Source organism: Alteromonas sp. CNT1-28, from assembly GCF_022348345.1.
Taxonomy (GTDB): Bacteria; Pseudomonadota; Gammaproteobacteria; order Enterobacterales; family Alteromonadaceae; genus Alteromonas; species Alteromonas macleodii.
Genome location: NZ_JAKREZ010000006.1, coordinates 1 through 57671 on the forward strand (window position 1 = coordinate 1; position 57671 = coordinate 57671).

A 57671-nucleotide genomic window follows, 5' to 3' on the forward strand; every position below is an offset into this window, starting at 1 on the left:
ACTAAGAAGGCTATCTCTGGCAAAACTGCCGCCGCAACAACCATTGCGATACCGATAACTGCGCGTTGTAGATTAGTTAATTCATTCCATGATTTCATAATTTTTCCTTTTAGCACATAACAATTTAGTGTAAGGAAAAAATCCTTTATGCAAAGTGGATAGTTTCCATATATCACATTTATAGTTTTGCCACTTTCGCACGTAAATACACTTCCATCAATAACCTACACTTAGTATCTGAAAATACTGTACTTAAGTACGGAATCTTTCCTTTTTATTTTACGGACGAGTCAAAAACCGCAATTCTGTATTTATTTACAGTAATTAAAATCAAAAAAATGAAATCAATGTTCATGCAAATGGTGATTGAGCATATGCGCAACCGTCGCTATGCGAAGCGTTCGATTGAACTCTATAGTAAATGGATAATTAGCTTTATTCGCTTCAATAATAATAAGCACCCATCTGAAATGGGAGACAAAGAAGTTGAAGTGTTTCTGTCTCACCTAGTTAACGCTAAAAATGTGGCGCCGGCCACTCAGGCGAGTGCGTTAAATGCATTGGCGTTCTTATATCGCGATATATTAGAGCGCCCACTTTCATGCGAACTCAACTTTGTTTCAAGTCGTAGGCAAGCCAAGCTTCCAGTTGTATTAACGCAGGAAGAGGTCGTTTCTCTTTTTGAGCAAATTCCTGCCAACCTAAAGTTACCAATATCTTTATTGTACGGAAGTGGTTTGCGGTTAATGGAAGCGGTTAGGCTACGAGTTAAAGACATTGATTTTGACTACAACGCTATTCGCATTTGGGATGGGAAAGGCGGTAAACATCGCATTGTAACGTTGGCTGCGGAATTAAAACCGGGTCTTACACGGCAAATCGCTATGGTAGAAAACTTCTTGGCGGCTGATTTAGAAAATCCAAAATACGCAGGCGTTTATCTACCTCACCGATTACGTTTGAAATACAAAAACGCGCCCAGAGAGTTAGGCTGGCATTATTTATTTCCTTCTTCTCGATTATCTGTCGATCCTGAAAGCAAAAGAGTGCGACGACATCATATTGATGAATCGAGTATACAAAAAGCAATACGGAACACGGCAAAAACTTGTGACATTAAAAAGAAAGTTACGCCTCATACGCTGCGCCACTCTTTTGCAACGCATTTGCTGCAATCGGGCGCTGATATTAGAACGGTGCAAACACAGTTAGGTCATTCAGACGTAAAGACCACGCAAATTTATACTCACGTGCTTCAGCAAGGTGCGCAGGGGGTGATAAGTCCTTTATCTCGTATTTTGAAGTAATCTGAAAAGTAATTAGAATCAACAAAAAAGGGCCCGAAGGCCCTTTTCAATATTTAGCTTTAAAAGCGCTTATTTAAACGCTTATACACGCTCAAATACAGTAGCAATACCTTGGCCTAAACCAATACACATAGTCGCTAAGCCTAGGCTTACGTCTTGTGATTCCATTAGGTTGATAAGCGTACCCGAGATACGCGAACCAGAACAACCTAGTGGGTGACCAAGTGCAATCGCACCACCGTTAAGGTTAATCTTAGTATCTAGGTGGTCCATCCAACCAAGCTGCTTAATACAAGATAGCGCCTGTGCTGCGAACGCTTCGTTAAACTCAGCAAGTTCAATATCGTCCATAGTAAGGCCAGCGCGCTTAAGCGCTTTTTGTGTTGCTGGCACTGGGCCGTAACCCATAATTGCCGCATCACAACCCGCCACAGCCATCGAGCGAATTTTCGCACGAGGCGTTAGGCCAAGCTCTTTCGCACGGTCTGCTGACATAAGTAGCATACCTGATGCACCGTCAGACAGCGCAGAAGATGTACCCGCAGTAACAGTACCGTTTACTGGGTCGAACACTGGGCGAAGTGCCGCCATGCTCTCAGCAGTGCTCTCTGGGCGAACTACTTCATCGTAGTCAATTAGCTTTAATACGCCGTTTGCATCGTGACCTTCAACAGGCACAATCTCGTTAGCCCAACGGCCTTCAAGGTGTGCTTTGTGCGCTAGCTGGTGCGAACGCGCACCAAATGCGTCTTGTTGCTCACGAGTAATACCGTTTTGACGGCCAAGTAGCTCTGCTGTCATACCCATCATGCCCGACGCTTTCGCGGTGTACTTAGCAAGGCCAGGGTGGAAGTCGATGTTGTAGTTCATCGGTACGTGACCCATGTGCTCAACACCACCAATCATGTAAATGTCACCGCGGCCGCTCATGATGCCGCTTGTTGCATCGTGAAGGGCTTGCATTGATGAACCACATAAACGGTTTACCGTTACCGCGCCAGTTGTGCGTGGAATTTGTGTTAGTAGTTGCGCGTTACGTGCAACGTTGAAGCCTTGTTCTTTAGTTTGCTGAACACAGCCCCAAATGATGTCTTCAATTTCCGCTGGGTTTACGCCAGGGTTACGCTCTAGTAGCGCGGTCATTAGTGCTGCAGATAGGTCTTCTGCACGCACATTTCTGAAAACACCATTTTTTGAACGACCCATAGGGGTACGTACGCAATCGATTACGACCACTTCTTTCATTAGTTTTTCCTCCGGGTCTTATGCGAAATAGGATTTACCAGAAGCGGCCATTTCACGAACGCCATCTGAAATCTGATAAATTGGACCAAGTTCAGCGTACTTGTCTGCCATAGCAACAAAGTTCGCCAAGCCAATGGTTTCAATCCAACGGAAAATACCACCGCGGAATGGAGGGAAACCTAAGCCGTAAAGTAGCGCCATATCTGCTTCAGCTGCGCTATCTACAATTCCTTCTTCTAGGCAGCGAATTGCCTCGTTTGCCATAGGGATCATAAGGCGTGCAATAATGTCGTCAGCTTCAAAGTCTGTCTTCTCAGCTACGTGTGGCGCCATTAGTGCATATGCTTCTTCAGCAGGTGTTTTAGACGGCTTGCCGCGCTTATCAACACCGTAGTTGTAAAAACCTTTACCGTTCTTCTGACCTAAACGCTCTTCTTTGTAGAACAGTGTTACGGGGTCGTTGTCCAGACGAGCCATACGCTCTGGAATGCCCGCTGCCATTACGTCTGCTGCATGATCGCCCGTGTCGATACCTACAACGTCCATTAGGTAAGCAGGGCCCATAGGCCAGCCGAAGATTTTTTCCATTACTTTATCAACCGCTACAAAGTCAGCGCCGTCGATAAGCAGCTTACTGAAGCCCGCAAAGTATGGGAACAATACGCGGTTTACCAAGAACCCTGGGCAGTCGTTAACCACAATTGGGGTTTTGCCCATTTTAAGGGTAGCGGCTACTACTGCATTGATGGTTTCTTCAGAGGTTTTTTCGCCACGAATAATTTCAACAAGCGGCATGCGGTGCACTGGGTTAAAGAAGTGCATACCACAGAAGCGCTCTGGCTTGTCTAGGCTTTCAGCTAGCTGGTTGATAGAGATAGTAGAAGTGTTTGAACAAATGATAGCGTCGTCCGCTACGTTGTCTTCTACCTCTTTAAGCACAATACCTTTTACCTTCGGGTTTTCTACAACCGCTTCAATAACAAGGTCAGCATCTTTAAGCGTGCTGTACTCAAGGGTAGGCGTGATAGCGTTAAGTGTTTGCGCCATTTTAGTCGCGTCTACTTTACCGCGCTGCATGCCTTTACCAAGAATTTTCGCTGCTTCAGAAAGGCCAAGGTCTAGTGCACCTTGATTAATGTCTTTCATGATAACTGGCGTGCCTTTCACAGCGCTTTGGTATGCGATACCGCCGCCCATGATGCCTGCGCCTAGCACAGCGTTAAGCTTAGATTGCTTAGTCGCTGCTTTCGCTTGCTTTTTACCTTTGCTTTTAACTAGCTGGTCGGCTAGGAAAATACCAATTTGCGCTTTCGCAGCGTCTGTTTTCGCTAACGCTACAAAGCCTTCATTTTCAAGCTTAAGTGCACCTTCACGGTCTAGGCCCGCTGCTTTTTGAACAGTCTCAACCATTTTGTGCGGTGCTGGGTAGTGTTTGCCAGCTTGCGCAAATACCATAGCTTGAGCAGTACTGAAGCTCATCATGGCTTCGTTTTTGTTTAGCTGTAGTGGGGCTTTCTTAACCGCACGACGCGCTTGCCAGTCAAATTTACCGTCAGCGGCGTCTTTCACCATTGAAAGCGCACCTTCAACAAGTGCTTCTGGTGCAACAACGGCATCAACTGCGCCTTCAGCAAGGGCTTTCGCGCCTTTTCTGTCGCGGCCAGTGGTCATCCACTCAAGGGCGTTGTCTGAACCAATAAGGCGAGGTAGACGAACCGTACCACCAAAACCAGGCATTAGGCCTAGTTTAACTTCTGGCAAACCAATTGAAGCAGTAGTGTCTGCAATACGCATGTCACACGCCAATGCCATTTCACAGCCGCCACCTAGAGCGAAGCCGTTAACTGCAGCGATGGTAGGGAAAGGTAGGTCTTCGAAGCGGTCGAATACTTGTGATGTATTGGCAACCCACTGTAGTACTTCTGCATCGTCCATGGCGAATAGACCAGTGAACTCGGTGATATCAGCACCTACGATAAAGGCAGGTTTTGCGCTGCGTACTACTAAGCCTTTAACATCGCCTTTAGCAAGTAGGGCTTGAGTTGCTTCGTCAAGTTCACTCACCGTTTGGCGGTCGAACTTGTTTACTGAACCTTGGGCGTCGAATACCAGCTCAGCAAAGCCGTCTTCTAACAGGCTGACGGAAAGACTTTTGCCTGTGTATATCATTATCATCTCCTTCGGCATTGGCCAGGATGTTAGTGAAGTAATCCAACTAATTTGTAGGGTCGTATGCATTCACTAACGCGTTAGGGTGGCTAGATTCTTTACAAAGCCACACAAAATTTCAACAAAAAATCAAACAAGCGTTTCAATTTGTCTAAGGTAGTGGTCGGATGACTTAAATTCAAGTGTAAATATCGAATTCAAGCTTCATTTCGCCATTGGTGGTTGTATAATGAGCGTTATTGACGCAAAGCGCCAATCCAGCAAAAGAATAATCTACAATCATGTCAACTATGTGTGTAAAGCATAGCTAACGACAGCTGGCACAACATCTTCTTTGGCAAGGAGCCAGGCTGAAATTTTCCCTTCGTTTATCAAACGAACGTAGTGGATCAGTCGCAATGCTGCTTTTTCAGCAACATTTTACAATCAGCTCGATTCGGCAAATTTGCCAGCGCTCATAAGCGTTCGAGTGTAGAGCAGGGTAGGAGTTCTATTGTGTCTGGTTTTTATTTTAGTTCGTGGTTAGGTCAGCGCTCGCTGACAAAAAACAATAAATTGTTCGCCACCGTTGTGGGGGCATTTGTTTGCTCGCTCTCTTCATTTTTCTCTATCGGCGCATGGGCTACACAGCCTTTAACACTACCCGAAGATATTTTCGAAAAGGATCGCGCTCGTTATCTAGAAGTTGAAAAAAAGCTGTTAACGTATTCGAAGCGAAGCGTTCAGCGCCTCGATAACGACATTTATGAACTGGCGCATTATCCGCTTTATCCTTATCTACTTAGACTCAAGCTAGAGCGCACGATGTCAATAAGAACAAAGCGCGAGGTTAAGCAGTTTCTGGAAGATTTCAATGGTCAGCCGGTAAGCTACGGTGTGCGTTATAAATGGCTTAATTACCTTGCTAAGAACGATTATCGCAGCACTTTTTTAGACAATTATCGCCCAGGTATGGGCGCAAGGCTAACCTGTATTGCGCTTAATTACCGTTTAAAAGAAGGTGAAAGCGAACAAGCTATTTTGTCCGAAGTCGACGCTTTATGGCTTCACGGGCAGTCGCAACCGGATGAATGCGATCCGCTTTTTGCTAAGTGGAAAAAAGCGGGCATGATGACACCCGAAATGGTGATCAAGCGCATAGAGATTGCCGCGAAAGAAGATAACCGAAGCATTATCTCTTATCTTAAGCGCCAACTTCCCGGTGATAAGCAATACCTGGCTGACGCGTGGCTATCGGTAACCCGAGACACCGGCCGAGTAAATAGAACGGCGCTCTTTCCACTAAAAAATGCATCGCATGAAGCTGAGGTAATTGTATGGGCGGTCGAGAAACTTGCTTGGCGAAACCCTGACTTAGCCGGCACGGTATTTAACCGCTACAACGACAAAAACGTGTTCTCGCCAGCGCAGCAGCACGTTATGCGAAGAGCAATAGCGCTTAGCTACACGCTAGACCGCCTTCCTCAAGCGCATCATTGGCTTGAACTTGCTGATGTGCAGGGTGCCAGTGAAGATGTAAAGCTTTGGCATATTTCCCATTTGCTTCGCACGAAAAAGTGGCGGGAAGTGGTTAATGTTATTGATAGCGCTCCTGCCAGTTTGCAGCAAGAAGAAAACTATCGCTATTGGAAAGCTCGTGCTTTAGAAGCGCTTGGTCAAACTATGCAGGCTACGGTGCTTTATAAAGAGCTTTCTCAAGAACGCCATTATTATGGCTTTATGGCAAGTGCGCACATAGGCGAAATTCCGTCGCTCGCACACACGCCAGCGCCAAGAGACACGGCAGCTATTGCCAGTGTGGCGAAAACTCCTGCTACTATGCGCTCTGTTGAATTTTTCAGGTTAGACAGAACCACAGAAGCGCGCCGTGAGTGGTTCTATTTACTGTCGCATTTACCCGAATCGAAAGTGACCGATGCGGGCATTTTGGCGTACGAGTGGGGCTTGTACGATCAAGCTATTACCAGTTTTGCGCGAAGTGGCTATTGGGATGATGTCGAGCGCCGATTCCCACTGGCCTTCAATGATGTATTCAGCGAAAAGTCGCAGGCATACAGCATTTCAAAGTCGCTGGCTATGGCTATTGCACGCCGCGAAAGTTCGTTTAGAAGCGATGCTATCTCTTCGGTGGGAGCGGCAGGACTCATGCAGCTTATGCCGGGAACAGCGCGTTATGTAGCAAAAGAGAAAGTAAGTCGTAACACACTTTTTCAGGTAGACGATAACGTTGAATACGGCGTGCAGTACCTGCGTTATTTAATGGACAAGTTAAACAATAACCCTGTGCTGGTGTCCGCATCTTATAACGCTGGTTGGCGCAAAGTGTTGGAATGGTTACCTGCTAATGAAGCGCTGCCCGTGGATATTTGGATTGAGAATATTCCTTACAAAGAAACCCGTGCTTACGTGAAGGCGGTGATGGCGTATCAGCATATTTACGACCAGCAGCTAGGTGGAAACGAGAATATCTTCCCTCAACTTACCCGCGATATGATCCCATCGGCAGATGCAGTAAGTACACATCCGGTAACAGGTACACTGCAACTAGCACCGCGATAGCTATCAAAGGTTAGGCGTATACAGGTACGCCTTTCATTACGTTATTATTTTACCAGTATGGGAAACTTAACGTATACAACAGCACAGCGGTCTGAGCCAGTATGCATGTCATGCTGGCCTCGTGATACACTAGTAGCTAACTAACGACTAAAAAGATAAGAGGGGCTATGTCGCAACATAAAGCAACCTACCAACAGCATATCGAAGAGCTTCAAGCTAGAACTCGCGAAGCACTACAGCGAGAAGGGCTAGACGGACTAGTTATTCACTCAGGGCAGGGCAAACGTCTTTTCTTGGACGATAATCACTACCCATTTAAGGTAAACCCGCAGTTCAAAGCATGGGTGCCTGTTATTGATAACCCTAACTGTTGGCTGGTGGTAAACGGTGTAGACAAGCCTACGCTTATTTTCTATCGCCCTGAAGATTTCTGGCACAAAGTGCCACCAGAGCCAAATGACTTTTGGACTGACAGCTTCGACATTAAACTACTTCAACAGGCCGATGCGGTAGAGAAATTTCTGCCTTACGATAAAAGCCGTTTTGCCTATGTAGGCGAATATATTGAAGTGGCAAAAGCGTTGGGTTTTGACAATGTAAATCCAGACCGCGTGTTGCATTATTTGCATTATCAACGTGCTTATAAAACCGACTATGAACTTGACTGCATGCGTGAAGCTAACAAGCTGGCGGTGGCAGGTCATAAGGCCGCTGAGCAAGCCTTCCGTGAAGGCAAAAACGAGTTTGATATCAATCTTGCCTATGCTGCAGCAAGTCGACAAGGTGACAACGACGTACCATATACCAGTATTGTGGCACTTAACGAGCATGCTTCAATTCTGCATTACATGCAGTGTGATACCGTAGCGCCAAAAGAATCGCGTTCTTTTCTGATTGATGCGGGTGCGAATTATCATGGCTATGCGGCAGATATTACACGTACTTACGCTCAAGAAGATGTTCATAATTCAGCGATGTTCCGCGACCTCATTCAAGCGGTAGATAAGGTAACGCTGACCTTAGTCGATTCGTTAAAGCCGGGTGTCGCTTACACAGACATTCACTTGTTAGCCCACGATGGTATTGCGCAAATTCTTCACGATACCGGCATGGTGAACCTAACGCCGCCAGAAATCGTGGATATGGGGATTACACGCACGTTCTTCCCACATGGCATTGGCCATTTCTTGGGGCTGCAGGTACACGATGTGGGCGGATTGGTTAATGATGACAGAGGCACGCCTAAGCCTGCTCCTGATGATCACCCGTTCTTACGCTGCACGCGTATGGTAGAAGCCCGTCAGGTGTTCACTATTGAGCCGGGCCTGTACTTCATCGATAGTCTACTGCGCGACCTTAAAGCGACGCCTGCGTCTAAGTACATTAACTGGGATACCATTGATGCATACAAACCTTTTGGTGGCATTCGCATTGAAGACAACATTATTGTGCATCGCGATAAGAACGAGAACATGACCCGAGATTTGGACTTAAATTAATCGACTTTTTGTGTATAGCCAACAAAACCCATCGTAATAAATGCAAAGAGCAGCCTTAAGCTGCTCTTTTTCATTACGCGCTTTTAAAATGTACGTTCTCTTTGTTGTGTCACCTTGATGTAGAACCACTATACCTGCGGTAACACGCCGCGATTACGAACATTTTAACTCTCGCTGAGTGGGTAATTATCTATGCTCAATAGGAAGATGTACAAGCAATGATTAGAAAGGAGTCGTTATGCCACAAGGCGATATTGTAGGTTTATTAATAATGGCAACGGTGGCGGGTCTTGCTATGCCCGCAGGCGCTATTTTAGCGACTTATCAAGGCATTCAGCCTAAGTGGCTAGAAAAAGAGTTACGCCATGGCATTTTAGCGTTAGGAGCAGGAGCGCTAATTTCGGCGGTGGGACTTGTGCTCGTACCTGAAGGCATAAAAGACGTATCGGTATTTGCTGCCATAATGTGCTTCGTTGGCGGTGCCTTAGCTTTCATGGCCCTTGATATTTATCTAGCGAAAAAGAAAACCGCAGGCAGCCAGTTAGCTGCCATGCTCAGTGATTTTGTGCCTGAGTCTATCGCACTTGGTACTACGGCAGCGTTAGGCGGAGGTACCATGTTATTAGGCCTACTGATTGCAGTTCAAAACTTACCAGAAGGGTTTAATGCGTATAGGGAAATGTTGCCAAAGAACAAGCAGCGCAGTACCAAACTCATTATTATCTTTGTATTAATGGCGCTACTTGGCCCCTTGTTTAGCTTGTTAGGCTTTTATTATCTAGCGCAGTTCCCCGTTGTAATGAGCGGTATAATGCTGTTTGCCGCAGGTGGAATACTTTATTCGGTGTTTCAGGATATTGCACCGCAAATTCGTATGGAAAACCATTGGCTTCCTCCGCTTGGCGGTATTCTTGGTTTTTTAGTGGGGATGATAGGTTTCATGCTCGAAGGCTAGCTTTTTAATAATTAGCTAGTTTTCGTAATTGGTAATTGCCAATAAAAAAAGCGTGTTGCTTACAACACACCTTTTCATATCACTTATCGACAATTAGTTATCTATTGCTAGTTAGCTTGTACGCTCAATTGAAATATGTGCCAGCGCGATTAACGCCTCTTTATATTCAGAATCTTCAATAGCGTTTAAGCTGTTAATGGCCATTTGTACTTCTTTTTGCGCACATTCACGTGTGTAGTCCAAAGCACCGGTTTCTTCCATAATGCCTTGAATCCGCGTCAAGTGTGCTAGGCCATTGCTTTGTTCAATAGCTTCTTGAATAAGCGTTTTGTCGTCGTCATTTCTTGCGTGCCACATAGCGTAAAGTAATGGCAGAGTTGGCTTACCTTCAGCTAAGTCGTCGCCCGCATTCTTGCCCATTTCTTCACTGTCAGCCATGTAGTCAAGTATATCGTCAGCTAGCTGAAAGGCTGTGCCTAGGTGCTTGCCGTATTCTTGCATAGCGTGTTCAATGTGCTCATTTTGGTCGGTCAGCACAGCCGCTAACTGCGTAGCAGCTTCAAACAAACGCGCCGTTTTACCGTAAATAACATCAAAGTAACGTGCTTCTGTAGTGCTGGGATCGTTACAGTTCATCAGCTGTAACACTTCACCTTCAGCAATTTGGTTTGTGGCTTCAGACAGTATCTCCATAACGCGCATGCGTTTAAGGCTCACCATCATTTGGAAAGAACGGGTGTAAAGAAAGTCACCCACTAATACTGATGCCTGATTGCCAAAAATGGCATTGGCCGTTTCCCGCCCTCTGCGCATGGTCGATTCGTCAACCACATCGTCGTGCAATAGGGTAGCGGTATGAATAAATTCAACAATCGCCGCAAGGGTATGGTGATCGTTGTTGTCTATTCCCATAGCCCGCGCACTTAACACGGTAAGAAGTGGGCGTAATCGTTTGCCGCCACTGTTTACAATGTAAAAACCAAGCTGATTAATTAGGGCAACATCAGAGTCGACTTGTTGTTGAATCAGCTGGTTGACCGCCTGCATATCATCATTAGACAGGGCGCGGATTTGATCTATATCCATAGGCATGGCAATAAATACTTACTCTTACGTCTTGGGCAATTATTGGTGGCGATTGTACCTTAATCATCTGTACTATCCACCAAATTGTCTTAAAAAATGACGGCTTAACGCATTTACGTGTAATTCCTCAAACACGGTTAAACCAGATGTGAAAAAGGTGGGGCTGCGTTCTTCATATAAATTCTGTTCTGTGTTTAGCGGTTTGCCGCACGTACGCCCCCTTAATCATGCGATCACATGCAATTATAGGTGCTCTCGATAATTTTTCCTGTTAAGTCGCTATTTTTTGACGTTTGTATGAAGAAAACGAAGTGTTTAAGAGCAACTTTGTTTCTCAATTAGGGGAGTAGCATTGCCCCAAATCACAGATACAAAGTGGGGAAGTAGTAATCGTAAAAACGATCCTATTCGTGGGATCCAACAGCTCGATCGCGGTCTGATCGCAATGCATATTTGAGGATCGTTTGCCGATCTCGCTCGCGTGATCTTGCGCTGTTTGGATCGCATTTCTATGTAATTTAACCTATCAATATTTCCATTTTGATTTAATACGACCTAAAAATTTTTACTGTTTTTTCAAAAAAATTTGTGAATTTTTAACGGTTTTTGGGCATTTGAAGCTGCATCAAATACCCAATTGGGGCATAATTCGCCCCATGTTGGAAAAATAATCTATTTTTCTGCGAATCGGGGTTGTGATTTACGGATGTTTCACGTACAATTCGCGCCCTGTTTTTTGAATTGAAGCGTCAGTGGACGCAGAGCGGAGTTAACTATGTACGCGGTTTTCCAAAGTGGCGGTAAACAACACCGTGTGGCCGAAGGCCAAACCGTTCGTCTTGAAAAAATCGAAGTAGCCCCAGGCGAAACGGTTGAATTTGACAAAGTTTTAATGGTAAGCAACGGTGACGACGTAAAAATCGGCACACCAATCGTTGCTGGTGGTAAGGTGACTGCTGAGGTTGTTACACACGGTCGTGGCGATAAAGTAAAAATCGTTAAGTTCCGTCGTCGTAAGCACTCTCGTAAGCAAGCGGGTCACCGTCAGTGGTTCACAGAAGTGAAAATCACTGGTATCAACGCATAATAGGAGCACGAACACATGGCACACAAAAAAGCTGGTGGTAGTACCAAAAACGGTCGTGATTCAGAAAGTAAACGCCTAGGTGTTAAGCGCTTTGGTGGTGAATCTGTTCTTGCTGGTAACATCATTGTTCGTCAACGTGGTACTCGTTTCCACGCTGGTGACAACATGGGTATCGGTAAAGACCACACGTTGTTTGCACTAAAAGACGGTAAAGTTCAGTTCGACGTTAAAGGACCGAAGAACCGTAAATTTGTAAGCATCGTAGCTGAGTAAGCGCGTAAGCTTCTCGCCGAACAGGCTTAGAAAAACCCCGCGCTTGCGGGGTTTTTTGTTTTGTGAAACCTTTCTTTCTTTTTCTGTTCTTAATTAATAGCGATTATATTCTGAAAATGAATTAGCGCTGAGCAAGGTTTTACTTCTCAATTTTTTAGAATGCTGAGTAGACTCAAAAGCGCCGATGCGCAATTTGGTGTAAACTTAGTATTCGCATTAAATAAGTTAATAACCCACGGCATTACAGCCCGGAGTGATAAATGAAATTTGTAGATGAAGCTGAAATTCGCGTTGAAGCCGGTGACGGCGGCAACGGTACAATTGGCTTTAGAAGGGAAAAATACGTACCTAAAGGTGGCCCAGACGGTGGCGACGGTGGTGACGGCGGCAGTGTATTTTTACAGGCCGATGAAAACCTAAATACATTGATCGATTATCGCTTTGAGCGCTTTCACCGTGCTGAGCGTGGCCAAAATGGTCAAGGCGGCAACTGTATTGGTAAGAAAGGTAAAGACCTCACCGTAATGGTGCCTGTTGGCACGCGTGCTACTGATAGTGATACTGGCGAAGTATTAGGTGACCTGACTCGTCATGGTCAAAAGCTTAAAGTGGCACAAGGTGGTTTTCACGGTTTAGGTAATGCCCGCTTTAAAAGCAGTACGAACCGTGCCCCACGTCAAAAGACCAATGGTACACCAGGTGAAATTCGTAACCTTAAGCTAGAGCTTATGCTTCTAGCCGATGTTGGCTTACTTGGTATGCCTAACGCAGGTAAATCAACCTTTATCCGCTCTGTATCAGCAGCTAAGCCTAAAGTGGCTGATTATCCGTTTACTACCCTTGTGCCTAACTTAGGGGTGGTTCGTCAAGATTCACAGCGAAGCTTCGTTGTTGCGGATATTCCTGGTTTGATAGAAGGTGCTGCCGATGGTGCTGGCCTAGGTATACGCTTCTTAAAACACTTAGAGCGCTGTCGTATCTTGCTTCACGTGGTAGATATTTTCCCTGTTGATGAAACGGATCCTGCCGAGCACGCAAAAGCGATCATTGAAGAGCTTGAAAAATACAGCCCTAAATTGGCAGAAAAGCCCCGTTGGTTAGTATTTAATAAAGTCGATTTACTACTTGAAGAAGAAGCTGAAGAACGCTGTCAGCACGTGATCGATGCGTTGGGTTGGGAAGGCCCAGTTTATCAAATCTCTGCGTTCCAAAAGATGAACCTAGATCCTTTGTGTAACGACATTATGGACTTCATTGAAACTCTTCCAGCTGAACTGGAAGAGGAAGAAGAGAAGAAAGAAGTAGAATTCAAGTGGGACACTTACCACAAGAATACACTTGAAGCTCATGATGAGTTTGAAGATGACCTAGATGACGACGACTGGGACGAAGACGATTACGACGTGGAAGTTGAGTATCGTCGCTGAGAAACAGTCGTTGAGAAACAATCGCTGAGTGACAGTCAATTGCGAAGCAATTACTGATAACCAGTGCTCTAAAGCAAATTAGAACAACAAAAAGCTCGCATCGTTGCAAAGACAACGTGCGAGCTTTTTTGTAAGTAACGCGGTTAGGCTAATGCACCCTCATCGTGCTGGCTTACTCATTGGTATGATAGATAACCTTTCCCAGCAATTGAGCGCGAGTAAACTTACCCATGGCCTCTTGGCTTACAGAGTGGGCCTTGTTATCGCCCGTTAAGGTAAACGTTCCGTCGGTGTTAACATGGTCTACCCTTTTGATAATTACGCCGTAAGTGCTGCTTTTAACAACCACGATTTGCCCGCTACGCAGCCACCTAAAAGGCCATCTCATTGCACAGACAAAATCACCGTCGTTAAGAGAAGGCAACATGCTGCTCCCCGTAACCCGCATAATTTTAAACATTTAGAGGTCGGGATAAACCACTTCTTCAGAAGGTGGATAGGAGCACGTTGCTTTTTTGGTTGCGACATCCTTGGTTGCCCAGAAACGCTCGGCAAATTCATTCACTAACGAAAGCAGCTCTTCAGCTTTTTCTCTGCTGACGTGTTGCTTACACCCAGAACCGGCCAGCATGATTTTATGTGCAAGCTCGTTAGTGTCTGGAAACTTCTCAAACTGAGGGGCTTTAAAGTAATCGCCCCATATTACCCTGACTTCTTGCTTTACTTTCTCTGCATGGGTTTCCTTTTCTGCTACTAGGCGGCTCATTTGCGCCTGATCTGCGAACGTAAGTGTCTCTTTTTCGGCCAGTTCGTTAAGTAGGTCTACGAAGCGAATAACACTCAACGCAGCCAACTGCGCCGAAAACGGATCGTAAATTTTGCAAGGAATGTCGCAATGTGCGCTAACCGCAGGGAAGGGGCTAACGGCATGAAGTTTTGAGAGTAATTGATGAATCATAATTTGTACCCCCTTACTTTGCTGAGCGCTTTTTAGCGTTGAAGTATTTGTAAGCCGCAAAGCCACACGCAGCTGCACAGCCTACAAGAGACGCGTAAAACAGAGCATGCATAACACCGCTAGTCCAGTGTTCATGATCGTGTCCTGCATGAGCGAATGCGCCCGAACTAAATACAGCGGCGTATAGCATTAGAGCAGAGCGTTTAAGGTTAACTTTCATGAATTCTCCTAAAGCGTTAGTAAAAGTAAGGTGAAGTAGTTAGGCGCATAAGTATCGGTGCAACTACACGGCGAAGCGCAGTGGTACATTGCTGTTCACGATGTTGTTCGAGGCGCTGATGACAGTATGAGCTCTGTCGACAATGGCGTTTCGGTGGTGAGGCAGTTTCAGATGAAAGTATGTCTCTTCAAGCAAGCTTGTTAAGCCCATAATCTTAGCTGTCATTGCGCTGTTCTCACCGCCGTCTACCTCAAGCAGAATAACGGCGATATCAAACGCACAGCCAAGGTATGGAATTGCTTCACTGAACTGACCGCTTTGCATAAGCATTGTGCCTTGCATTTCATCGCGCGCCATTACGTGTAGGGCCTGTTCTGGGTTGTTGTAAACCCAATCTGCGTGTTTAGGGCATAGATAGTTTATTTGCATTGTCGCGACCTCCTGTATACACACTAGAACAGTTAAAATAATAATGCAAATGATAACTGTTTCTATTTGTTGGGTGTTAAAGCTATACCCTTTGAGCCAATACACATTTGGTCTCTGATATTGATATACTGCCGCGGTTCAACAATAAAAACGGCTTTATAGGTAATGAAATGAAGATAGCGATGATTGCTGCTATGGCGAAAAACAGAATTATAGGCGCAGATAATGATATGCCGTGGCACTTACCGGCTGATTTAAAACACTTTAAAGCGATCACCTTAGGCAAAGCCGTCATAATGGGCCGCAAAACCTATGAGTCAATCGGAAGGGCATTACCTGGCAGGCCAAACATTGTTATAACGAGTAATACTGACTACAGCTTATCTGACGCGACGGTAGTAGATTCACCAGAGTCAGCGATTGAGGTAGCCAAAGCGCTAAGCGCAGAGAACAGCGACAACGATGAAATAATGATTATCGGTGGCGGTACTATTTACCAAACGTTCTTAGATAGCGCTGACACTTTGTATCTCACACATATTGATTTGACTGTTGACGGAGATACACAGTTCCCAGACTATGAGGCGACAGCAAGTTGGACGGAAGTATCACGTGATGAACATGACGCCGATGAGAAAAATCCTCACCCTTACACATTCGTTACTCTCGTTCGAAACTAACGGAGAGATTGGAACTAGGTCCAATTTAAAATAAAAAAAATGCCAGTGTTGTGAAACTCATAAATTGAGAGCTTCACAACACTGGCATTTTTATTTTTGCGTTGCGCGCAGATGCTACTTCATTTGGTCGAACAGGTTCTCTAATGAAAGACCCTGATGACCCAACATATCGCGAAGACGGCGAAGTGCTTCTACTTGAATTTGACGAACACGTTCACGTGTTAAGCCAATTTCGGCACCTACATCCTCAAGTGTTGAAGGTTCATATCCCATAAGACCGAAACGACGAGCAAGTACTTCGCGTTGCTTAGGGTTTAGTTCTTCAAGCCAGGTTACAATATTACTTTTGATATCTGAGTCTTGTAAGCTCTCTTCAGGGCTAAACTCTTTCTCGTCAGCAATAATGTCGAGGAGTGCTTTATCATTTTCTCCACCAATAGGTGTATCGACAGAGGTAATGCGCTCGTTTAAACGCAACATCTTAGTGACATCTTCCACAGGCTTATCAAGCGCTAGTGCAATTTCTTCTGCAGTTGGCTCATGATCAAGCTTTTGTGAAAGTTCACGAGAAGCACGTAAATAAACGTTTAGTTCTTTCACTACATGAATAGGCAAACGAATGGTGCGCGTTTGGTTCATGATAGCGCGTTCGATGGTTTGGCGTATCCACCATGTGGCGTATGTTGAAAAGCGGAATCCACGTTCAGGATCAAACTTCTCTACGGCACGAATTAGTCCTAAATTGCCTTCTTCGATTAAATCTAGAAGTGCCAACCCACGATTGTTATAACGGCGAGCAATCTTAACAACAAGGCGAAGGTTGCTTACAATCATACGTTTACGAGAGGCTTCGCAGCCTTTCAGTGAGCGGCGCGCAAAATAAACTTCTTCTTCTGCGGTTAGCAGTGGTGAAAAACCAATCTCTCCTAGATAAAGCTGTGTGGCATCCAGGTTTTTAGGTTGGTCATCCTGACTGAAAATGGCGTCGTCATTTTCTAGTTCAGCGTCGTTAACTAAGGTTTCGTCAGCTTTCATATCAGCTGGCATATCGATGACTTCTAAGTCATCTTGCGGTTTTGATTCCAAGGCTTTATTTGACTTACCCATCATGAATCTCCTGCTACAAGGTTTACCTTATGACGTATCTCCTTTGTCTTTTTTATTGTTATTTATTTTTATTATTTTAATGCTGGCAGGTATTTCATAGGGTCTAATGATTTCCCTCTATACCTAACTTCAAAGTGAAGTTTTACCGAATTTGTTCCGCTGTCACCCATGGTTGCAATTTGCTGCCCTGCCGACACCCATTCTCGTTCTTTAACTAAAATGGCATCGTTGTAGGCATAGGCACTTAAAAAGGTATCTGTATGCTTAATGATAACCAGATTACCGTAACCTCTTAGTGCGCTACCTGAGTAAACAACTTTTCCATCTGCTGCCGCTACGACTTTACTGCCTTTAGCACCAGCGATATCAATACCTTTGTTGCCTGACTCTGACTTACTGAAGGTTTCAACTACCTTACCTTCTGCAGGCCACATCCACTCTTGTACTTTGTCTGGGAAACTCGTCGGTGTTTGTTTTTTGACGCTTTGTGACGGCTTCTTGACTTTTGAAATATTTTGTGTTTTAACAAAATCTTCACGTTCAACATACGCTTGTGGTTGTGGACGGTCAACCAAACTTTGGTCTACACTTGTTGTGGTCGGATGTGTTGACCGTATAGTCTGAGCTTTAGGTTTCTCGGGGGCGCTAACTACTTTGGCTGGTGGTGTGATTTTTAAAACTTGACCAGGAAAAATGGTGTAAGGGACTGATAATTGGTTGTATTTTGCTAAGTCGCGATAATCATTTCCCGTGTACCATGCCACCGCATAGAGGGTGTCTCCCCGTTGAACTTTATAGGTTTTTTTTGTGTATTCTTCGCTTCCATCTGAAACTTGGCTATTTAATAAAACGACGGGAGCGGGTGCACTTCTTCCTGCACAGCCCCCGATGAGTACACAAATATATAACAAAATTCCTATGTGAAGGTGGGGCCTACGCATGTCATCGCAATAGTAAATAAGCGAATATTGCGAGGATGACTACTCCCCATCCAAGCACTTCTACATACTGCCTTAGCTTTTGCTCCATGGCTGCGCCCCCCCAGCGCATGAGTGCTGCGACCAAAAAGAAGCGTGCGCCTCGACCAACAGCTGATGCCAGTACAAATGGCAAGAAGGCCATTTGCAAGAAGCCAGCACTCACAGTGAAAATTTTATAAGGGATAGGTGAGAAACCAGCAAGAAAAACTACCCATACGCCGTAGTCTTTAAACCACTGCATTGCCGTGTCTATTTTGTGGGTATACCCCCAGCTCTCGATAAGCGGAGCCAGCCAAGCATCAAAAGCAAAGTAACCAAGCCAATAGCCAGCAATACCGCCCAAAATCGACGCGATGGTCGTAATAAAAGCGAACTGCCATGCTCTAGTAGGCTGGGACAGTGCCATTGGCGCAAGCATTACATCAGGTGGAATAGGGAAGAAAACCGACTCTGAGAAGCTTAACCCGCCCAAATATTTGGTTGCGTGACGATGTCTCGCCCAGCGTAACGCCATGTCATAACATGGCTCAAAAAGCTTCACATTAGCTCTCCTGCTACAAGGGGAACAAATCGGACCGATTCAATGGTCGATGTTTTTAGTTCACCTTCAATCCTATCAATACACAGTAACGATTGTTGCTCGTTACCTACGGGAATAATCAACCGCCCGCCTTCTTTAAGCTGATCGCACAAATCCTGTGGAAGACTTGCAGCGGCGGCGGTGACAATAATGGCATCGTAAGGGCCCTTGGACGCCCAACCTTTCCAACCATCGCCGTGTTTCATTGCAATATTGTGAAGGTCGAGCTGATTCATTCGACGTTTCGCTTGGAACTGCAATGATTTAATACGTTCAACACTGAATACTTTGGCAAAAAGCTGCGCAAGAATAGCGGTCTGATAACCTGAACCCGTGCCTATTTCTAACACTTTCTCGGGTTTATTAGGGCTATCTAGCAGCAACTCTGTCATTTTCGCAACAATATAAGGCTGCGAAATGGTTTGGCCTTGACCTATTGGCAATGCCGTATTTTGATAGGCCTTATGTTTCAGCGCGTCGGGTAAAAAGCTTTCCCGCGGCGTACCAGCAATGGCGTTCAATACTGCTTGCGAACGTATTCCCTCGTTATAAAGCAGTTGTGCTAACGCGTCTCCTTTTCTAGAAGCTCTCATGATGTTGCGTACTTTCCTTTATTCTTATCCACAGCCACGCGAGGTTTAGTCTGTTGCGCGCCACGCTTTCTCAATACTCTTTACACCCTGTTAATTGGGGACAAGGTTTCCACGCACTCTCTAAGGACTGAGGTTGCAAAGCAGCCACTTGGAAGCGCAAACGAGATAGTAAATGTATCACCCTTACTCTGCCATTCAAGCTGTGAAGGCCAAATTTTTATCGCGCGACGCTCTTGTTCGAACCCGCACTGGCTTAAAAAGTCGATAACTTCACTATTTTGCTCTGCAACAGATTGCTCAAGTGCTAGTGTGTCAGCTTGCGTAACAAGTTCACCTTTACCCCACAGCGGTGCTGAAGGGCATACGTCTTTGGCATTAAAACGAAGTTGTGCGTCTTGCTGCTGCTCAGAGCCGTCGGAACCTTCGTTGATGAAAAAGCTGTTAGAACCTGAAAGCACCAGCGCGTCGCCGTGAGTGACCTTGTCGAACATGCCTTTTTCTAAGCGTGCAGAAAGCATTTCATTAAATAGCCAGCTGCGCAGTGCAGAAAGCGCCATGGAACGTTTGTTGCGGTGTCTGATGGTTTCACCGTTTACCATTCGCTCGGCCATTACCAGGTTTCCACCGCGTTGCACTTCACCCATGTCATTTAAGCGCATTACGCCAAAGCGTTGTTCGCCGTAATAGTTCGGCACACCGTGCTTTTCAATTTCTTGAAGACGCTCTTCAATGGCCTCAGGATGCAGTACCTGGCGCAAGGTAATCGTAAAGTGATTGCCTTTAAGCTGACCCGTTCGCAACTTTTTATTGTGACGCATTTGCTTAAGCACTTTAACGCCTTCCAGTTCAAAGTTGCTGAAGTCGAAGTCAGGCTTACCCGGCGCATGAATACCAAACCACTGTTGCGTTACCGCGTATTTGTCTTTGCGACCAGCATAGGTAATTTGGCGTAATGGAAGGTTAACGAAACGGGCTAGCTGCTCAGCGACAAACGCGGTATTGGTGTTGGTTTTTTCAATAAATACAAACTGGTGCTCGCCTTCACCACAAGGGGTATAACCCAAATCCTCGACAACTTGAAAATCGTCGGCTTGGAATTTAAAAATACCGGTGGATACAGGTTTTGCGAAATAGTACTGCCAGTGGTCAGTGTGTAAAGGCTTCATAATTTTTCCAGTAGAACAACGGCGTGAGAGGCAATGCCTTCTTTACGGCCTGTATAGCCTAGCTTTTCAGTGGTCGTTGCTTTTACGTTGATGTCGTCAAGCGATACGTTGCAGTCTTGGGCAATAATCTCACGCATAGCAGTAATATGCGGCGCCATCTTAGGTGCTTGCGCCACAATGGTCATATCTGCATTACTTAAGCGGTAACCTTTCTCCCTTACTACATTGACAACGTGACGCAGCAGCACGCGGCTGTCTGCACCCGCGTATGCGTCGTCTGTGTCAGGGAAGTGCTTGCCAATATCACCGAGTGCTGCTGCACCTAGCATTGCATCACACAGTGCGTGTAGTAATACATCGCCATCTGAGTGAGCTAACAGTCCTTGCTCATAGTCGATACTGACGCCACCTATTGTGATGGGGCCTTCACCGCCAAACTTGTGTACATCAAATCCGTGTCCAATTCGCATTATGATTGTGCCTTTTGATTTTTTGCGCTGTGGCTTTGAGCTCTGTAGTTTTGAGCGTTCTGGCCTTGCGCGCTTAATTTTTGCTTAAGATAAAATTCTGCCAAAGGAAGATCGGCCGGATGCGTTATTTTTATATTTGCCGGACTTCCGCTTACCATGGCAACTTTGTAGCCTTCAAGCTCCATGGCAGAGGCTTCGTCTGTGATATTCGCGCCCTGTGATAAACCATTTTGAAGCGCGCGTTTTAGCAATGTTGCTGGAAAAAGTTGAGGCGTTAAAGCGTGCCAAAGACCGTCCCGGTCTTCAGTGTGAGAAATAACATTTGTTGAAGGTCTGACCCGCTTCATGGTGTCACGAACAGGGGTAGCTAGAATACCGCCAGAAACGTTATCACTGCTCATTAATTCGAGCAGTGCGGAAATATCGCTCTCTTCTATACAAGGCCTCGCGGCATCGTGAACCAGTGCCCAATCGTTCTCGCCAAGTGACATAAGCCCGTTCAATACACTATCAGCGCGTTCCTTTCCGCCATCTACAACGCGAATGGGTTTTTCACGTAACCGATATTGATCAAAATACGCGTCACCTGGGCTTATCGCTACGATCACGTCATCGATTAACGGATGCTGTAGCAGCGCGTCAATCGTGTGTTCAAGAATGGTTTTACCATTTAAGGTGAGGTATTGCTTTGGGCGGTCAGCCTGCATTCGGCTGCCAACTCCGGCTGCGGGGATAACCGCAACAACGCGGGGCGATGTCATTTTCTTCACTTAGAATCTGCGGGCAAAATACGGTAGAAGGTTTCTCCCTTTTTGATCAGACCGAGTTCATTTCGGGCTCTTTCCTCAATGGCTTCTAGACCAATTTTTAAATCGCTAATATCAGCTTTAAGTAGGGCATTGCGCTGAGCGAGGTTGGCATTTTGAAGGGCTTGAGAGTGAACTTCTTGTTTTCGGTTGAAGTAATCGGGAATACTATTTTTTCCAAACCATAGCCTGTATTGCAATAGACCAAGCAGTACTATCAATACAATGGGAAGCCATTTACCTTGCAACACAGATTCACCTGACAATGTGGTTAAGCGGAAAAAAAGCAGAGGCTCTTCGCCTCTGCTGTGTCTTATTATGCCGCGAAGCAGCGTCGAGTCAAAGGCGCATTATTCACCTTGGCCCAATTTTCCCTTCAATTTATCAAACAGCTTACTTTTTTGCTGCTCAACTACGTTGTTAAGTTGAGCTTGAAGCAGCTCCTGAAGGGCGGCACTGTCGCCTTGGGCTGCGCTAAGCATACTGTTTACGTCAACAAGCTCGCCTGATAGCAATGATTGTTCGTTACTTATCATGCTGTTGAGTTTGTTGTTTAGTTCATCCAGCTTGTCTTTTTGGCTGGCAGTAAGCTGTGAAAGCGCCGCTTTAGCCAGCTTATTATCCAGATCAGACTTAATGTTAAAGCCAGGGTCTGAAAGCGTGCCGTCTAGCAGCATCGTCATGTTTAGGCTGGTTAACGTTTGCAGTGCCTGCGCAATAGCACTGGTGATATCACTGGTGCCAGTTGCTTCCATAACGAGCTGCTGAAGGTCAACTTCGCCCGTACCGGTAAGCATGTTATCAGTGACTTTCATCGATCCATTGGTTTTCATCAGCGCTGATTTAAGCACCGCATTTAGTGTTTCATTACCGCTAAATGAAATGTTAGACATATTCACACCGGCTAGCTGCCAGACTTGGCTAGCGTCAACCCCGTTGCCGTCAATCCAGAATTCACCGCTGGAAGTAAACGACTTTAGTAACTCGCCCGCTGCTTCAATAGTAAAGGTGGTGGGGTTACCGAATACTTCGTGAACGTTTGTAATGTTGTTCCATTTGCTGGTGATAGATTCATTTTGCCAAAGCACTGATACATTGGCTTCTTTCACCAAAATCGACGGCACTTCAGTCGGTGCTTCACTTTTTTCTTCACCTTGAATGAGCGGCATAACAATTTGCATTGCTGCCATAAGGTACTCAGTGTATTCCGCCGCTTTGTCGCCAAACACAAAGTAAGTGACTTGAGAAAGTGCCGCTTGGTCACCTGCAATTACCCCTTTTAGCAACGCGTAATCTTCTTGTGGCGCTTTCTTAAGTGCTTCAACACTTTCACTAAGGGCTTGTTTGGCATCGCTCGCTTTTTCCGTGAAATTGCTAATAAGCGCGCGGTCTGCCTGCATTTCTTCTTTCAACTTATCAAAAGAAGACTTTGCCTGTACCAAGGCTTGAGGGTCTTTGTAGTTCGTTTCTTTTAGCTGGGCTACCTGCGTTTTGTAGTACTCAATGCGCGACTTATCAGGTAGAGATTCATAGTCGTCTTTCAAACCTTTTCCATAGGTTTCGTAGGCAGACTTTGCATTTTCAATGGCAGCAGTGGTTTTTAGTGGATTGCGGGCGAGAAGTTCGTCAACCGTAGGCACGGCTTCTTTGGCTTTTGCTTTAATTTCGTCAAATGACAGTGAACGTTCTGGAACGCGATACACTTCACCTTCAGACTCGCGCTGTGTATCGAACTGCACTTTCAGTAAATCAAGATTGTTTACGATAACTTGATCATCTAACAGTGGCTTTAGCTCAACGTCTGCATGAGCTTCGCCTACAAAAACTTGGTTGTGAGTAGGCTTTGTGGGGTTGGTGAGTGCAATACCTTTCAGCGTAACAGTTGTTGGAAAAAGAGAGTGGTCGAACTCGTCGATATTCACTTCTGCTCCATAGGATTCGCCCAGCTTGGACTCAAGAATAGATTTGATGATGGTATTGGCGAACAGGAAATACACCAAAAATAGCAACACGAAAAAACCGACAACCCATAATAAAATAGGCTTACCCTTTGAACCACTGCTCATATTCAACTCCTTGATTTTTTGCGCGTCTGGCTTTTATTGCGCATAAGTCACTACTTTGGTGGCTAGTATATCGCTCAATAAAAAGTAATCGATTAACCGCCACTTATGGTGCCTCTGAGTGTAATGCACTCAGGTCTTTTCTTCCATACGCAGAAGGTAGGTGTATTGATTAAACCATGTGAGCTTTTAAACAACTTGACGTAAGAGAAGCAAAATTCGGCAAAGTTTACTTTTTTTTTAAAAGAAAATTACCCTGAGCTATGGAGTGGTAGCAGTAGTAAAGTGAGCCTGCTTCTCAATGCTTTGCAGCAAAGCGCAGCAGGCTCGTTGAAATGTAAAATGCTTTAAAGCTTAAAGCGGTTCGCAATGTCCATTATTGCTATACAGCTTGCGCGTAACGCCTGGCTCGCAGCTGCTAATTCATCTGCCGTTCTCAAGCTACTATCAGCAGCACCCGAAAGCGCATTGATGCGCATATTCGCTTCGGTAGCGGCTTCTGCTTGCTGCTCGGTAGCCCGCGCTATTTCGCTACTCATATCTGCAATTTCAGTCATTAAGCGATCAGCTTCTTGCAGATTTTGATTCGCCTGTATAGCGTTGTCTACCGTTTTGGTTGACGCTGACTGGCTTACTTTTACTGCATCTACTGCGCTTTTGGCATTACTTTGCAGCTTTTCTATCATCGCTTGGATTTCATCGGTACTTTGTCCGGTTCGACTTGCCAGTGTACGCACTTCATCAGCTACGACGGCGAAACCTCGTCCTTGCTCGCCAGCTCGCGCTGCTTCTATAGCAGCGTTAAGCGCCAGTAAGTTAGTTTGTTCGGCAATGCCGCGGATTACATCAAGTACAGCACCAATGCTTTCAGTCTGCGCAGCAAGTTCGGTAACAGCGCTACTTACGCTTTCAATATCAGAGGTAAGAGAGCGTATATCGTTTACGGTACTATCCACAACCGAGGCGCCGTTTTGCACGTTACCCCGCGCGCTGCTGGTACTTTTTTCTGCAGAATCTGCGTTATTGCTAACCTCATTTATCTGCGTTGTCATCTCTTCCATGGCAGCGGCAACTTGAAGCATATTTTCATTTTGCGTCTGTGCCTGAGCGTTACTATTTTTACTTGATGTTTCTACAAGTTCTGCTTGCTGGGTCAGTGAATTAATATTCTCACGGATCCCCAACAGAGAATGGCGCATTTTTTCGGTATATTCATTAAAGTAGCGTGCCAAACGCGTTACTTCATCTTGGCCAGTTTCAGGCAACGAGCGGGTAAGATCACCTTCTCCTTGTGAGATATCCTTCATTCGCTCACTTACTTCTTGAACCGGTTTCACTATGCTGCCGCCAATCACATAAACAAGCACCACAACTAGCACTATGCTAACCAGACAAAACACCGCAATCACATTGCGAAGATGTGCAAATTCTTTTTCAAGATTGGTAAGGTAGATACCAGAGCCCACTGTCCATCCCCACGGCTTGAATTCTTTAACGTAGGAAATTTTGTCGGTAGGTGACTCTTCACCGGGAAGCGGCCATACATAATCGACAAAACCTTCACCTTTCGAGTTCACTTTTTGCGCCATTTCTATAAAGAAGGCTTTGCCGTTCCCGTCTTTAAAGGTTCGTAAATTTTGACCGTCAAGGGCGGGCTTGATGGGGTGCATAACCATAGATGGCGTTTGGTCTTGGATCCAAAAGTAGTTGCTGCCGTCGTATCGTAGTGCTTTGACGGCCTCTAACGCCTGTTGCTTAGCGGTTGCCTCGTCTACGTCGGTGCGCGCCGCGAAGCTACTAAGCATGGTATGAACCACCTCGACCAGGTGCTGATTTTCATCATAAGACTTTTGCTTTAATGCTTCGTAGTGCCTGTTTAAAACAACGGCAGTAAGAAGTACAAATAATAGCGTAATTAGGGCAACGATAATGCCCAAACGTTGAATTAAACTGAATTTTCTTAACCACATCGGCAAATACCTATCTATTTGTATTTTTGTTTTTTTAAAGTGTAGACGGTTTTTTATTAACCGCTTTTTATTACGATTAAAAATACACCATATATAGACCAGCTTTACTACGACTTTAGAAGCAAATCGCTCACCGCTTTTGTACTAAAAAATAATGCGGTATCAACAGGCTAAAAAATGTCATCTAACGCACTGAATACGTAGCTTGACAGAGAATCAAAAAAACTTTGCTGGTAGGGGCTTGGCAGGGCGATTTTGTGTGCTACCATCCGCGCAAATTTGGCACTGTCGTGATCTTCATCCAAAAGTATAAAGTTAAAAGAAGAACGACAGGTCAACGCAGGGTTTCGACTTTGCTTGTTTTTTAGCCGCTTCCATGTAACCGTGAGCAGTCTTACACGGCGGGAACGCTTTTTGTTACAGCTATTTCTATGAAAGGGTTGCAATGCTCATTAACGACACACTTCATACAACTTCACCCCTACGCCAGCGTATAAGAGACTACTATCGCATTAGTGAGTCGGTGGCTGTGGATCAAATCCTTCCCATTGCCGAGGTAAACCCACGTGCACGAAGCCGTGCATGGGAACGCGCACGAAAGATGGTGCTTCAAATTCGCCGAGAGCAAGAAGGGCACGGTGGTGTTGACGCATTATTAAATGAATACTCGCTATCTACAGCAGAAGGTGTGGTATTGATGTGCTTGGCTGAAGCCTTGCTGCGTGTTCCAGACAAAGCCACTCAAGATGAGCTTATTCGTGACAAACTGTCTCAGGGACAGTGGACACCTCACTTGGGGAATTCAGAGTCGTTATTTGTTAACGCATCGGCGTGGGGCTTGTTGTTTACGGGCAACATGGTGAACTATGCCGACAAGCGCAAGAAAGAACAGTTTGGCTTATTAAAACAAACCCTTGGCCGCTTGGGTGAACCTGTTATTCGCCGCGCCATGAACATTGCGATGCGCGTTATGGGTCGTCAGTTCGTTATGGGCGAAACCATTGAAGATGCGGTAGATCGCGCCAAAGAGAAAGAAACCAAAGGGTACGTATATTCTTACGACATGCTAGGCGAAGGCGCACGCACTATGCGCGACGCTGAGCGTTACTACGATGCATACGTAAAAGCAATAAAAGTAATCGGTAAAGCGGCTAACGGACGCGGTCCTAAGCGTTCACCGGGGATCTCGGTAAAGCTTTCTGCTATTCACCCACGCTTTGAATTTTCTCACCGCGAACGCGCCATGGCAGACATTCCGCCGCGCTTGAAAGCGCTGTGTATGATGGCGAAAGAATACGATATCGGTTTAACCGTAGATGCGGAAGAAGCAGACCGTCTAGAGCTTTCTCTAGATATTATTGAAGCTGTATTTCGCGACGAAGACCTGAACGGTTGGACAGGCTTTGGCTTGGCCGTACAGGCCTACCAAAAACGCGCAATCCACGTTATAGAGCACTTACGTGAACTTACCCTAGAGGTAGGTCGTCCGCTAATGGTGCGTTTGGTTAAAGGCGCTTATTGGGATACTGAGATTAAGCTTACTCAACAAGCGGGCCTTGAAGAGTTCCCTGTATTTACCCGTAAGTCGTCAACAGATGTGTCATACCATGCCTGTGCGAACCGTCTACTTGAGTATCGCGACACCATTTACCCGCAGTTTGCGACTCACAATGCCTACACAGCGTCTGTAATTGTTGAGCTTGCTGGTGACGACAAAGAAGGTTTTGAGTTCCAGTGTTTGCACGGTATGGGCGATACTCTTTACGATCAGGTGGTAACACAGGATAAAATTCAGTGCCGTGTTTATGCACCTGTTGGTGAACACGAAGACTTATTGGCCTACCTTGTACGTCGTCTTCTTGAAAACGGCGCGAACTCGTCGTTTGTAAACGCCATCGTTGACGATGAAAAACCGGTTGAGTCTTTGCTTGAAGATCCGGTAGAGAAAACACAACGCCTGAAAGTACGCTATAACAAGTTAATCAAAACCCCACGTGGGCTGTATGCGCCAGAGCGCGATAACTCGCGTGGTCTAGACCTTACCGACACCAATGCGGTAACGGCGCTTAAACACGAACTTGAACGCTGGCAGGATTACTACAAAGTGACCGGTGAAGTGCCAGAAGGTGCGACAGCGGTACTTAGCCCAACTAACCACAACGACGTTGTAGGTTATCACCATTACGCTACGCCTGATGATATGCGCAAAGCATTAGATGAAGCCGAAGCTGGGTTTGAAGCATGGTCTAAACGCGATGTAAGCGAGCGCGCTGAAATACTTAATCGAACAGCAGATGCGCTTGAGCGCCACATGGCAGAACTTATCGCTATCTGTATGCGTGAAGCCGGTAAAGTAGCGCAAGACAGTATTGATGAAGTGCGTGAAGCCGTTGATTTCTGTCGCTACTACGCGGCGCGTGCAGAAGAGCTTGCTGAAGATCAACGCTTACTTCCTCGTGGTGTTGTGCTTTGTATTAGCCCGTGGAACTTCCCACTAGCCATCTTCTTAGGCCAAGTGGCAGCGGCACTTGTAACAGGTAACACGGTTATTGCTAAGCCTGCTGAACAAACCAGCATTATTGCGCAGCGTGCGGTAGATATTATGCACTCGGTAGGCCTGCCTGAAGATGCATTGAAACTTATCGTATCGCCAGGTAAAGAAGTGGGCGAAACCCTTCTGCCAGACGAGCGCATTAAGGCGGTAATGTTCACAGGTTCAACGCAAACCGGTACGTTAATTTCTCAAGTACTTGCGGAACGTGGTGGCGAACAGGTGCCATTAATTGCAGAGACGGGCGGTCAAAACTGTATGATTGTTGATTCAACTGCACTGCCAGAGCAGGTAGTTGATGATGTGATCCACTCAGGTTTCCAAAGTGCCGGTCAGCGCTGTTCAGCACTACGCGTTTTATTTGTGCAAGAGGAAATTGCAGACGATCTGATCGAAATGCTAACCGGCGCCATGAAAGAGCTTACCGTTGGTGACCCAACGCAGCTTGCTACCGATGTTGGCCCTGTGATTGACGAGAAGGCGCTTAAGAGCCTGACCGATCACCAAGAGTACATGGAAGATAAAGCTAAGCTGCTTTATCGCAATGAAATGCCAGCAGGCTTTGAAAACGGAACTTTCTTTGCGCCGACCTTGTATGAAATCAAGAACATTGATGTGCTTGAAAAAGAAGTGTTCGGCCCTGTGGTGCATATTGTTCGCTTTAAGTCGAAAGACCTTGATAGTGTGCTAGAGCAAATCAATGGCACAGGTTACGGCCTAACTATGGGCATTCACTCGCGTATTGAAGAGCGTGCTAACGAGCTAGCAGCTAAGAGCCGCGCGGGTAACGTGTACATTAACCGCAACATGATTGGCGCTATTGTTGGCGTTCAGCCTTTCGGCGGACGTGGATTGTCTGGCACAGGTCCAAAAGCGGGTGGTCCTAACTATCTGCCTCGCTTAATGATGGAACGTGCCACACCTAAGCCATCGCACATTGATGATGTAGACGGCACTGATGCAGCGCTTGTCGGTGATGAGAAGATTGCCGAGCGTGCGCACGTAATGATGGATAAAGCGAAAGCGGTAGAAGTGCAGTGGCGTCATACGCCGTTGAATGACCGTATTTCTATGGTACGTCAGCTTCTGGCAAAAATTGCGAAAGTAGACATTGTTGACGAGCTTGCTGATGACTTGAACCGCACGCTTGCGACGGCGCGTCAGCAGTTAACCAGTGTTGAACGTAAGCTTGCCAAGCCACAAACCCTGCCGGGCCCAACAGGTGAATCGAACAAGCTTTACTTAGAGCCTCGCGGAATCTTGGTGTGTTTCGCCGATAAGGAAGTAACCTTCGAATACTGGTTACTGTCTATTGTGACCGCGCTATCAACGGGTAACCCGGTAGTATCAGTTGTGTCTGAAATCTTCTATGAAGAAGCCGTTGAAATTCAAAACAAGTTTGAATCAACTGGCGCACCAAAAGGCTTATTCCAAGTAGCGCGTCTTGCGCATCTAGATACCTTGCTAATGGATGAAGATTTATCTGGCGTGGTAGTCGACTCTGGTACTGAGCGTACTGCGCGTATTACAGCAATGCTGTCATCTCGCGAAGGCGCTATCTTGCCGGTTATCACAGCAGAATATAACGACAACCTTATTCAGCGTTTGATGACCGAAAAAACCATCAGTATTGATACTACGGCATCAGGTGGTAACACATCGTTGATGACCCTAGTTGAAGATGATGAATAAGCGGTAATACTTGCGGTAAATACCGACTTGTCAAGATAGCGATTTAATTGAGAGCTATCTTCGCAACATGTCATTCAAAGGCCAGCGTTAAGCTGGCCTTTTTAATACCTTATTCCTACCTTTCTCATTTATTTCTAATTCCTTGCTCTTTCCTTAACCGGACCTTAACCCTGCGTTTGAAATACTCGTGTCAGTTAATTTAAAGAAGCTGCGCATAGACCTTCGAAAGTATGCTGTGCGCCAAATAATAGGCACAAGTCATGGGCAAGATAAAACTGACGGTAAATAGCATTACCCTTTGCATTTTGCTGTCTGCATGCACAAGTACTGATGACAGAGCGTTGAGCGAATCGGCATCGTCGTCAACAGGTAACAACGTTGTGTGGCAGTCTCAAGCACGGCAACAAGAATCAACACAAACCTTGCTGCTGAATTCGGACACGAGGTTAACCGATGTCATTGATATCAAAGAGTTACCCCTCTTGGCCGGTTACATTGAGGAAGCCCTGTCTTCTAATGCTAGTCTGCAGCAGTCGTTAATAACGCTTAGAAAAGCACAAGTAGCCATTGATAGTGCAAAAGCGGATAGGAACCTTAATGTTGACGCGAGCTTCTCTGCGTCAAAAAGTGAAACCAGCAATAGCAGTGCATCTACCAGCTCAAATACCAGCTCCAGTATGAGCTCTAATTCGATCAGTCCAAGCTATAGCGCGAGCATGAATGTCAGTTGGGAGCTGGACCTATGGCAAAAAATCAGCGATGGAATAAGTGCAGCAAATTTAGATGCAGCAAGTGCCAGAGCCAGCTATCAGTCTGCCAGAGATTCTCTGGTCGCTAACGTAGTAAGAAGCTATATCGACGTACTCACTCAGCAGCAATTACTGAATATTGAGCAGTCTCGGTTAACGGTACTAGAAAATAACGAAGCCGTTATTTTAAAGCGCTATAGCACCGGGCTGGGAAGCCTAGACGATTTAGATACTGCGCGTACAAGCAGTGCAAATACTCGCGCTACTATTGCCCAATATGAAAATGCACTTTTAACAGCAAAGCGCACGTTGGCCGTACTCTTAGGCAGACAAAACCAATCGCTAAACGAGCTCAACACTCAAGTTAGTTTTCCCGACGTGTTATTGCCGCTAACAACTTTGCCGAAACAGGATCTGGCACGTAGACCCGATCTTCAGGCGGCCTTTTATGCGTTAAAAGCAACAGAGTTTGAAGTCGATGTGGCGTACAAAGCCCTGTTGCCAAGCATTAGCTTGTCTGCATCTCTTTCTGATAATGCCTCTACACCTTCACAAGCTTTGTTTACTAACCCTTTATGGAGTTTGCTTGGACAGATGAGCGCGCCACTGTTTCAGGGGGGCGCTTTAAGGGCGCAAATTGAAGATGCAAAGCTAACCTCAGCCAATGCCTGGTGGCAGTATCGCGAAACGTTATTAACGGCGGTACAGGAAACCCAAAATGCGCTGGATAGCGAAACCGCGTTGAGTGCTCGAATTAGCCACACCAACGTGGCGTTAGCAAATGCAGAGCGCAGTGTTTCTACCCTTGAAGGTCAATATCGGCAAGGCCTCGCTGACATCTTGGACTTACTATCCGTGTATGACACGCGTTTTAACCTACAAGCTCAGGCAGTAGAGCTTTACGCCCAGAAACTACAAAACCGAATCGACTTAGGCCTAGCCCTTGGCCTTGGAGTGTCACAATGAGAAACAAACGAATTATTGTAACTTTACTTGCCGCCGCAAGTATTGCGCTAGCGGTTATGTATACCATGATGAATATGGGCGCCCAACATCCCGGCGCAAAACCGCAGACCGAATCAAAGCCAACGTCTCCAGCAATTTCCGCGAATGCTGAGCAACCACAAAATGCCGCTCAGGCAAAGAAACCTGCAGGTGGTGAAAGGCCAGCAGCATTACCTGCTGCCGATAGCGGTGTGAACAGGCTTAACAAGGCAAGCGACACGTCATCAGTTAATACCACTAATCGCAGCCCAAAGGGAGAACAAAGCGGCAATGCTCAGCTGGCTCAAGTAGGCATTATCGATGTAACCGCCGACAGCTATCGCGCTAAGGTGAGGGGGTATGGTCAGGTTGTTCCGCAAGATAGCTTGAGCTTAGTCGCACAGGTTAGTGGTCAAGTTACTGAAATATCTTCGTCTTTTAAAACTGGTGCCCGAGTGGCAAATAACACGGTATTGGCACGTATTGATGACACCAACTATCAACAGGCGTTAGCAAGTGCAAATGCTACCTATCAAGCGGCTGTGGTAAGTCTAGAAGAAGAGCGATTACAGGGTATTCAAGCGAAAGATGAATGGACACGTTCAGGGCTTGATGGTGAACCTTTATCGGCATTAGTACTGCGTGAGCCACAGCTAAAGGCGGCTCAGGCCACTTTGGATGAAGCCGAGCAAAGTGTAAATTCAGCCAAGCGAGATTTGGCGTTTACCTCGTTACGTGCACCTTTTAATGCATTGGTGGTCAGCCGTGACATTGCGCTAGGGAGCTATGTTCAAGCTGGCAGTGCGGTCGCCACACTCTATTCTGCAGATATTGCCGAAGTGGCAATTGGCCTTTCACCTAGCCAATGGGCTCAACTACCTTCTGGTGATGAAACGCAGTTGTCTGGTGATGCCTCCCTTAACTGGCCGGTAACGCTTACCGATACCACTACGGGAAATACCTGGGTTACCAATATCATTCGCGCTGAATGGCATCAAAGTGATACAACGCGTCAGCGTAACGCCATAGCGGTTGTTGAGAAGCCGCTGGCGCAATCAACGCCTCTTTTATTCGGCAGCTTTGTGCAGGCGGACATTGAAGGAAGAGCACTCGACAATGTCTGGAAACTGCCGGCTTCTGCTATCTCGCAAAAGCAAGAAGTATGGTTAGTAATGCCATCTACCGGGCAGTTGGCAAAGTTCACGCCTTCGGTTTTGTTTGAAAGCGAAGGTTATGCCTACATCACCCCACCAAAAACCAGTGAAGTTACGGGCGATATTGTGAGTAATGTTGCGGGTAAAACCTCGGGTAACGCTAGTGGCAACAGCATGTCAGAACAGGTTGGCGAAATACGCCAAGCGCTGGTGGTTGCGCGCCCTTTAAACAGCTATCTGGTGAATACCAAAGTATTGCCTGTAGTGGAAGGGCAAACAGGAGGGCAAGCCGATGACAAGTAATCGAAACGGCGCGCCGTTTGACGGGGGCGAGAGTCCGAAAAACCATAGGAATGGTGGGAATAACTCCCGGGGAATTATCGCTTGGTTTGCGCAGAACTCAGTAGCGGCCAATTTGCTCATGGTCAGCCTTATCGTGCTTGGCTTGGTGTCCATGAACGATATCCGCAAAGAGGCATTTCCAAGTATGGAGCCACGCTTTGTTACCATTTCAATGACATACGATAGCGGTGATCCTAAACAAGCAGAAGAAGGGATTGCTATCAAAATTGAAACCGCGCTGGAGGCAATCCCTGGGATTAAGCGAATTACCTCTACCTCGAACGCCAGCGGCGCCAGTGTGCAGGTAGAAAAGGAAACCGAATACGATTTAGACACGCTTTTCAACGACATCAAAACTGAAGTAGATAGTATTTCTAACTTCCCTTCAGATGCTGAAAACCCTGTTATCAGCAAAGCACGCCGACAAGAACACGCTATTTGGGTGCAGCTTTATGGTGACGTCGACCACGCTTCGCTTCAATACTTGGGTGAGCAATTAGAGCGAGATTTACTGGCAACAGACGACATTCGCGAAGTCAGCGCAGGCAGCTTTGTCGACCCTATGATGTCTATTGAAATAGACGAAGGTAAGCTTCAGGCCTACGGACTAACGCTGTCAGACGTGGCTGATGCCGTTAACCAGGAGTCGAATACCGCGCTTACAACCAGCTTGCGCAACAAAGAAAAGGTGATTCGTTTAAAAGCGTCTGAACAGTCTTACTGGGCGAAAGATTTTGCCAACATTCCGCTCATTACCGATACCAATGGCGTCATACTCACCGTTGGCGATGTTGCTACAGTGCGCGATATGTTTGCCGACGACAGCTATCACTTGTCACGTTACAACGGTACCAATGGCTATGGCATCCAGGTGCTTATGGATGAATATGGCGACGTAACAAAAATGGTACAGCAGGCTCACGAAGTAGTGAACGCATGGCACGAAAAAGGCTTGCTACCTGAAGGCGTAGAGCTTGAAACCTGGTATGACAAAAGCACGCTTATTACCGAGCGATTGACGTTACTTACCAGTAATGCGCTTATGGGCATTGTGTTGGTATTTGTTACTCTTGCCGTGTTTCTAAATCTACGCGTGGCATTTTGGGTGGCGGCTGGGTTGCCCTTTATCTTCTTCGGCACCTTGTACTTCATGACCGACAGCTATACGGGAATGACGCTAAACGAAATGACCACATTCGGTTTTATCATGGCCCTTGGCATTGTGGTGGACGATGCCGTGGTGGTGGGGGAAAGCGTGTACGCCACGCGTAAACAGCATGGCGATACGCTTCAAAACACCATTTTAGGTACCCATAAAGTGGCGGTTCCCACACTGTTTGGTGTACTAACCACAGTGGCCACTTTTTTCGCATTATCGAACGTATCGGGCGGCTTAGGTACCCTTTATTCTCAGTTCGGCACTATCGTTACCTTGTGTTTGTTACTGTCGGTGGTGGAATCGAAGCTGATCTTACCTTCTCATTTAGCCCATCTGCCAACTAAGCAAAAAGCGCGAAGGGGATTAGGTGGCGTATGGAACAAAGTGCAGCAAAAAGCGGATGGTGGACTTCAGTGGTTTAACTACCGCGTGTATCAGCGCCTATTGAAAGTCACCGTAGCCTACCGTTATGCCGCTGTATTGTTGTTTATTGCCTTATTTGTCATGGTGGTTAGCCTACCGCTTACAGGTGCGGTAAGAGTAAGCTTCTTCCCCAGCATGCAGGGCGACACGGTTTCGGCCAATATGTCGCTTTACAGCGATGCCAGCTATGGACAGAACGAACGCAACTTAATGCTGCTAGAGAAAAATGCGCTAGAGGCAGACCGCCAATTAACCCAAGAAAATGGTGCAGATAAAAGTGGTATTAGCAGTTTGCAAGTAACGGCGAGTGGCGATCAAAGCGGCACAATCACCATTTCACTTGATGAAGACTCCTCTTATTCTCTTGATGAATTGTCGGCACGCTGGAATACGTTAACTGGCAATTTAGAAGGCGTAAAAAGTCTAAAAATACGCTCACGCCGAGAGATGGTCGACGGGTTTAACGTTGAAATTAAAAGCATTAACGACGATACCCTGACGGCGGCTAACGATGCCTTTGTTGAGGTACTCAACAACATTGACGGCGTATACGCAGTTGAGAGTTCACTAACACCCGGCGAAGCCATGATGCGCTTTGAACTTACCCCCGAAGGACGAGCGTTGGGGTTGAATACGCAAAGCCTATCGCAGCAACTGTTAAAAGCATTTGGTGGCGAAATTGTTCAGCGCTATTTGCGCGATAAAAACGAAGTAAAAGTGCGGGTGCGTTATCCTGAACAAGACAGAATGAATCCGTCTGATGTAATGAACACGCAAGTGCGTCTGGACGACGGCACCGTAGTACCGCTTTCTGTAGTGGCCAACGTTATTCAAGATGTGCAAGAAAAACAGGTGGTACGTATAGACGGCCTACGCGCCCTAACGGTTAGCGCGTCGGTGGATAGCAATGTTATCACCTCAACCGAACTGGTGAATCACTTAAACAACGAGTTTGTTCCTCAGCTATCGCGTCAGTATCAGGACTTATCGCTTTATTTTGCCGGTGAGGCTGAGCAGCAAGCTGAAACGCAAAGCTCCATGCAGAGCGTGTTTATATTAGCCTTGTTGTCTATTTTTGCGTTGTTGGCGATTCCGCTTAAATCCTACGTACAGCCGCTTATTATTATGACCGCCATTCCCTTTGGTATAGTTGGAGCCATTATCGGCCACTGGTCGAATGGATTAATGTTAAGTCTGCTCTCGCTGAACGGCATATTGGCGCTTAGCGGCGTAGTGGTTAACGACAGCTTGTTGTTGGTTTCACGATTCAACGCTTTGCGAGAAGAAGGTGTGCCGGTGGAAACGGCAGTCATCGAAGCTTGTACCAGTCGCTTACGGGCTGTGTTGTTGACCTCAATAACCACCTTTGTAGGCTTATACCCCATATTGGGCGAAACCTCGGTACAAGCGCAGTTCTTAATTCCGGCAGCTGCGTCGCTGGGTTACGGTATATTGTTTGCCACCGTCATCACACTTTTATTAATACCCGCATTACTGTTAATTTATGACGATGTAAGCCATCTAATGGCAAAGCATTTGGTTAAACCTTTAACGGAGAGTACGGCTAATGATCCGCGTGTTACTAGTGGAAGATGATATGGGCCTGGCGGGCAATATTATCGACTATTTAGAGCTTGAAGACATGGTATGTGACCACGCTGCAAACGGTGTAGCCGCGCTGTCTCTCATCCAAAAGCATCCGTTTGATGTTGTGGTGCTGGACATTAATTTACCGCGACTTGATGGCTTAAGCGTATGTGAGAGGGTGCGGGAAGACGGCAACGATACGCCTATTATTATGCTAACCGCCCGTGACCAGTTGGAAAACAAGCTAGAAGGGTTTCAAAAAGGCGCCGATGATTATTTAGTGAAGCCGTTTGACATGCCTGAACTGGTTGCTCGCGTTTTCGCACTGGCGCACAGGCGTTCATCACAAGTGAAAAAGCTGCGCTTTGGCAACGTAAGTTTAGCAATGGGAAGCGAAGTAGTAAGTGTTGAGAACGTGCCTATTAAGTTAAGCCCCACAGCATTTACGCTGCTAAAGGCATTGTTACAGCAACAAGGAAAAGTTATGCCTCGGGAGCGTCTTCTCGATGCGGTTTGGGGAGAAGATGCGCCAGAGAGCAATGCGCTTAAAGTACATCTTCATAATTTGCGTAAATCACTGGTGCAAGCGAATGCCAGCATTGAGGTAAAAGCAGTAGCCGGCACAGGCTTTTGTGTGACGTTAAAACCAGAACAGTCCAGTTCAGTGCAAAGTACAAGTGCGGAACCAAAAAGTACGAATAAAGGAAACGATCAGTGGTAAATGGCCTTCGCATCAGCTTAAGACGCTACGTCTTGTGGTCGCTATTAAGTTTGGCCGCCGTAGTTATCGTGCTCTTTTCAATACAAAGCAGCGATAGCTTTTTCGATGGTATGGACGGCATGCTGAGAAATACCATGATACGGGCGGCAGAAAGCGCAGAGCTTGATGACAACAAGCATGCTCAAATTCTCGATTTACATGTTTTTGCGAACTACGAGAGTTTGCCTGACGAAGTGAAGCAGAGCTTTTCCAAAGAGAGCTTTATACCGTTTTCACTTATGAAAGATATCAACAAACCTGATTGGTTTTCCCGTCCTATTTCGGCTCACTTTGCCGTGTTAGTTCCGTTAGAAAATGGAGAGTCGCGATACGTTTCCCAAGTGTTTGTCGCGCCACCTTCTGACGGCAAAAAACACTTTAGAATAAACCATGTTATTTACAGCGCCATTGTGGGCGTAGTTGCACTGGTTTCGTTTTTTGTCGCCTTGCTTTTTCTTATGCGCAGCGTGTCTCGCCCGATAGAGTCATTGCAGAGGTGGGCGGCGTCTTTGGATGAACAAGAGCTCGATAAGCCTATCCCGGAGTTTCGTTATAAGGAACTTAACGCGCTAGCAGGGATGATACATGGCAGTTTGCAAAACGTGCGCAACACCCTAAATCGAGAACGGGAATTTGTTAACCATGCGAGTCACGAGCTTAGAACGCCGATTGCCGTCATTAGAAGTAGCGCGGCATTACTGCACAGAGTGATCGATAGTGAAAATACTAAAGGCAATAACGCGCTTGCGCGGGTGGATCATGCCTCAAAAACCATGGCAGATTTGACCGAAACTCTACTTTGGTTAGGAAGAAATGAAGAAGCAGCTTTACCCAAAGAAAAGGTTAATCTTAAAGCAATGGTTGAGGCTCTAAGCCAAGATTTAATGTATTTGCTGTCGGGAAAAGACGTGAGTGTGCAGCTGCAATTGAGCGATTGTGAGTTAACGCTTGCGAAAACGGCGAGCGAAATTGTGATAGGAAATGTGATTCGAAACGCTTATCAGCACACGCAGCAAGGAAGAGTCACAATAAGTCTTTCAGATGCAACGCTAACTGTGCTCAACGAAGAGGACGGCCTTGAAGAAGAGGCGCTTAACGAAAAAGACCAAGCGACTTTATCTGCGCCGACTACCAGTGAGTTAGATGGCGGATTTGGAATAGGGTTAAAACTCATTGATAAGCTTTGTGCGAAGCTTAAATGGGGTTATGCACATGAGAGGATAACAGCGCAAGGTTCACATGATGACCAAGGTGATGTTTCTCGTATGATAAGAGGGTATAGAGTGGTGCTTACGGTACGATAATAGGCGCATATAACTCATCAAAGTGTTTTCACTTTGTCACTTCTAATCCATTTACCGAAACGAGCTCAATAAAAAACGCCGATGCTAACATCGGCGTTTTTTCGTTTTTTAGCGTCTAGTTATAAACACTACATCCACTCGCTGCTTCTGCGTTTGCGCTTGGGAAGGTAAGTCAGCATTACGCCCAGTAATATACCCACACCGGCTACCATACCACCGCGTGTAAACCAGGTAACCAGCTCATCTTTATTCGCGCTATCTACTTTGGCGGTAAGACGAGTTATCTCAGAGGCTTGTTCCTCGCTAGTTGTTGTAAGCTTCGATACCTGCTGACGTGCATCGTTAAGCTGCTGGCGAAGTCTGGCGTTTTCAGACTGCGCTGTTTGCAGTGCGCTTTGGCTCTCAGCTAGCTTCTCACTTATGATTGGCAATTGCTCGGCTTGCGACATGGTATTTGACACAAAGCGGCTTTCAACCCAGCCTTCACGGCCTTCGTTGTCGGTAATTTGCGTGAATTCAGCATCGTTATCGCGTGCAAGCACAGTAATAGGTGTACCTGCTTCAATTGAACCTAGAATACGGTAGTTACGACCAGGTCCAGTATGCATAAAGATAAACAAGTCATCTCTTATGTAATGCGAAGAAGACGCTTCTAAATCAGCGGTATCTTGTAGCGAAAATGCTTGAAAAGAGCATGCAATAAGGGCTGCTGCTAACCACTTTCGAATCATATGAAGTCCAATTTTAGAATTTAAAACGTGAAGATGGTATTGGTTGACCGCGATAAAGGCAAGTTTGTTCCACTTTTGTCTAATTAAAGCATCTTGTTTCATGGTGCCAGCATTGCGAAAAGTAAGCGACAAAGGTAAGGTGTCAGCATCATAAGCTGTGCCTAGCGCAACCATGTCAGAAATAGAATTAAAATTTGTAACGGGTGACAACGCCCACCATGCGTTTAGTCAACGTGTACTTCCTCTTTTCGAAAAAAACAGTATTCAGGTTAACTCTCATCGTGAAATGCGCCTAGAGAACGACTATTACGATACAGATAAGCTCGATTTTCAAAACAATAAAATGGGCTTTCGTGTTCGAGGTAACAATGGTGAATACGAACAGACGCTAAAGACTAACGGCGTGGTCAGCGGTGGTCTGCACAAACGCATGGAATACAATGTGAGCCTTGATAATTCAAGGCCCGACCTCACGCTATTTGAAGCCGGCGCTTGGCCCCAAGATTGGGACGTGGCGGCAAAAAACACGCGTCTATCTAAACAGTTTAGCACTCACTTTACTCGCAATGCCTATGTGGTTAGTGTGGGTGAAAGTGTGGTTGAGATTGTGCTGGACTGTGGCGAAGCAAGTACAGAAAAAGCTAGTTCCCCAATCAACGAAATAGAGCTTGAGTTGATGTCAGGCGATATCAACAGTTTGTTTACGTTGGCGGTGTTAATAAACGACAACATGCCGGTACGCCTTAGTGATGTATCAAAAGCGGCGCAGGGATATCAATTACTTCACGGTTTTAACGCTAAAGTTCGACACCTGCCAGATTTCCTTGCGCTTGAAGACACAACCACCACGGAAGAAGCATTTAGCCACGCGGTTCAAACTGCATTGGCGCATTGGCAGCACCACGAGCATGTGTTTTGCGAAAGTGGCTCAATAAAAATGCTCGCAGAAGTCGCCAAGAGTGTACGCTTGTTACTTCAAAGTGTTTCGCTTTACTTGCCGGTTCTGCAGTGCCCTGAGCTACTAGCCCTGCATAAAAAACTGGTCACCCATGCGCAAAAGTGGGGCTGGCAAGACGACTTACAAAGTTTGCGTTACTTGCTCTCTAAAAAGAGCATGTTTAACAAAACACTCAGCAAACATCCTGCAGTAGTAAGCTATTTGCAAGGACGACAAACAGGCTTAATGCAGGCTCATGAGCCTGAAAAGCTGTTTTTCGACAACGATGCCACAGACATTAAGCTACACGCCATAAGTCTTATTCAGAATAAGCCGTGGCGAAAAGTCGCAACGGGTTTTGACCATCCGGTGCTTGATCATGCAAAAGGTTGGCTGTCGCAAGGTTGGCAAACTGTACAGCAAAGCATGCCGCTAAATAAAACCATGGGGCCTGCCAATTACAGCGCTGTAGAAGTAATGCTTAGGCAGACATTATGGAGTGGATTTCTGCTGGGTGACTTGTTTGTAGAAGAGCGGGGTAATTTTCGCGCACCGTGGTTAGATTTGCTCACTGGTATTGATGAGCTGAATGCGCTGCTTATGTTAAAGCAGTCGATAGACGACGCCGAAGTAGACTCCCATGACGAAGTGCGTAAATGGACAGCAGAGAAACTCAGCACGCTTATTCGAATTATGGAACGAACTCGCACAGTGGCTATGCAACGTGACGTTTACTGGTAATTGTTTTCTATGCATATGTGGTTACTGTAAACATGCACGGTAAAGGCAACTCGAATCTCAAGGATGGAGGGCGCTGATGACCTCAGCCATAAATGACTATTTCCTTTACGCACTGCTTGGCATTTATGCCATTGGCTTTGTGCGTCTGTTTGTTCAAAAAGTCAATTTACGCAGTGGACGCTGGCTAACGGCAGCGTTTTTGTGCTGGCCTGTGTTTATGCTGGATGAGTGGCTTCGTATGGCAAATGCCACAGGGCTGGCTAGTATCTACGGGTTATCAGAAGTATTTGCTGTAATCGCGATTACGTGTTGTTACCGCGCAATAAAACCCATGCTGTTAGCTTATCCTACGGCACGAAAGCGGCTGTGGTGGCCGGTAGTAGTGACCGGCGTTTTTCAGTGCGCCATTCTCCTGATACCCGTAGACGATAAGCAGCAATGGCTCTCATCGTCTCCTCATGGTCAGCCTCTGCTATTGTGGCCTGCCTATATTGCATCACTGTTAACGGGGTTTAGCGTGTTGCTCATAGGTATTCTTATTACCGAGCATATTCAAATGTACCATAGGCACTTACCAGAGCAGGCGGTGGATATAAAAAACCTGAAAATGCCTAGGCTTGCCGGAGTAATGGGAAGCTTGGTTGGCGTTGCGTTTATGAGTATTCTACTTGTGACGGCCGCAACATTCGGCTTCTTCCCTGTTCCTTTTTGGGAAGGGTTTCATCATCTGATGATTGGAACGGCAATTCTAATTGTACTGTTTTCACTAACCTTTATACGACGGACGTCCCCGTCGCCACTCGATTACGAACGCTTAGATGAAGGCAAGGCAACGCCTTATGAAATTAGCAGTATTATTTCTAAAGCAGAACGCTACACCATAGAATCAAAGGCGTACAAGGTTCGCTTCCTTACCCTCAGTGAGTTTTGTAAAGGGGCAGATATCGACCCCACCTCGCTCGCTTTGGCCTTGCAACTTACTGAAAAGAAAAACTTTAGACGTTTCATTTTCCACTACCGCTTAGAGTACGCCAAGAATGTACTGCTGCGCAGCGACGCTAAACTTGAAGCTGTGGCAAAACGCATGGGGATAAATTCAGAAAAGTTTTTGAGTGAATATTTGGTTAAACACCTAAACTCCACGCCGCTAAGATAACAAGAGTATTGTGCTAGACGTTGAGTTCGCGTTAGCCACCAAATGCATTTATCAATATTTGATGGGTGAAGGTTTTACGTAAATAAAAGCCGCGAGGACGGGTTTTAATACGCTGACCTTCTGGCCCCAACGCGTCGGTGAGCACTTTCCCGTTTGCCGCCTTAGGACGAATGTGTAAGGCCTCGCCTTGACGAGAGGTGATCGACTCGACCTGTCCAGTTGCAATTTGCTCGACCAGTTCCTCCCAATCGTGTCTCAATACCGAATCTTCGTGTTCATTCGGTCGCCAGTAAAAGCCTGTTGCTACCCGCCTGTGGGCCAGTGGAATAGCTCTGTCACCTTCAATAGGTAGCCACAATACCTGCTGTAGTTTGTTTCGCACGTTAGACGTTTCCCATGTAATGCCGGGCGTCATCAAAAGCGGGGCAAAACAGACGTAGGTGGTTTCTAAAGGCGAAAAATTAGCGTCGATGGGGATAGTTTTAAGCTCAATGCCAAGTTCAGGAAAGTCCTGCTGAGGCTTCGAACCTGCACTCGCGCCCAGCCACTTCTCTATCAGCATGCCTGGCCACCCCTTATGACGTTGTAAATTGGCCGGAATGGCTATATTTGCCATGTCCGCAAGCTCTCCAAGCGTCAAGCCTGCTATCGCATGACAACGGGCTAAAAGGCTATCTGGAGATGACGGGGGAGACGCTGGTGGCTGCATAAATATGGTTAATTTCCTGTTTGAAAAGCGGGTACGAATATTAAGACTATGATTGGAGCATAGTTTGTGGAAGAATGAAAACATATAACAGTATAGTGTGCCCGGGAGTCTATGTGATAGATGCCGATGGATTCCGTGCGAATGTGGGCATAGTGATTTGCAACAAAATGGGTCAAGTATTTTGGGCAAGACGTTATGGTCAACATTCATGGCAGTTCCCTCAAGGCGGAATTGATGAAGGGGAATCTGCTGAACAAGCTATGTACCGCGAGCTTCACGAAGAAGTAGGGCTGACACCGAAAGATGTCACTATTTTAAGTGTTACCCGTAACTGGCTTAGATATAAGCTGCCGAAGCGATTAATTCGACAAGGCAGCAACCCTGTTTGTATAGGGCAAAAACAAAAATGGTTCTTGTTGCAGCTCGATTGTAACGAGCGAGACGTTAATGTACTTAAAACAGGTCATCCTGAATTCGATGACTGGAGGTGGGTAAGTTACTGGTATCCAATAAGAAACGTTGTATCGTTTAAGCGCGATGTATACAGACGAGTAATGAAAGAGTTCTCGCCTGTAGTTATGTCTGCGCAGCATCGGCCTCAACAGCGCCAAAACGCAGCGCCACATAAACGTGGCAAGAAACGCAGGCGTGGATAAGCATATGCGAAGTTCAGGTACGCTAAACAGAGGTGTGCAATATTGCGGTGTGCGGAGTAAGCAGCGAGTAAACTGCGAGTAAAAAAGGAAAAACCGGTGAGCCCTCAGAGCCAGCAAGGAACAATGTTAACCACGTTAAAACGTATCGTGCAGGAAATGAATCAAATTCCTGCTCTCGATACGGCGTTGTTTAGGCTAGCCTCGCGGGTTAAACAGACCCTAGATGTCGATTCATGCTCTATTTATCTTGCCGATTACGACACCCAAGAATTTATCCTTAAAGCCACTGACGGACTGCATCCCGATGCAGTCGAGCAGGTACGCATTGGCTTCTCAGAAGGGCTTATCGGGCTGGTAGGTCAGCGGGAAGAGCCTCTTAATATCGTTAATGCTCATAGCCATCCTCGATTCAAACATTACCCCGAAGTTCAGGAAGAAAACTATAACGCCTTTTTAGGTACGCCTATTATCAACCAACGGCGTGTGCTTGGTGTTATTACCCTTCAGCAATCACAAATGCGCCGCTTCAGTGAAGACGAAGAAGCATTTTTAGTCACCCTTGCTGCGCAGCTCGCGTTAGAAATAACCAATGCTGATATTCGCGGGGCTTTGACGCTGTCAAATTCGAACGACAATACTGCGCGGCAAAAAAATGTGCGTGGTATTGCGGGTTCTCCAGGCCTTGCTATTGGCAAGGGAGTGTCTCCAGACAAATCTATAAACCTTAAAAACTGGGTCGTAAAGCGCACGCAATCTCCTCAAGATCAAATTCAACTCTATCGCAAAGGGGTTGAAGTTACGCGAGGTCATGTCGATGCGTTATCGAAGCGGTTAGATGACGGCATTCCCGACGATGTTAAATCCATTTTTCAGTTGTATCATCATCTGCTAGATGCCAACAGCCTTGGGCGGGAAGTAGAAGAAAAAATTCGCCAAGGTTGGGATGCGGCGTCTTCATTGAAAATGGTCGTAGAAAGCTATGCCGCGCGCTTTCAGGCAATGGACGACCCTTACATGCAAGAGCGTGCCATTGATATTGTCGATTTATCCGACCGTATTCTTGCCAACATTTTGTATGAAGCGAATGGCAAAAAGGTTACTGAAAAAACGATAACCGAAGCCAGTATTCTCGTAGCTGATGAAGTCTCAGCGCCTATGCTTGCCGAATTTCCAAGAGGTAAGCTAAAAGGCATTATTTCTATTCGCGGTTCAAATAACTCTCACGCGGCAATATTGGCTAGAGCCATGGGCGTGCCTGCAGTGATGGGCTGTCAAAACGTTACGCCAGCACTACTCGAAGACAAAGAGATTTTGCTTGATGGGTATTCAGGCGAGGTCATTGTATCGCCTGAACGTAACATCAAGTCTGAATTTATACAGCTCATTGAAGAAGAGTCGGCCATCGCAGAGAAAATTGACGCCGAGGCTGATAAACCTTGCGAAAGTGTTGATGGCTGTAGAATGTCTCTTTATATCAACGCTGGCCTTTCAGCTGAAGTCGAGCTAAACGCTGAACAAATTGGTGCGGGTGTAGGGCTTTATCGCACTGAGATCCCCTTTATGTTACGCGAGCGTTTTCCTTCAGAACAAGAGCAAGTAAAGCTGTATCGCCAAGTGCTTGAGGCCGCGCCTTCATTGCCTATCACTATGCGTACTCTCGACGTAGGAGGCGATAAGCCACTACCGTACTTCCCAATTAATGAAGAAAACCCATTTTTGGGGTGGCGAGGCATCCGCCTAACCCTTGACCATCCAGAAATTTTCTTGGTTCAGGTTCGCGCCATGCTGCGTGCAAGTGTAGGCCTAAACAACTTGCAAATTATGCTGCCTATGATCTCCACCGTATCTGAAGTGCAGGAGTCTAAGCGACTAATTAATCAGGCATATTATGAAATTTGTGATGAGATTGCAGAGTCAGGACAAACGTTAACCAAGCCTAAGTTAGGTATTATGCTAGAGGTACCGTCGGTACTTTATCAGCTACCTCAATTGGCAAAGCACGTGGATTTTTTTTCGGTAGGCAGTAACGACCTGACCCAATATCTGCTCGCGGTGGATAGAAACAATACGCGGGTGGCAGGGCTCTATAACAGCTATCATCCTGCGGTATTAGGGGCGCTTTACGACGTGGTTCAAAAAGCCAATCAAAATCAAGTGCCCGTGACTATCTGCGGTGAAATTGCGGGTGAGCCTGCGGGTGCGTTACTGCTAATGGGAATGGGTTATCGCCGCCTAAGTATGAACGGCTTTAACTTAAGAAAAATAAACTGGCTTATTAGAAAAGTCACGCTGGATGAATGTAAGCAGTTACTGTCATTGGCGCTCACCTCTGTTAGCCAAGAAGAAGTTTTTGTGCACTTGAATCAATATCTTGAAACCAAGGGCCTGGGAGGCCTTATCCGAGCAGGTGCTTAAGGAATGGATCCATTAGTTGTAATAATTATTAGCTGCCTTATTTTAGGTTCTGTGGTAGGTGTTTTGGCGGGTATGCTGGGCATTGGCGGTGGGCTTATCATCGTTCCTGTATTGTCGTATTTGCTTATACATTTCATGGGAATGACCACTGAAACCGTAATGCCAGTCGCTATCGCTACCTCATTATCTACCATCATCTTCACAGGAATGTCGTCGGCCTTCGCACATTACAAACTGGGTAATATTCAAAGGCATGTTGTGCTTTACACAGGCTTAGGTATTGCTTTTGGCGCATTTGCCGGAGCTCAGGTAGCAAGCCATATTTCGGGTGAACTGCTTAAAGATGTGTTTGCGGTGCTGGTTATTTTAATTGCGATGCAGATGATATTTGGTAAGCAAAAAGCCTCAGAAAATGACGCATCAAAAGGTACGCTTGCGACTGTTGGTGGTGGAGCTGGCTTACTAAGTGCACTTATGGGGATTGGTGGCGGAGCATTATTGGTACCTGCGCTGGTATGGTTTCGTGTTAATGTACGGGCGGCAATTGGCTGTGCAGCCTTTTGCGGGCTCATTATTGCCGTTTTTGGTACCACGAGTTTTATCGTGGCCGGTTACAATGCGATAGATGTACCAGAACATAGTTTAGGTTATGTGTATTTACCGGCAACAGCTGGTATTGTTGCCACCTCTATGTTTACCGCAAACATAGGTGCAAAGCTTGGGCAGCGAGTAAATGTTCGTGTGTTAAAAGCGATGTTGGCGTGCTTACTCGTGTTGGTGAGCATTAGAATGATTTTAGGAATTGAATAAAGTAATGGAACAGAGCAGTTATCTGGTATTTCCCAGTATCGACCCCGTTATCTTCAGTGTCGGTCCGTTAAGTGTCCGCTGGTACGGCCTTATGTATTTGGTGGGCTTTATCGCCGCTTACCTATTGGCACAAAAGCGTCTTTCACAAACCAACTGGAGCCGTGAGCAGTTAAGCGACCTGCTTTTCTGGAGCTTCGTTGGCGTAATATTAGGCGGTCGAATAGGCTATGTGCTTTTCTACCAGTTTGGTATGTTTCTCGACGATCCCTTGTACTTATTCAAAATTTGGGCTGGTGGAATGTCCTTCCACGGCGGGCTTTTAGGGGTGCTAACAGCCTTATTCTGGCGCGCCAAGTGTATGAACACGACCTTCCTTCGACTAGGCGACTTTGTTGCCCCGTTAGTACCCATCGGCTTGGGTGCTGGACGCATAGGTAACTTCTTAAACGCTGAACTTTGGGGGCGTAGCACCGATGTGCCTTGGGCGGTCATTTTCCCCAACGCGGGTAATATCCCCCGTCACCCATCACAGCTTTACGAGTTTGCGCTTGAAGGCGTACTACTCTTTATTATCCTATGGCTATATTCTGCCAAAAAGCGTCCAGTAGGGGCGGTCAGCGGCTTGTTCTTACTTGGTTACGGCACCTTCCGGTTTATCGTTGAATACTTCAGAGAACCCGACGCACATATTGGCTTATATCAAATGGGACTAAGCCAAGGGCAACTTCTTTGTTTACCTATGATAGCTTTAGGAATAGGATTAATAGTCCGTGCTTACATGCGCGGAAAAGACCATGTTGAACAGCAAAAAATATAAGAATAACGATGAAAGAATATCTCGCTCTAATGCGCCATGTACGTGATACGGGTGTGAAAAAGGAAGATCGAACTGGTACAGGTACGTTAAGTGTATTCGGCTATCAGATGCGTTTTAATCTACAGGAAGGTTTCCCCTTGGTGACAACAAAGAAGTGTCACCTTAAATCCATTATTCACGAACTGCTTTGGTTTCTTAAAGGCGAGACAAACATCGCTTATTTGAAAGAGCACGGTGTGAGTATTTGGGACGAGTGGGCTACCGAAGAAGGCGAGCTTGGTCCGGTTTATGGACACCAGTGGCGCAGTTGGGATCGCGGTGATGGCACATCGGTAGACCAGATTGCCGAAGTGGTTGAGCAAATCAAAAACAATCCAGATTCTCGTCGACTTATCGTTAGCGGCTGGAACCCTGCGGTACTCCCTGATACCAATTATTCTCCTAAAGAAAATGCAGCGATGGGCAAGCAAGCACTGCCACCTTGCCATACACTTTTCCAATTTTATGTATTAGACGGTAAGCTTAGCTGCCAACTTTACCAGCGAAGCGGCGATATTTTCTTGGGCGTTCCTTTCAATATTGCAAGTTATGCTTTATTGACCATGATGATGGCGCAAGTGTGTGATTTAGAGCCCGGCGATTTTATTCATACGCTAGGCGATGCGCATTTGTATTCAAACCATCTTGAACAGGTAGAGTTGCAGCTAAGTCGTGAGCCTTTCGAGCGCCCAACTATGGAAATTAATCCTGATGTGAAAGATATCTTCGGGTTTTCCTTCGACGACTTCACGCTTAAAAATTACCAGTCACACCCACACATTAAAGCCCCTGTTGCCATATAAGGAGTTACCATGAGTACTCCTATATTAATATGCGACGACTCAGGTTTCGCAAGGCGCCAGATGGCGCGCAGTTTACCTGATGGGTGGGACGTGGATATTTCGTTTGCCGAGAATGGTGAGCAAGCCCTCGCGCTTGTTCGCGAAGGCAAAGGCGATGTGGTGTTTCTCGACTTAAACATGCCGGTAATGGACGGTTATCAAACCATGGAAGCCATTCGCCAACAGGATCTTCCTTGCTTGGTAGTTGTCGTTTCCGGTGATGTACAAGCGCAAGCGCGAGAAAAAATGCTCGCTCTTGGTGCCCTGGATTTCATAAGAAAGCCAATTGATAACGAAAAACTCAGCCACATCCTAGCCTCTTACGGGATTTACAGTGGCGAGACGCATTCTTCTGGTGCGAGCTTACAAAAAGCGCAAGACGATAGCGACTCAAATGCCGTTTTAGCTAAGCGCCAGATGAGTAAAGAAGATCAATTAGACGCATGTCGTGAAATGGTCAATATTGCCATGGGGCGTGCGGGTGAGAATCTTGCTCAACTGCTAGGTGAATTTATTGATTTGCCTATCCCAAACGTCAACTTAATTGAAAGCAACGAACTGTCTATGGCGGTTGCGGAAATTAATCGTAACGACAGCGTGTCGGCAGTTTCAAAAGGCTTTATTAGTGAAGGTATAAGTGGCGAAGCGCTGGTCATTTTTAACGACACAAACTCTCAAAACATCGTTGAACTATTAAAATATCCGCCGTCGGCTTCCTCAGACAAACTAGCGCTAGAAGCACTAATGGATGTTTCCAATATTCTTATCGGTGCCTGTTTAAACGGTTTGTCAGAGCAGTTAAATGTCGCCTTTAGCCACACGCATCCGGTGTTACTGGGGCAGCACCAAGGACTATCAACGCTTTTAAGTGATAACGTGCAGCGTTGGGGCAAGCTCATGGCTATCGAAATAGGTTATGCCATTAAGGCCAGAGATATTTCCTTTGACCTGCTGTTGCTATTTCCTGGTGATGCCATGAACCATATCTATTCTCGGCTGCTCGATGATGACGCTGTCACACAAGACAAGGAAAGTCTATGAATGCATCTACAGACGCACTTTCCACCGGTGCTTTAGTTAATTCTTCTCAAGTACCCGCAGAGCTTCTCGATTCCATTGAAGTGGGCATTGCAGTGCTAGACCGCAACTTCAAGGTTCAAGTGTGGAACAAGTTTCTTGAAAACCATGGTGCAAAGAAAGCGGAAGCAATCATTGGACACAGTCTTTTTTCTCATTTCCCGGAAATAGAAGAAAAATGGCTGAGAACCAAAGTCGACCCTGTGTTCAATTTGAAGAGCCCGGTGTTTATTATTTGGGAGCAGCGCCCTTACTTGTTTAAGTTTGGTTGTAATCGTCCTGTAACCAGCGCTGCAGAGTTCATGTACCAAAACGTGACCATGTTCCCTATTGTTGATAAGCGCGGCAACGTAGAGCGGTTTTGTATGCTTGTTTACGATGTCACTGAGCAGGCGCTCGGTAAGCGTGGAATGGAGCATCTTAACGAAGAGTTGAAAACTGCGAGCCGCGTGGACGGTCTAACTGGACTATATAATCGTCGCTACTGGCAGGAACGCTTTGATGAGATGCACAAACTTTGTGTGCGGAGAGAAAAGCCAAGTACTGCGCTTATGCTCGATATCGACCATTTCAAACGCATTAACGATACTTATGGTCATCAGGCTGGGGATAAGGTGATTAAGATGTTAGCAGCGCTGATTAAGCGCTGTGTGCGGGAAACCGACCTTGCAGGGCGCTACGGCGGCGAGGAATTTGCCATTATTCTGAATGACTCTTCAGTTGAAGATGCCAAGATAGTGGCCGAACGTATCCGACAATTAGCACAGCGTTTAGTGGTAGAACACGAAGGTGAGTCAATAAGTTTCACTGTTAGTTTAGGCCTTGCACAATTCTCTCCTGATTTTAAAGGAGCGATGGCATGGCTTGAGTGTGCCGATCAGGCGCTTTATGAAGCAAAAGAAAACGGCCGAAATCAATATCGCATTTATGCAGCGCCTGGCGCGTTATAGTGCTAGGCGTAGGGTGTTTTTGAGCTCTTGAAAGGTGACAGGCTTCACTAAGTGGTATCGAATACCTGCCTGCAGCGACGCTTCTTTATCGCTCCTGTGAGCATTGGCCGTAAGGGCAATGATTGGAAGGTCAGGGTGACCTTCTTTCATTATTTTAGCGACTTCCAAACCATTCATATCTGGTAAGTTGATATCCAACAGCACACAGTCAAACGCACTTTCACTCACTCTAATAATAGCGTCGTCACCGGTGTAACTCACGGTAACTTCGTGGCCCATACATTGAAGCATATACTCCACCATTTCTGCATTAATGGGCTCGTCTTCTACCAGTAACACATTGGCCTTTTTCGTTGTTTCAACAACTCTTGCGTTACTTGCTGTAAGGTGATGGAGCGCATCTACAAACCGGTTTCTATCGATGGGTTTAACAAAACTTTGATAGATGGGCAGTTCACTGTTTGCAATAATGTTGGCAATATCTGGGGTTGCTGACAACACAATAACGGGCGGTACCCGTTCACCAAAAATCGCCTTAAGCGTCCTCACTAGTTCAAGACCATTCATGCCCGGCATATACAAATCTGCAATAATGCCTGAAAACTGGAGTATTTCTTCGTGCAGATTGAGCAAGTTCGCACCAGATGAAAACGTGCGTGCGCTAAAGCCCTCTTTGGTAATAATTGACTGTAAATGCAGCCTAGATATCTCTAAATCGTCAACTACGGCGAAGGTCGCATTAGACGGTGCTGAATTTGTAGCGGGAAGGTCCTCAATAGGTTTCAGAGGCAGTAAAATTTTAAACTCTGTACCAACTCCAACTGTACTGGTTACTTGTAGTGCACCGCCCAGCTTATCAACGCTGCGTTTAGCTACAGACAAGCCAATTCCTGCCCCCGGGAAGCGTTGGCCAGTTGAGTGTTCGCCGCGATAGAAGCGTTCAAACATACGCTTTTGCGTCGCCTCATCAATTCCTATTCCAGTGTCACTAATTATAATAACGAGAAAAATCCCTTGGTTTTTCACCAAGGTTGTAACGGTGACGTCGATCAGTCCATTAGCCGTAAATTTAACGGCGTTATCAAGAATGTTAACTACTACTTTAGAAAGGGCGACAGGATCCGTTTCTGCGTAATGGGGCACACTGTGACTACAGTGCATATTAAATTCGATTTTTTTGTCTTTTACGCGTACAGAAAACGGCGAGATACATTCGTCGAGCAAGCTGATTAGGTCGACATCTGAAAAGTGCAGGTCGTCTTCAGTGTTATTGGTTAATACATCAGTAAGGTTGTTGGTAAGATTAAGAAGTCGATAGCTGGATTGTTCAGCCTGCTGAATTAGTCTGGTACGCTGTTCTTCCATGTTAGGAATAAGGTTAAGAGCACTGATAATTGCACTTATTGGCGCTCTGAATTCATGGCTAATCAGCTGCAAAAACTCTTTGTTTTGCAAATCTCTATCGTCATCCACCATGGCAAGTCTCAACTTCGATTTACCAAACTTTTTAGGCGACTTGTTTGCGTTACTTTTGTAAAAAAGCCATGCAATAAAATACCAAAGTACAATGACGACTGCGCCCAAAATAGTAGTGAGAAGCATCTTATTGCGCAATGCCTGAATACGCAGTAACAACGCGTTTTCTTCCGCCTGCATGGCATTGACCATAGGCAGCAGGCTAAATTGCTGTTGAATACGTTGCGTTGCGTCGGCTATCGGCAACTCAATAAGAGTATGAAGTAAATCTAGTGTGGTTTGCGCGACCTGCCGTGCAGACGCGCTATTCAATCCTTCTTTTGCTATTGCAAAATCTCTTTCGGATAAGACTGTGGGCGATATTGCTTGGCCTGCACTACTGCGAAGGTATTCAGATATACCTTGAACGGTGACCTGTAGCTCGCGCTTTAAAATAGTGTAATTCGCGGGTCCAGAAAACGCGCTGTTCTCCATCCGAAACGTAAATTGATTGATACTAGACTCAGTGGCAAGAATATTGTCCTCTAAATAACTCTGCTGCTTTAAGGCTGTTATGAGTGCTTGTTGCTTGCTCATCAGCGCGATTAAAACCGCAATGACAACCATAGCGATCAACAGTGCTGTAACACTCACTTTTGAAAAAGTGAATGTCCGCGAAATTGATGATGATTTGCGCTGCGACTGGCCAGCCTGGTTTGAGCTCACGTTCATCCTTGCAAGTAATATGTGGTAGAGATACCTAACTTAAATGTAGGCAACTAACGCTAACTTGCAAGGAAGTAGAAAAAAATTACGGTGACTCAACGCGCTTTATGTGGTGCCTAATTGAATACAAAAAGCAAAGGCTGGGAATTACCATGACTGCTGTGAGAATAAAGAACAAGCTCCAATTGCCTTCAAGACTATCTACAACAAAGCCGCTGCTAGAAGCGACCAAGGTTCTGCCCGCAACACTCAGGGAGGCCATGAGTGCGTATTGGGTTGCACTAAACGCCCGATTACACAATAGTGAGATAAACGCGACCATAGCAACGGTGCTCCAAGCCCCTGTAAAGCCATCGACAATAACGGTTATGGCTAAAAGAGATGTGGAAGGGCCTGTTTGCGCGATCAGTGCAAATAGTAAGTTAGACGCGGCCATGGCCACACCCGCAATCATTAATCCGCGGTAAATACCGTAGCGAATGTTAACTAATCCACCTAATAGTGAAAACACAATGGTTACCCACCAGTTGAGCAATTTTGAGTAAGTAGCGATATCGCTATTAGAAAAGCCAATTTCTTTATAAAACACGATACTCATGCGGCCTAGAAAGGCTTCACCGATTTTAAATAGAAAGATAAACAGTAAAAACGACGCCGCTAATTTAACGCCGTTTCGATTGAAAAATTCGGCGAATGGCGTGACCAGAGTAGTTTGTATCCAGTGAAAAACGGGAGACTGCTTTGTATCTTTGGCTGTTATCTTTTCAAGCAAGGCTTCGCGGTCAATTTGTGGCTCGTTCGCTAAACACGTGGCGCACATTAATAAAGCCATGAGAGCACCGAGTAAAAGATAAATGTTTGGCCAAGTCCAAGATGTCATGTCAGCCAAGAAGAACGGGATAGCACCAAGCCCGCCATACCCTGTCCACCAGCCAGCGGTGGCGACTGAAGACGCAGCTGACATGCCGTCTTTGTCGTCTTGGGCAATACAGTCAATGCGAAAACCATCGATGGCGATATCTTGCGTGGCTGAGGCAATAGCAATAAGCAAACCGATTAATGCAACATAAAACAAATCTTGGTCTGCAGTGAGTTGAGACATCACTAAACACAGCAAAACTACACAGCCTTGCATAGTGAAAATCCAACCTCGTCGTTGACCCAATAGTGGGGGCTTGATTTTGTCGACAAGCGGAGACCAGAGAAAATTAAAAGAGTATGTCGCGAAAATAATGCCGAATAAGCCGATGGCCGAGCGAGACAAACCTTCATCTTTGAGCCAAGCAGATAGCACTGAACCAATCATGATCCAAGGGAAGCCACTGGAAATGCCGAAAAGTAATATACTGAGGTATCGTTTGTCGTTAAACGTTTTTAAAGCGTTGAGCAAAACTGCGGCCTTAGGCAAGAATACAAAAGCATATTGAGCCATGAACCACAGTGAGAAGCAATAACGCGTTGAAGTGAAAGTTTTACTATGGACGAATGCCTACGCAGTCGAGTGGGCAATGACCCAAACCTTCAAGGAAATTCACGCAGTTATTTAGTTCATCTACAAGAAACTGGTCGTTAATTAGCTTGTCTTCATTCCAATAATGCACTTGATGAAGTAAATGCCAAAAAACCCGTTCTTTTTGTGTATAGGGCTGCGTTAGGGTGTAATCAATTTGCCCCCATTCTTCCATACTATCCCAAAAGAATAGCTCGATCTCCTCGATAGGAAGCTCTCCTTGCCAAAATGCTCTCAAATAGAAACACAGCTGCTTTGCTTTGTTATCTACGAAATCTTGAACACTCACAAGTAACTCAACCGTTTATGTTTGCTAAAAGTATTATAGTTCATAACAATCTTACTGCTTAGGACAGAGGCTTGCTATTTACACCATTAAATTTAGGTAATTGTTTTGGATACTAATTTAGCGTAATCGGTTAATTATCGAATTACCAGCCTAGGTGGCGAGTCCAACCAACAGTACTATTTGCAACTATCTGAATATGAGGGGGTTTTTGAAACTCCTTTATACTAAAGGCTAATAAATTGCTGGGAATAATTATTTGCCGATAGTGCATTTTTAGTGCGTTTTTTGCGCTAATTTTTCGTTTTTGCGTAGTACTGTTCGCCCAATCGTTAAATCCACTTAGTGACAGATCCAATATTGGAAAGCTGGACTGCGCTATATTATCTATAACTAATGTATTCGTTGATTCTTCTGGCCAAAAAGGTGAAATGGCTACGAAAGTGTCTGGATGAAGTTGAGGCTGTTGCTCTACGACGGACAAGTAAGTTGCGGCCAGCATGCCTTGTGCAATGACCATACGGTAGCCTGAATTGTCTTGTAAATAATTATTCAATGCGTTGAGTTGTAAACCCAGTGCTGAAGTTGCTGATTCAAAATTGAGATACTGCGTAAGTTGATTACTTCTGGGGTGGATATTTTGGGCTGACATAGACGTAGTTTCAGAGTCTGACATGTCGGTGTTTGCAGATTCAGCAGGTAGGTTCTGCTGGGACGTGACATTGACCGGCAAATTAAACGGACTTATCACTACATTCCAGCCTTTTTCAGCAAGCATGTTGGCAAGGCTATTTCCCTGCGCGAGCGTAAGGCTAGAGGGAAAAGGCTCTGTGAGTATGATAGCCACACCCAAAGGTAACGGTGTTTGCGCTTCAATTTCAATAATTGGGGATTCAACTTCTCCAATCATTAAAGGTTTCACTTCTCCAGGCAGATAGGCGTGACTAACATCTGTGAAAAAGTCACAGTGAGCTGTCATAGGCAATAGCGAAACAATAACAGCAAATGTTAAAAGGAGAGCGTGCCTTTTCATAAAATGTGGTTTGCCTTTACCTTAATCTGGATCTATTCAGCTTGGACAGCATCAAATTAATTTGTACATCAAGCGTTATACGAAGGTTATCGGCAGGGTGCGTTAAAACTAAAATGGAGTCTATTGATAAAGTTGAGTAGCGTTAGAGCGCTACTTAATACTTTCTGAGAGCGGCTTTGGGCAAAACGGACTAAAAGGGATGGCGACATTAAAGTGCAGCCAATGCCCAAGTGTCGGGTGCGAAAGACTCAAGCTTTCAGCATGAAGCTGTAAACGAGGCGCCATGGATAACGCTTCTTCATGGGCATAGAGTCTATCTCCCAAAATAGGGTGACCCAAAGCAAGCATATGTACTCGCAGTTGGTGAGAGCGACCGGTAATGGGATAAAGGGCAACGAGAGAATAGGGTCGCTCTTTTTCATCCAGTGTGCGCTCAATGACGTCAAAGTGCGTTACGGCTTTTTTACCGCGCTCGAAGTCTACCATTTGCTTTGGCCTGTTTGGCCAGTCGCAAATAAGGGGAAGGTTAACCTCTCCGCTGTCTTGTTCTACATGTCCATGAACCCGAGCGAAGTAGCGCTTTTTAGTTTGACGTAATTCAAACTGTTTCGAGATATGGCGATGGCTGTCTTTATTAAGCGCCAGCACCAAAATACCCGAAGTCGCCATGTCTAAGCGATGCACTACTGTGGCGGTGGGATACACTCGGTTAACCCGGCTAATTAGCGAGTCGCGGTGCTCCAATGCTTTGCCCGGAACGCTCAATAGCCCGCTAGGTTTATGCGCAACCACCATGTCCTCATCTTGATACAAAATATCAAGATAAGGTGTCATCGGTGGGTTATAAACAAAACTTGGGTTCGCCATTATGTACTCGTTACTTCACAGTCGCTTTTGAATGTTTAACCTTTCGAGGTTACGGGTTATTTACCACAATACGAATGGCGTCCAGCTGAACATCTGCATCCTGAATAACTTTATCAAGGGCGTTCATTTGCGTTTCAATAAACTCAATTTCGCTGTCACGTACTGCTGGGTTACGCTTTTGAAGATCGCGCAAGCGCTGTATTTCTTCGTTAAGCGTGCTGTGCATGCTGTTAAGTGCGTCGTGTTGCTTTTGGTTAGCTTGCTGATGGGCAAGCTTACGCGCCTTTTCAATGGCAAGCTCAAGCGGCTGTTGCAAGGCTTTTAGAAGCTGAGCCGAGATCTTACGTCCAATTTTACGCTTAACGTCGAAGCTCAATTCAGACGGGTTTCCTTGCGCATCTAAACACACTCGCACGGGCGTTTGAGGTAAGAAGCGGCCCAACTGAAGCGCTTTAGGCGCTTGCGCCTGCAGCACAAACAACGCCTCAACCCAATAAGCGCCTTTTGGCAAAGACGGCTCGGCAATGAAGCCCATGCTGCTCTTTCCGTGTACGTCGGTGAGTACTACGTCCATGGCGGTATGCACAAGTGGATGATCCCAACTTAAAAACTGTACGTTTTCTAGCGTGGTGGCTACACGGCGCTTGTAAGTAACCGTCATGCCTTCTGGGTCAAGGCCCGGAAGCTGGCTCACCATCGACTCGGTTGGCATAAGAATAAAGCAGTCATTGCCTTTTTCATCCTGCTGAACACCGATAGCATCGAAAACGCGACCCATAAAGCGCGACAAATCTTGTTCGCTATCAAGGGTAATAATGTCTTCAAGCAGTTGTTCTACGCGGCCTTCACCCGAGGCATTAAGCTCAAGAAGGCGATCGCGACCGGCTTCAAGCTGCGCCACGAGCTGGCTATTAAGCGTAACACTCATGTTCACTAGCTCGTCACGCGCGCTCATATCGTCAGGGTGTAAGCACGCACCAATAAGCAGAGGCTTAACGTCGTCGAATACACCAGAGCCCGTGGGGCAGGTCTTTTCAAAGGCATTCAGCCCTTCGTGATACCAATCTAGTAATACGTGCTGCGCGGTTTTCGCTAAATACGGCACGTGAATTTGTACGGTTTGGGTTTGGCCAATACGGTCAAGACGACCAATACGTTGTTCAAGCAGATCTGGCGTGATAGGCAAATCGAACAGCACCAAATGATGAGCGAACTGGAAGTTACGACCTTCGCTACCAATTTCACTACACAGTAGAATTTGTGCGCCGTCTTCCTCATCAGCAAAATAATGGGCCGCCTTGTCGCGCTCCACAATGCTCATGCCTTCGTGGAATACACTGTGGCGAATACCGGTTTGCGTGCGAATAACCTCACCTAACTCTTGCGCTGTACGGGCGCTTGCGCAAATAAGCAGAATCTTTTCTGGCTTAACGCTTTGCATGAAATCAAGCAGCCATTCAACGCGCGGGTCTTGCTTGGTCCAGCTGTTAACCACGCTTGCCATACGTTCAGGATACAGTGAATAGGTTAAGTCGCCGCCGCTCACGGCATCTGAATAAACCTCAGGCAAAGCCAGTTCG

Annotated in this window: 48 protein-coding genes (1 of these 48 running past the window's edge); 23 read left to right on the top strand and 25 right to left on the bottom strand. The window is 46.1% G+C overall.

Going from position 1 to position 57671, the window contains the following annotated elements:
- The first annotated feature begins 338 nt into the window (after positions 1-338).
- The gene (locus tag MHN02_RS04805) at positions 339-1307 is read left to right on the top strand and encodes an integron integrase (protein ID WP_069943689.1); all 969 of its coding nucleotides are present in this window, start codon (positions 339-341) and stop codon (positions 1305-1307) included.
- A gap of 81 nt (positions 1308-1388) precedes the next feature.
- Here the strand turns inward: MHN02_RS04805 and fadA are convergent, their stop codons facing one another.
- Both fadA and fadB read right to left on the bottom strand, forming a co-directional pair.
- The gene (gene fadA, locus MHN02_RS04810) at positions 1389-2552 is read right to left on the bottom strand and encodes an acetyl-CoA C-acyltransferase FadA (RefSeq protein ID WP_014948145.1); all 1164 of its coding nucleotides are present in this window, start codon (positions 2550-2552) and stop codon (positions 1389-1391) included.
- An 18-nt stretch (positions 2553-2570) separates the two neighbouring features.
- Positions 2571-4721 (bottom strand): fatty acid oxidation complex subunit alpha FadB, encoded by a 2151-nt coding sequence (gene fadB / locus MHN02_RS04815; RefSeq protein ID WP_239244849.1) that lies wholly within the window; start codon positions 4719-4721, stop codon positions 2571-2573.
- A 495-nt stretch (positions 4722-5216) separates the two neighbouring features.
- Between fadB and MHN02_RS04820 the strand changes: the two genes are divergently transcribed.
- The 3 genes from MHN02_RS04820 to MHN02_RS04830 all read left to right on the top strand — a co-directional run bounded on the left by MHN02_RS04820 (position 5217) and on the right by MHN02_RS04830 (position 9734).
- Complete coding sequence (locus MHN02_RS04820) at positions 5217-7280, top strand: transglycosylase SLT domain-containing protein (RefSeq protein WP_171337561.1); 2064 nt, start codon at positions 5217-5219, stop codon at positions 7278-7280.
- 167 nt (positions 7281-7447) lie between these two features.
- Complete coding sequence (pepQ, locus tag MHN02_RS04825) at positions 7448-8779, top strand: Xaa-Pro dipeptidase (RefSeq protein WP_239244851.1); 1332 nt, start codon at positions 7448-7450, stop codon at positions 8777-8779.
- A 238-nt stretch (positions 8780-9017) separates the two neighbouring features.
- Positions 9018-9734 carry a divalent cation transporter gene (locus tag MHN02_RS04830; protein WP_014948149.1) on the top strand — a complete coding sequence of 239 codons (717 nt, stop codon included), beginning with the start codon at positions 9018-9020 and terminating at the stop codon, positions 9732-9734.
- A 111-nt stretch (positions 9735-9845) separates the two neighbouring features.
- On the opposite strand, the gene ispB is transcribed toward MHN02_RS04830, so the two are convergent.
- Complete coding sequence (gene ispB, locus MHN02_RS04835) at positions 9846-10820, bottom strand: octaprenyl diphosphate synthase (protein WP_239244853.1); 975 nt, start codon at positions 10818-10820, stop codon at positions 9846-9848.
- 775 nt (positions 10821-11595) lie between these two features.
- On the opposite strand from ispB, the gene rplU reads away from it, so the two are divergent.
- The 3 genes from rplU (at position 11596) to cgtA (ending at position 13607) form a co-directional block, all read left to right on the top strand.
- Positions 11596-11907, top strand: a complete 312-nt coding sequence (gene rplU / locus MHN02_RS04840) for a 50S ribosomal protein L21 (RefSeq protein ID WP_012517169.1) — start codon at positions 11596-11598, stop codon at positions 11905-11907.
- A gap of 15 nt (positions 11908-11922) precedes the next feature.
- Entirely contained in the window at positions 11923-12180 is a 258-nt protein-coding gene (gene rpmA, locus MHN02_RS04845; protein WP_012517170.1) for a 50S ribosomal protein L27, read from the top strand.
- Positions 12181-12440: 260 nt separating this feature from the next.
- A complete protein-coding gene (gene cgtA / locus MHN02_RS04850) occupies positions 12441-13607 on the top strand; it encodes an Obg family GTPase CgtA (protein ID WP_014948151.1) in 1167 nt (388 codons plus the stop codon).
- A 172-nt stretch (positions 13608-13779) separates the two neighbouring features.
- Here cgtA and MHN02_RS04855 read toward each other — a convergent pair whose 3' ends face one another.
- From MHN02_RS04855 to MHN02_RS04870, 4 genes are all read right to left on the bottom strand, one after another.
- Positions 13780-14067: a S24/S26 family peptidase gene (locus tag MHN02_RS04855; protein ID WP_272492284.1), complete on the bottom strand. Its 288-nt coding sequence runs from the start codon at positions 14065-14067 to the stop codon at positions 13780-13782.
- Positions 14068-14565, bottom strand: a complete 498-nt coding sequence (sodN, locus tag MHN02_RS04860) for a superoxide dismutase, Ni (RefSeq protein WP_239244856.1) — start codon at positions 14563-14565, stop codon at positions 14068-14070. It lies immediately after the preceding gene.
- A gap of 13 nt (positions 14566-14578) precedes the next feature.
- Positions 14579-14785 (bottom strand): hypothetical protein, encoded by a 207-nt coding sequence (locus MHN02_RS04865; protein ID WP_014978232.1) that lies wholly within the window; start codon positions 14783-14785, stop codon positions 14579-14581.
- A gap of 63 nt (positions 14786-14848) precedes the next feature.
- Positions 14849-15214 carry a hypothetical protein gene (locus MHN02_RS04870; protein WP_039224426.1) on the bottom strand — a complete coding sequence of 122 codons (366 nt, stop codon included), beginning with the start codon at positions 15212-15214 and terminating at the stop codon, positions 14849-14851.
- Between the two features lie 182 nt (positions 15215-15396).
- On the opposite strand from MHN02_RS04870, the gene folA reads away from it, so the two are divergent.
- Entirely contained in the window at positions 15397-15894 is a 498-nt protein-coding gene (folA, locus tag MHN02_RS04875) for a type 3 dihydrofolate reductase (protein WP_239245119.1), read from the top strand.
- Positions 15895-16008: 114 nt separating this feature from the next.
- Here the strand turns inward: folA and rpoS are convergent, their stop codons facing one another.
- The 10 genes from rpoS to MHN02_RS04925 form a co-directional block, all read right to left on the bottom strand.
- A complete protein-coding gene (gene rpoS / locus MHN02_RS04880) occupies positions 16009-17001 on the bottom strand; it encodes an RNA polymerase sigma factor RpoS (RefSeq protein ID WP_014978235.1) in 993 nt (330 codons plus the stop codon).
- Between the two features lie 71 nt (positions 17002-17072).
- Positions 17073-17912: a peptidoglycan DD-metalloendopeptidase family protein gene (locus MHN02_RS04885; RefSeq protein ID WP_239244858.1), complete on the bottom strand. Its 840-nt coding sequence runs from the start codon at positions 17910-17912 to the stop codon at positions 17073-17075.
- A 31-nt stretch (positions 17913-17943) separates the two neighbouring features.
- The gene (locus tag MHN02_RS04890; RefSeq protein WP_014978237.1) at positions 17944-18522 is read right to left on the bottom strand and encodes a YqaA family protein; all 579 of its coding nucleotides are present in this window, start codon (positions 18520-18522) and stop codon (positions 17944-17946) included.
- Positions 18519-19154, bottom strand: coding sequence for a protein-L-isoaspartate(D-aspartate) O-methyltransferase (locus MHN02_RS04895; RefSeq protein ID WP_014948160.1), 636 nt, complete (start codon positions 19152-19154; stop codon positions 18519-18521). Before MHN02_RS04895 ends, MHN02_RS04890 begins: the two co-directional genes overlap by 4 nt.
- Before the next feature lie 80 nt (positions 19155-19234).
- Positions 19235-20320 (bottom strand): tRNA pseudouridine(13) synthase TruD, encoded by a 1086-nt coding sequence (gene truD / locus MHN02_RS04900; RefSeq protein ID WP_239244862.1) that lies wholly within the window; start codon positions 20318-20320, stop codon positions 19235-19237.
- Positions 20317-20790 carry a 2-C-methyl-D-erythritol 2,4-cyclodiphosphate synthase gene (ispF, locus tag MHN02_RS04905; RefSeq protein WP_014948162.1) on the bottom strand — a complete coding sequence of 158 codons (474 nt, stop codon included), beginning with the start codon at positions 20788-20790 and terminating at the stop codon, positions 20317-20319. Before ispF ends, truD begins: the two co-directional genes overlap by 4 nt.
- Positions 20790-21551, bottom strand: coding sequence for a 2-C-methyl-D-erythritol 4-phosphate cytidylyltransferase (ispD, locus tag MHN02_RS04910; RefSeq protein ID WP_156077854.1), 762 nt, complete (start codon positions 21549-21551; stop codon positions 20790-20792). Before ispD ends, ispF begins: the two co-directional genes overlap by 1 nt.
- Positions 21552-21556: 5 nt before the next feature.
- On the bottom strand, positions 21557-21847 hold the full coding sequence (ftsB, locus tag MHN02_RS04915) for a cell division protein FtsB (protein ID WP_014948164.1): 291 nt from the start codon (positions 21845-21847) through the stop codon (positions 21557-21559).
- A gap of 99 nt (positions 21848-21946) precedes the next feature.
- On the bottom strand, positions 21947-23662 hold the full coding sequence (locus MHN02_RS04920; protein WP_039224435.1) for a TIGR03545 family protein: 1716 nt from the start codon (positions 23660-23662) through the stop codon (positions 21947-21949).
- A 344-nt stretch (positions 23663-24006) separates the two neighbouring features.
- The gene (locus MHN02_RS04925; RefSeq protein ID WP_239244865.1) at positions 24007-25629 is read right to left on the bottom strand and encodes a methyl-accepting chemotaxis protein; all 1623 of its coding nucleotides are present in this window, start codon (positions 25627-25629) and stop codon (positions 24007-24009) included.
- A gap of 445 nt (positions 25630-26074) precedes the next feature.
- On the opposite strand from MHN02_RS04925, the gene putA reads away from it, so the two are divergent.
- From putA to MHN02_RS04955, 6 genes are all read left to right on the top strand, one after another.
- Positions 26075-29872, top strand: a complete 3798-nt coding sequence (gene putA, locus MHN02_RS04930) for a bifunctional proline dehydrogenase/L-glutamate gamma-semialdehyde dehydrogenase PutA (protein ID WP_239244867.1) — start codon at positions 26075-26077, stop codon at positions 29870-29872.
- Positions 29873-30132: 260 nt separating this feature from the next.
- Positions 30133-31587 carry a TolC family protein gene (locus tag MHN02_RS04935; protein ID WP_014975604.1) on the top strand — a complete coding sequence of 485 codons (1455 nt, stop codon included), beginning with the start codon at positions 30133-30135 and terminating at the stop codon, positions 31585-31587.
- Positions 31584-33062 (top strand): efflux RND transporter periplasmic adaptor subunit, encoded by a 1479-nt coding sequence (locus MHN02_RS04940; RefSeq protein ID WP_014975605.1) that lies wholly within the window; start codon positions 31584-31586, stop codon positions 33060-33062. Before MHN02_RS04935 ends, MHN02_RS04940 begins: the two co-directional genes overlap by 4 nt.
- Positions 33052-36279: an efflux RND transporter permease subunit gene (locus MHN02_RS04945; protein ID WP_014975606.1), complete on the top strand. Its 3228-nt coding sequence runs from the start codon at positions 33052-33054 to the stop codon at positions 36277-36279. The genes MHN02_RS04940 and MHN02_RS04945 overlap by 11 nt, the downstream gene beginning before the upstream one ends.
- A complete protein-coding gene (locus MHN02_RS04950; protein ID WP_014948173.1) occupies positions 36251-36991 on the top strand; it encodes a response regulator transcription factor in 741 nt (246 codons plus the stop codon). Before MHN02_RS04945 ends, MHN02_RS04950 begins: the two co-directional genes overlap by 29 nt.
- Entirely contained in the window at positions 36985-38334 is a 1350-nt protein-coding gene (locus MHN02_RS04955) for a HAMP domain-containing sensor histidine kinase (RefSeq protein WP_014975607.1), read from the top strand. The genes MHN02_RS04950 and MHN02_RS04955 overlap by 7 nt, the downstream gene beginning before the upstream one ends.
- A gap of 128 nt (positions 38335-38462) precedes the next feature.
- On the opposite strand, the gene MHN02_RS04960 is transcribed toward MHN02_RS04955, so the two are convergent.
- Positions 38463-39275 carry a TIGR04211 family SH3 domain-containing protein gene (locus MHN02_RS04960; protein ID WP_014975608.1) on the bottom strand — a complete coding sequence of 271 codons (813 nt, stop codon included), beginning with the start codon at positions 39273-39275 and terminating at the stop codon, positions 38463-38465.
- Between MHN02_RS04960 and MHN02_RS04965 the strand changes: the two genes are divergently transcribed.
- Positions 39238-40743, top strand: a complete 1506-nt coding sequence (locus MHN02_RS04965; RefSeq protein WP_239244870.1) for a CYTH domain-containing protein — start codon at positions 39238-39240, stop codon at positions 40741-40743. The two genes, MHN02_RS04960 and MHN02_RS04965, sit on opposite strands and share 38 nt — an antisense overlap.
- Before the next feature lie 76 nt (positions 40744-40819).
- Positions 40820-41899, top strand: a complete 1080-nt coding sequence (locus MHN02_RS04970) for a DNA mismatch repair protein (RefSeq protein WP_049587333.1) — start codon at positions 40820-40822, stop codon at positions 41897-41899.
- A 31-nt stretch (positions 41900-41930) separates the two neighbouring features.
- Here the strand turns inward: MHN02_RS04970 and mutH are convergent, their stop codons facing one another.
- Positions 41931-42608: a DNA mismatch repair endonuclease MutH gene (gene mutH, locus MHN02_RS04975; protein ID WP_014978252.1), complete on the bottom strand. Its 678-nt coding sequence runs from the start codon at positions 42606-42608 to the stop codon at positions 41931-41933.
- 113 nt (positions 42609-42721) lie between these two features.
- Between mutH and rppH the strand changes: the two genes are divergently transcribed.
- The 7 genes from rppH to MHN02_RS05010 all read left to right on the top strand — a co-directional run bounded on the left by rppH (position 42722) and on the right by MHN02_RS05010 (position 50214).
- Positions 42722-43264 carry an RNA pyrophosphohydrolase gene (rppH, locus tag MHN02_RS04980; protein WP_014948179.1) on the top strand — a complete coding sequence of 181 codons (543 nt, stop codon included), beginning with the start codon at positions 42722-42724 and terminating at the stop codon, positions 43262-43264.
- Between the two features lie 123 nt (positions 43265-43387).
- On the top strand, positions 43388-45679 hold the full coding sequence (gene ptsP / locus MHN02_RS04985) for a phosphoenolpyruvate--protein phosphotransferase (protein ID WP_041449920.1): 2292 nt from the start codon (positions 43388-43390) through the stop codon (positions 45677-45679).
- Positions 45680-45682: 3 nt separating this feature from the next.
- On the top strand, positions 45683-46489 hold the full coding sequence (locus tag MHN02_RS04990; RefSeq protein ID WP_014978254.1) for a sulfite exporter TauE/SafE family protein: 807 nt from the start codon (positions 45683-45685) through the stop codon (positions 46487-46489).
- A gap of 4 nt (positions 46490-46493) precedes the next feature.
- Entirely contained in the window at positions 46494-47306 is an 813-nt protein-coding gene (gene lgt, locus MHN02_RS04995; protein WP_014978255.1) for a prolipoprotein diacylglyceryl transferase, read from the top strand.
- A gap of 8 nt (positions 47307-47314) precedes the next feature.
- Positions 47315-48148 (top strand): thymidylate synthase, encoded by an 834-nt coding sequence (locus MHN02_RS05000; RefSeq protein WP_014978256.1) that lies wholly within the window; start codon positions 47315-47317, stop codon positions 48146-48148.
- A 9-nt stretch (positions 48149-48157) separates the two neighbouring features.
- Entirely contained in the window at positions 48158-49228 is a 1071-nt protein-coding gene (locus MHN02_RS05005; protein ID WP_039224447.1) for a response regulator, read from the top strand.
- Positions 49225-50214, top strand: a complete 990-nt coding sequence (locus MHN02_RS05010; RefSeq protein WP_014978257.1) for a sensor domain-containing diguanylate cyclase — start codon at positions 49225-49227, stop codon at positions 50212-50214. The genes MHN02_RS05005 and MHN02_RS05010 overlap by 4 nt, the downstream gene beginning before the upstream one ends.
- Here the strand turns inward: MHN02_RS05010 and MHN02_RS05015 are convergent.
- The 6 genes from MHN02_RS05015 to rapA all read right to left on the bottom strand — a co-directional run.
- Entirely contained in the window at positions 50209-52395 is a 2187-nt protein-coding gene (locus MHN02_RS05015; protein ID WP_239244873.1) for a response regulator, read from the bottom strand. The two genes, MHN02_RS05010 and MHN02_RS05015, sit on opposite strands and share 6 nt — an antisense overlap.
- Before the next feature lie 85 nt (positions 52396-52480).
- Positions 52481-53827, bottom strand: coding sequence for an MFS transporter (locus MHN02_RS05020; protein ID WP_239244875.1), 1347 nt, complete (start codon positions 53825-53827; stop codon positions 52481-52483).
- Between the two features lie 43 nt (positions 53828-53870).
- Complete coding sequence (locus MHN02_RS05025; protein WP_014948188.1) at positions 53871-54194, bottom strand: hypothetical protein; 324 nt, start codon at positions 54192-54194, stop codon at positions 53871-53873.
- A 142-nt stretch (positions 54195-54336) separates the two neighbouring features.
- Positions 54337-55224: an alpha/beta hydrolase family protein gene (locus tag MHN02_RS05030; RefSeq protein ID WP_239244877.1), complete on the bottom strand. Its 888-nt coding sequence runs from the start codon at positions 55222-55224 to the stop codon at positions 54337-54339.
- A 150-nt stretch (positions 55225-55374) separates the two neighbouring features.
- On the bottom strand, positions 55375-56091 hold the full coding sequence (gene rluA / locus MHN02_RS05035; protein WP_239244879.1) for a bifunctional tRNA pseudouridine(32) synthase/23S rRNA pseudouridine(746) synthase RluA: 717 nt from the start codon (positions 56089-56091) through the stop codon (positions 55375-55377).
- Positions 56092-56140: 49 nt separating this feature from the next.
- A protein-coding gene (rapA, locus tag MHN02_RS05040; protein WP_156077863.1) for an RNA polymerase-associated protein RapA crosses the window boundary here: on the bottom strand, positions 56141-57671 show its 3' portion. It continues 1331 nt past the right edge of the window; the window shows 1531 of its 2862 coding nt (coding positions 1332-2862); its start codon lies off the right edge, out of view; its stop codon occupies positions 56141-56143.

Excerpts from the sequence above, each read along its gene's own strand:
- MHN02_RS04805 (WP_069943689.1), top strand. The coding sequence starts at position 339 with ATGAAATCAATGTTCATGCAAATGGTGATTGAGCATATGCGCAACCGT.
- fadA (WP_014948145.1), bottom strand. The coding sequence starts at position 2,552 with ATGAAAGAAGTGGTCGTAATCGATTGCGTACGTACCCCTATGGGTCGT.
- fadB (WP_239244849.1), bottom strand. The coding sequence starts at position 4,721 with ATGATATACACAGGCAAAAGTCTTTCCGTCAGCCTGTTAGAAGACGGC.
- pepQ (WP_239244851.1), top strand. The coding sequence starts at position 7,448 with ATGTCGCAACATAAAGCAACCTACCAACAGCATATCGAAGAGCTTCAA.
- MHN02_RS04830 (WP_014948149.1), top strand. The coding sequence starts at position 9,018 with ATGCCACAAGGCGATATTGTAGGTTTATTAATAATGGCAACGGTGGCG.
- ispB (WP_239244853.1), bottom strand. The coding sequence starts at position 10,820 with ATGGATATAGATCAAATCCGCGCCCTGTCTAATGATGATATGCAGGCG.
- rplU (WP_012517169.1), top strand. The coding sequence starts at position 11,596 with ATGTACGCGGTTTTCCAAAGTGGCGGTAAACAACACCGTGTGGCCGAA.
- rpmA (WP_012517170.1), top strand. The coding sequence starts at position 11,923 with ATGGCACACAAAAAAGCTGGTGGTAGTACCAAAAACGGTCGTGATTCA.
- cgtA (WP_014948151.1), top strand. The coding sequence starts at position 12,441 with ATGAAATTTGTAGATGAAGCTGAAATTCGCGTTGAAGCCGGTGACGGC.
- MHN02_RS04855 (WP_272492284.1), bottom strand. The coding sequence starts at position 14,067 with ATGTTTAAAATTATGCGGGTTACGGGGAGCAGCATGTTGCCTTCTCTT.
- sodN (WP_239244856.1), bottom strand. The coding sequence starts at position 14,565 with ATGATTCATCAATTACTCTCAAAACTTCATGCCGTTAGCCCCTTCCCT.
- MHN02_RS04865 (WP_014978232.1), bottom strand. The coding sequence starts at position 14,785 with ATGAAAGTTAACCTTAAACGCTCTGCTCTAATGCTATACGCCGCTGTA.
- MHN02_RS04870 (WP_039224426.1), bottom strand. The coding sequence starts at position 15,214 with ATGCAAATAAACTATCTATGCCCTAAACACGCAGATTGGGTTTACAAC.
- folA (WP_239245119.1), top strand. The coding sequence starts at position 15,397 with ATGATTGCTGCTATGGCGAAAAACAGAATTATAGGCGCAGATAATGAT.
- rpoS (WP_014978235.1), bottom strand. The coding sequence starts at position 17,001 with ATGGGTAAGTCAAATAAAGCCTTGGAATCAAAACCGCAAGATGACTTA.
- MHN02_RS04895 (WP_014948160.1), bottom strand. The coding sequence starts at position 19,154 with ATGAGAGCTTCTAGAAAAGGAGACGCGTTAGCACAACTGCTTTATAAC.
- truD (WP_239244862.1), bottom strand. The coding sequence starts at position 20,320 with ATGAAGCCTTTACACACTGACCACTGGCAGTACTATTTCGCAAAACCT.
- ispF (WP_014948162.1), bottom strand. The coding sequence starts at position 20,790 with ATGCGAATTGGACACGGATTTGATGTACACAAGTTTGGCGGTGAAGGC.
- ispD (WP_156077854.1), bottom strand. The coding sequence starts at position 21,551 with ATGACATCGCCCCGCGTTGTTGCGGTTATCCCCGCAGCCGGAGTTGGC.
- MHN02_RS04920 (WP_039224435.1), bottom strand. The coding sequence starts at position 23,662 with ATGAGCAGTGGTTCAAAGGGTAAGCCTATTTTATTATGGGTTGTCGGT.
- MHN02_RS04925 (WP_239244865.1), bottom strand. The coding sequence starts at position 25,629 with ATGTGGTTAAGAAAATTCAGTTTAATTCAACGTTTGGGCATTATCGTT.
- putA (WP_239244867.1), top strand. The coding sequence starts at position 26,075 with ATGCTCATTAACGACACACTTCATACAACTTCACCCCTACGCCAGCGT.
- MHN02_RS04935 (WP_014975604.1), top strand. The coding sequence starts at position 30,133 with ATGGGCAAGATAAAACTGACGGTAAATAGCATTACCCTTTGCATTTTG.
- MHN02_RS04940 (WP_014975605.1), top strand. The coding sequence starts at position 31,584 with ATGAGAAACAAACGAATTATTGTAACTTTACTTGCCGCCGCAAGTATT.
- MHN02_RS04945 (WP_014975606.1), top strand. The coding sequence starts at position 33,052 with ATGACAAGTAATCGAAACGGCGCGCCGTTTGACGGGGGCGAGAGTCCG.
- MHN02_RS04950 (WP_014948173.1), top strand. The coding sequence starts at position 36,251 with ATGATCCGCGTGTTACTAGTGGAAGATGATATGGGCCTGGCGGGCAAT.
- MHN02_RS04965 (WP_239244870.1), top strand. The coding sequence starts at position 39,238 with ATGTCAGAAATAGAATTAAAATTTGTAACGGGTGACAACGCCCACCAT.
- MHN02_RS04970 (WP_049587333.1), top strand. The coding sequence starts at position 40,820 with ATGACCTCAGCCATAAATGACTATTTCCTTTACGCACTGCTTGGCATT.
- mutH (WP_014978252.1), bottom strand. The coding sequence starts at position 42,608 with ATGCAGCCACCAGCGTCTCCCCCGTCATCTCCAGATAGCCTTTTAGCC.
- ptsP (WP_041449920.1), top strand. The coding sequence starts at position 43,388 with ATGTTAACCACGTTAAAACGTATCGTGCAGGAAATGAATCAAATTCCT.
- MHN02_RS04990 (WP_014978254.1), top strand. The coding sequence starts at position 45,683 with ATGGATCCATTAGTTGTAATAATTATTAGCTGCCTTATTTTAGGTTCT.
- lgt (WP_014978255.1), top strand. The coding sequence starts at position 46,494 with ATGGAACAGAGCAGTTATCTGGTATTTCCCAGTATCGACCCCGTTATC.
- MHN02_RS05000 (WP_014978256.1), top strand. The coding sequence starts at position 47,315 with ATGAAAGAATATCTCGCTCTAATGCGCCATGTACGTGATACGGGTGTG.
- MHN02_RS05005 (WP_039224447.1), top strand. The coding sequence starts at position 48,158 with ATGAGTACTCCTATATTAATATGCGACGACTCAGGTTTCGCAAGGCGC.
- MHN02_RS05010 (WP_014978257.1), top strand. The coding sequence starts at position 49,225 with ATGAATGCATCTACAGACGCACTTTCCACCGGTGCTTTAGTTAATTCT.
- MHN02_RS05020 (WP_239244875.1), bottom strand. The coding sequence starts at position 53,827 with ATGGCTCAATATGCTTTTGTATTCTTGCCTAAGGCCGCAGTTTTGCTC.
- MHN02_RS05030 (WP_239244877.1), bottom strand. The coding sequence starts at position 55,224 with ATGAAAAGGCACGCTCTCCTTTTAACATTTGCTGTTATTGTTTCGCTA.
- rluA (WP_239244879.1), bottom strand. The coding sequence starts at position 56,091 with ATGGCGAACCCAAGTTTTGTTTATAACCCACCGATGACACCTTATCTT.